This is a genomic window from Flavobacterium macacae (assembly GCF_003865365.1).
In the GTDB taxonomy this organism is placed as follows: Bacteria; Bacteroidota; Bacteroidia; order Flavobacteriales; family Flavobacteriaceae; genus Flavobacterium; species Flavobacterium macacae.
The window spans coordinates 115343-173013 of sequence record NZ_RQVR01000006.1 but is presented as its reverse complement, the minus strand read 5'-3'; the positions used below and the strand labels follow the sequence as shown (position 1 = coordinate 173013).

The window sequence follows — 57671 nt, the reverse complement described above, 5'->3', positions numbered from 1 at the left end:
AAAAACCAAGCGGTTAAAATTTTGCTTCCGGCAGAATTGCAGAAAGTAGATAAAACCTTGAGAAATATCGGCTTGTCGAGTTTGGCTGACGAAGGTCTAAAAGTGTTAAATCGCGCGGCAGAAGATGCAGTAAAAGAAGCAACTCCAATATTTATTGCCGCTGTAAAGAATATGACTTTTACAGATGCTAAAAATATTTTGCTTGGTACCGAAAATGCAGCCACAACTTATCTGCAAAATTCAACCAAAACGGCTTTATATTCTAAATTTAGCCCTGTTGTAAAAAATTCTTTAGGAAAGGTGGGTGCAGACAAAGTTTGGGCCAACATCATCACTAAATATAATGCGGTCCCGTTAACTACTGATGTCAATCCAGATTTGACTGATTATGTAACTGACAAAGCGATGGAAGGCGTTTTTAAAATGATTGCCGTAGAGGAAAAAGATATCAGAACAAATATGGCCGCAAGAACCTCTGATTTGTTAAAAAGAGTCTTTGCCATGCAAGACAAGAAGTAATTCAGTAGATAGTTAAATTTTTAATTATCAAATAGATAGAAATAACATTGCCTTAACATATCAATTCAAAAAAAATTCTGACCTTTGCAAAGAGATTAATGGTTTTCTCATTTGGTTAGGGTTAGTTAGAAAAAAAATGCCAGCGCTTTTTTGAAGTACTGGCTTTTTTATTTGGTATAAATTGAATTTTAAACTTCTAATTATCGAAGCTTTTTATGCGATTGTGAATGGTTTTAAAATAGTCGAAAGCCTTCAATAATCGACTTCCATACCAAGAAAACATTTCGCCATCGACAAAAATTGTTTTGGCGTGATGCGTAAATCTCCCGATTTCAAAAGCATGTTCGTCTTTAAACGGAAACGGTTCTGAAGATAAAAATACAATTTCTGGATCGCCTTGTATTCTTATTTTTTGAATAATTATTTCAGGATAACGCCCAGAAAATTTTTCAGGATTGTCATAAATATTTTGGAAGTTGTTCAGCTTTAAAATTTCATTGATATAATTATCAGATCCAGCCACCATAAATGGATCTTTCCAGATGAAATAAGCCACTTTTCGAGAAGGCTTGTCCTTCATAAATTCAAGAAAATCTTGTTGCGCATTTTTAATCTTATCTGAAATTTTTAGAGCTTCTGTTCTGCAATTGAACAATTTTCCGAAATCAGAAATCATCTGGAAATTGTCTTCAATCGTAATCACATTCGTCACCCAAACCGGCGCAATTTTTCGAAGTTCTTCTACAATTTCTAAGGTATTTTCTTCTTTATTCGCGATGATAATATCCGGTTGAAGCAGTTTTATCTTTTCGTAATGTACTTTTTTTGTGCCTCCAATTATTTTCTTCGTCTGCTTTAAGTGATACGGATGTACGCAGAATTTCGTGATTCCGATGATGTTTTCTTCCAGACCTAATTCATAAAGCAATTCGGTTTGCGATGGAACCAAAGAAATGATTCTTTTTGGCGTATTTTCAAAAGTTAACGTGGTACCTATTTGGTCTTGGAAAGTTTTCATAGCTTATTTCTCGGATATTTTTTGCAACAAATTCACGAATTTCAGAGTATACCAATAAAAATTTTAGTGAAATCTGTGTTTGTTTTAGTTTAAAATTGAAGCCATTTCTTTTTGGATTTTCATTGCTTCTTCTCTTGCTTTTTCTGCAAAATCATTTTCTGCTGAAGCATAAATAATTCCTCTTGAAGAATTGATTAGCAAACCAATGTTTTCTGAAATTCCATATTTGCAAACTTCAGAAAGACTTCCCCCTTGCGCTCCAACTCCAGGAACTAATAAAAAACTATCGGGAATAATTTTCCTGATTTCAGTAAAATATTCTGCTTTTGTAGCGCCAACAACATACATCAGGTTTTCAGCATTTTTCCAAGTTCTTGAAGTTTCAATCACTTGTTTGTACAATTCTTTTCCCTCAACCGATTTGGTCTGGAAATCAAAAGCACCTTCGTTGGAAGTCAATGCTAAAAGTATCGTGAATTTGTCTTTTACAGCTAAAAATGGCTCGACAGAATCTTTCCCCATATAAGGAGCGACAGTCACGGAATCAAACGCTAAATCTTCTAAAAACGCTTTGGCATACATGGAAGAAGTATTGCCGATATCGCCCCGTTTTGCATCTGCGATTGTAAAAATTTCTGGATGTTTCTGGTTTAAATAGTTGATTGTTTTTTCTAATGAAATCCAGCCTTTTATACCGTAAGCTTCGTAGAAAGCGGTGTTGGGTTTGTAAGCAACGGCCAAATCGTGCGTGGCGTCAATTATTGCTTTATTGAATTCAAAAATAGGATCTTCTGTGACAAGAAGATGTTGCGGAATTTTATTTAAATCGACATCCAATCCGATGCAAAGGAAGGATTTTTTGTTTTTAATTTCTTGTGTGAGCTGTTGTGAAGTCATCGTTTGGCAAAAGGTTTATATTGTAGTTAGTTGAATTGCAAAGTTCGGAAAAAAATAAGGTTTTAAGAAATTGTTTTTTTTGCCCGCAAAGTCGCTAAGACGCAAATCGGTATGTCTAAATTGTGAACTTGGCAACTTTGCGAACTATTTTATTTTTACTCAATGCTTCTATTGTTTCCAGAAATGCGGAAAGTTTCTCAAATAGCCCCGATTGCAGGGGAAATCCTTTTCCATTTTTTCTGGAACCTGAATTTATTTCAGGTTAAAAATGAAAAAGATTGTAACGGAAAGCGGGAATTGCCTTTCCTGAAAATGAAACGGCGATTCGCTTCTGATAAAAAAAAATGCCAAACTAATTGTCTGGCATCTTTCTTCTTGTATCTTTTTCTGTTTTCTAAATTAGAAAACTTCGCTTGCTTCTTTTAATTTCTCCATATTATTAACCAATTGCAATTCGTCGATTAATTTCTGGATTTTTCCGTTCATCACGCCATCCATATCAAAAATATCCATCCCGATTCTGTGATCGGTTACACGACCTTGAGAATAGTTATAGGTACGGATTTTTGCAGAACGGTCACCAGAACTTACTTGAGACGTACGTTTTGTAGCGTCTTCCGCTTGTTTTTTCGCCAATTCTTGCTCATACAAACGAGAACGCAAAACGCCAAAAGCTTTGTCTTTATTTTTGTGCTGTGATTTCTGGTCTTGACATTGCGCCACCAAACCTGTTGGGATGTGCGTCAAACGAACGGCTGATTTTGTGGTGTTAACCGACTGACCTCCAGGACCTGAAGAACAGAAAAAATCAACACGAACGTCGTTCATATCGATCTGAACGTCAAACTCTTCCGCTTCTGGCAAAACCATAACCGTGGCCGCAGACGTGTGAACGCGACCTTGAGTCTCGGTTTGAGGAACACGCTGTACGCGGTGAACGCCAGCTTCAAACTTCAAAGTTCCGTAAACGTCTTCGCCTGTAACTTCAAAAATAACCTCTTTGAAACCGCCTGAAGTTCCTTCGTTCATATCGACAACTGACGTTTTCCAGCCTTTGCTTTCGCAATATTTGGTGTACATTCTGAACAAATCTCCTGCAAAAATACTGGCTTCGTCGCCACCGGTTCCGGCACGAACTTCGACCATTACGTTTTTAGCGTCTTCCGCATCTTTTGGAATCAACATAAACTTGATTTCTTCTTCCAATTCTGGCAATCTGTCTTTGGCTTCTTCCAACTGCATTTTGGCCATTTCGGTCATTTCTGGGTCGCTTCCGTCAGCAATAATTTCATTTGCTTCCTCGATATTCCCCATTATAGTCACATATTCGTCACGCTTTTCAGCCAACGCTTTCAAGTCTTTGTATTCTTTATTCAACTGAACATAACGTTTCTGATCAGCAATCACATCTGGCTGGATGATCAAGTCTGAAATCTCGTCGAAACGCTGTTTTACTATCTGCAATCTATCTAACATCTTTTTCTTTCGTTGTTTGGAGTGCAAATTTACGAAAAAGTTTTTGATTTTAAATGCGCCTTTTTTGAATTGGAAAATGCTAAATTCGTAGTTCGAATTACTTAACTTTTATTTATGAAAAAAACGCTTACTTATCTGACTACTTGTATTTTAATTTCTGTAATGTCTTGCAAGGAAGCACACGATTCAAAATTGCCACCGATGGAAATCACAGCTAAAAAGTATGACGCTGTTGAAAATGCAAATTGGCTTATTGGACGCTGGGAAAATAATTCTGCTGAAGGAAATTTTTCTGAATTTTGGACCAAAGCAAATGATTCTACTTTTCAGGGAGAAAGTTATTTTGTAATTGAAAAAGATACCGTTTTTGGAGAAAAAGTGGCATTGATGCAACGCGGCACTGATTTTATTTATGAAGCTAGAGTTGCAAAACAAAATGACGAAAAACCGGTTCCTTTTAAATTGACAAGTTCTTCAGAGAAAGAAATGGTTTGGGAAAATCCGTCACATGACTATCCTAATAAAATTGTCTATAACAAAGTGGGAAATGATAGTTTAGTCGCTAACATTTTTGGTATAAAAGACGGAAAAGAAAAGTCGGAAACTTTCAAAATGAAAAAAGTTCAGTAGATTTATCGCAAACAAAAAACAAAACAAATATGGCACAAGTTAATCCTTATCTTATCTTTAACGGTACTTGCGAAGAAGCGTTCAATTTTTATAAAACGGTTTTTGGTGGCGAATTTGCTCACATCGGAAAATTTAAAGACATGCCTTCTGAGCAACCGCTTGCGGATGATGTTGCGAATATGATTATGCACGTTTCGTTGCCGATTAGTTCAGAAACTATTTTGATGGGAAGCGATATGCACGAATCTTTTGGTTTTAAAGTTCAAGCCGGAAGCAATTTTGCAGTCTCAATAAACACCGACAGCGAAGAAGAGGCGACAAAACTTTTTAACGGACTTTCCGCTGGCGGAAATGTAACAATGCCTTTAGACAAAACGTTTTGGGGCGCTTACTTCGGGATGTTTACCGATAAATTTGGCATTCACTGGATGGTCAATTATGATTATGAACAATAAGTCAAAAAAAAAGCCTCGCTTACTAAAAAACGAGGCTTTTTTATATCATTAAAAGAATTATTTTGCTTCTTCTGCAGTAATCTCTTCTGCAACAACTTCTTCTTTTGCTTTTGCAACTGGCGCTTCTTTTGAAACCAAACCTCTTGCTTGAAGCATATTGTACCAATTTAGTACCTTTTTGATGTCAGAAACATATACTCTATCCTCATCATAATTAGGAAGAATTTCTTTAAAATAAGTTACCAAAGTGGCGTTGTCTTCTTTATGAGAAGGCGCTGGTCCGTTATCTTCTTTTGTCGCAATCGCTCTCATTACTTCCGCTAACGGTTTTTCTTTTTCAATAGTGTAAATTGAAATTTCAGAAAGCAAGCTCACGTTGCTTCTTAAACCCACAGTAATTTTTTTACCGTCAATCATCGATTCAGCAACAAAACCTGTACGAGTTTGTAGTTTCAATGCGTATAAACCTGGCTTGCCTGAAATGGCTAATATTTTTTCTAAATTCATTTTAAAGCTATTTATAATTTGAAATTAATTTATTTATTTTTTGATTATCTCCCTTTTTTTGGAGATACAAACTTCATTTTATAATCTGGTCTGGTTTTACCTTCCATAATATTTTGAAGTTTTTTCTTTATTAACTGTTTTTTTAATGAAGATATTTTATCGGTAAACAAAATTCCTTCAATGTGATCGTATTCGTGCTGTATTACCCTAGCAATCAGACCGTCAAATACTTCGGTTTTTTTATCAAAATTCTCGTCTAAATATTCAATCGTGATTTTTTCGTTTCTATAAACGTCTTCGCGAACTTCTGGAATACTTAAACATCCTTCATTAAATCCCCATTCTTCACCTTCTTCTTTCAGCATTTTTGGATTAATAAAAGTTCTTTTGAAGTTTTTCAATAATTCCTGCTCTTCTTTTTCCAAGTCTTCGTCTTCTCCAAAAGGAGAAGTATCAACAATAAAAATGCGCAAGCTCAAACCCACTTGTGGCGCCGCCAATCCAACACCGTAAGCATTATACATTGTATCAAACATATTGGCTAAGATTTCTTTTAAGTTTGGGAAATCCTGTGGAATGTCCTCGCCTACTTTTCTTAAAACCGGATCGCCGTATCCTATAATTGGTAAAATCATTTCTTTTGTATTGAATTATACGGGTTTAACAATCTATTCATTAAACGCGGATCGCAAAAATAGTGAAAAAACATAAATTATAATAACCTTTTATAACATTGAAAGCGTTAATTCTTTATTTTTTTAAATCCATAAATGTTTGGCAATTGCTATCTTTGTTATTAACCGTTCCATAATGATTCAGAAAGTACGCAATTTTACCGACTCCACCAATTTTTCTAATGCACTGAAAGTGACTTTAGCAGCGGTAATTCCTGCACTTTTTTTTTCATTTCAAGGTAATTTCTTAATCGGATTTAATATTGCAATTGGAGCTTTTTTAGCCTACCCGAGCGATATCCCAAGTAATTTAAAACATAAAATCAACGGACTTTTAGTCGCTTCCTTACTTGTGGCGGGTTGCAATTTAATTGTAAATCTTTTGCATCTTTTTCCTTTGGTGTTTTATCCAGTGGTTTCCTTGCTGATTTTCTTTTTCTCCATGATTTCAGTCTATGGACAGCGAGCCACGCAGGTTTCTTTCTCCGCCTTGCTTTCCATCTGCCTGTCTTTTGGCCATATTCAAGAAGATTTTTCAATGATGCTCCAATATTCTGGATTAATGTTGGTTGGAGGTTTATTTTACTTATTAATTTCCCTGATTTTCGCTTACATAAGGCCCCACCGATATGTAGAATTGCAAATTGCAAGCTGTTTAAAACTGACTGCAAAATACATGAAACTGCGTGGAGATTTGTGGAATGTAAATTCCGAAAGGGAAAAAATCGTTGAAAAACAATTGATCCTGCAAGTGGAACTGAACACGATTCACGAAAACCTGCGCGAAGTTTTAATTAAAAACAGAACAAACACAAGCGGAACGTCAGACCAAACTCGAAAAATGACTTTGGTTTTCATCTCACTTTTAGAAATTTTAGAACTCGCGCTTGCCACTTCTTTTGACCATACTAAATTACAACAGAAGTTTGAAAAACATCCAAAACTTTTAAAAACGTATCAAAATCTGGCCTATAATCTGGCTTCTTCATTAAAAGCTATTTTCAAAAGCATTGAAAACCATCAAAAATATGTTCCAAAACATTCGCTGTTAAAAGACCTCGAAAGTTTAGAAAATGCAATCAACAATTATCAGGAAGAATTGGGTAAAGTTGAAGCTTCTGAAGGCGTTTGGATGCTGTCAAATATGCTTCATTATGCCGAAAAGCAAATTGAGAAAATAAAAATTATCGAGCGTGCTTTTATGCCAAATTTTAACAGCAATGAATTTAAATTGCGCGACCGAAGCCTTGATAAGCTGATGACATCCCAATATTATCCTTGGAGTACATTGAGAGAAAACTTGAGCTTTTCGTCCACTATTTTCAGGCATTCGCTTCGTTTGACTGCTACGATAATACTAGCTTTTATTATCGGAAGCATCTTCGCGTTTGACAAAGTCTATTGGATTTTGTTGACCATTGTCGTGATTATGCGACCAGGTTATGGACTCACAAAAGAGCGTTCTTTTCACCGAATCATCGGCACCGTCGCAGGCGGACTCATCGCTTTTGCATTACTATTATTTGTCACAGATCCTGTAATTAAAGCTACTTTGGCCATCACTTCAATGATTTTAGGATTCACATTTACTTCTATAAACTATAAAGTCGGAGCCACTTTTGTTACGATTTATGTCGTTTTTGTGTACGGAATCATGACGCCGAATATTAACGATGTGATTCAATATCGAATACTTGACACTCTTGTTGGAGCTGGTTTGGCCTTTTTAGCAAACTATTTTTTCTGGCCTTCGTGGGAGTTTATGACGCAGCCCATTTACATCAAAAAATCCATTGAAGCCAACCGCGATTACCTTAACGAAATTTCAATTTATTACAACGCAAAAGGCGAAACCACGCCATCGTATCGCTTGGCGCGAAAAAATGCGTTCATCGAAATCGGCAATTTGATGGCATCTTTCCAGCGAATGACGCAAGAGCCTAAATCAAAGCAAAAACAAGTACAGCAAGTTTACAAATTGGCCGTTTTGAACCACACGTTGCTGTCTTCACTGGCTTCGCTCGGCACTTACGTGCAAACGCACAAGACCTCAAAAGCGTCAGAAGCCTTTAATGTTGTGGTGCAGACCGTCGTGAAAAACTTAAATTACGCCATTACTTTTGCCAATCTTGAAGTTTCAGAACAAATGGCAACTGCCGAAAATAATGAAGATTTGGCCATGCGTTTTACCGAATTAAAAAATATGCGTGCCAAAGAATTGAAGGAAGCCCATCTTTCTGACGAAGATGAATTTCAGCTCAAAATGCAGGAAGCCCAACTCGTGATCGAACAGCTGGTGTGGCTCACAAATCTTTCTGAAAGCATCGTGAAAGCGTCCAAACAATTAAGCCAAACCAAGTAGTTTTATGAACCAAACTTCCGCTTCTTTTAAACCATTTTCCTGCTGGATGCACTATCTTTTATCCAGCAAAAAAGCGGTATAAAAGGATAGTCGCAACCATCAGGGTTAGGACTCCAACTTTTTTAGGCTTCTTTTAAACTTTTTAAATATTTTGAATAAAAAACCCAAACTCTAAAAAGAATTTGGGTTGTTATTTATAAATTTTCAGAAGCCAATTCTATGTAAATCTTTGTTGTTCCTTAAACCTTAACCAATTTCAAAACATCCGCAGAATGATTTCGAACTTCTTCCAGAAGCGCTTGATTTTCATTTAAAGAAATGCCATAAGACGGAATCATTTTCTTTAATTTCTCTTGCCATTCGGCTGTTTTTTCTTGCTCAGAAAAACATCTTTGAACCAAGTCTAACATGATTGAAACCGCTGTTGAAGCTCCAGGAGAAGCTCCTAATAAAACCGCTAACGAACCGTCCCCAGCCGTTACTACTTCAGTTCCAAATTCAAGAACCCCACCGCCGTGCTCTCCTTTTTTAATCACTTGCACTCTTTGTCCGGCATGTTCCAAAACCCAGTCTTCCATTTTTGCATCTGGAAGATATTCTCTTAAAGCTTGTATTCTATCTTCAGGCGATTGGCGCACTTGGTCAATCAAATATTTGGTCAAAGGCAAATTATGAAAACCAGCAGAAAGCATCGGTATCATATTGTTCATCTTAATTGAAAGTGGCAGATCTAAATAAGAACCATTTTTCAAAAACTTTGTAGAAAATCCAGCATAAGGCCCAAATAACAAGGCTTTTTTACCATCAATCAATCTTGAATCAATGTGTGGCACCGACATGGGTGGCGCCCCAACAGACGCTTTTCCGTATACTTTTGCATTGTGTTTTGCAATCACATCTTCGTTGATGCATTTCAGCCATTGCCCGCTTACCGGGAAACCGCCAAAACCATTTCCTTCTGGAATTCCTGCTTTTTCTAATAAAGGAAGCGAACCGCCGCCCGCTCCGATGAAAACAAAATTTGTCCTTACTTTTTTAACATCTCCAGTGGCAAGATCTTTAATTTTAATTCTCCAGCGGCCGTCTTCTTGCTTTTTCAAACTCTTTACATGGTGGTGAAAATGAAGTTCCACGCCCTGCAATGTTTTTAAGTAATCGAAAATATTCCGAGTCAATTCGCCAAAATTCACGTCTGTTCCAATTTTCATTGAAGTCGCTGCAAATGCTTGGCTTTCTCTTCTGCCCTCCATCACCAATGGCATCCAAGATTTAATTTTTTCAGTATCTTCAGAATATTCCATTCCTTTGAAAAGTCCAAATTGTTGCAGGGCATCATATCTCTTTTTCAAGAAATCGACATTTTCTTCGCCCCACACAAAACTCATGTGCGGAATGCTTTTTATAAAATTCTCGGGATTTGAGATTAAGTTTTTTTCTACCAAATAAGCCCAAAACTGCTTTGAAACCTCAAAAGATTCTGCAATTTTTACTGCTTTTTTGGTTTCAATTTCGCCATTTGCAAGTTGAGGCGTGTAGTTTAGTTCGCAAAAAGCCGAGTGTCCCGTTCCTGCATTGTTCCAAGCATCAGAGCTTTCCGCAGCAGCGACATCAAGCCGTTCATAAATTTCAATTTTTATTTTTGGATTCAGTTCTTTGAGGAGTAAGCCTAAAGTTGCGCTCATAATTCCAGCTCCAATTAAAACCACATCGGTTTCAGATCGTAAAGTCGTAGTTGCCATCACAAAATTTTTGTAGCGCAAAGATACTTTTAATGAAATAAATAATTACGGAACTTGCTCAATTTTAAATAACTTTTCACACTTTTAATGAAATCTAAAAAAAAAGGCACTATTTTTTTTTAGATAAATAATCTTGCAGCATAATCGTTGCCGAAATTTCATCGATCAAGGCTTTGTTTTGTCTTTGTTTCTTTTTTAACCCGCTATCAATCATGGTCTGCAATGCCATTTTTGACGTAAAACGCTCGTCAACCCTTTCAATTGAGAGGTATGGAAAAGATTTTTTGAATTTTTCAACGAAAGCTTCGATGACTTCTGTGCTTTCGGATGGCGTGTAATCCATTTGTTTTGGTTCGCCGATAAGTACTTTTTCTACTTTCTCTTTAGAAAAATAGTCTTTTAAAAATGCAATTGCAGTTTCTGAAGGAATGGTCGTCAATCCCGAAGCGATGATTTGCATTTCATCAGTAACCGCGATTCCTGTGCGCTTTTTTCCGTAATCTATAGCTAAAACTCTTGGCATTTTTTTTAATTTTTTATTTTCTGAAAATTATTTTCTTGAGTCTTCCTAATTCATCATTCATTCCAAAACAATCACAAATAAAATCTCCCTTAGAAAAACTTACTTGATCACATCCAAAACAAATTTTTGCTATTCCCGTTTCTACTTTGTTGTTACTAAAAACAAAAATATCTCGATAAATTGGTACACAAGCCGTTGCTGTAATTTGATCACATTTCCTTTCAGCAAAAACTTTTGTTCTTAATTCCTCATAATATTTTGAATCAATCACTTTTTTCACAGCTCCTTCTGAATTTATGGCTTCTTGAAAATCAATTTTATCTTCATTGGTCGTTGGACTTTCCCTCTCTAAAAAAACCGTAAGCATTTTTGTATGTCTTGATACCGTATCTTTTTTTATCAAGTCACGATAATCATGTTCAGAAATCTCGATTTGATAATGCACGACTTCATCAAAATCAAAAAACGGTTTTCCTTCTGTAATTCGTTTATTTAATTCTTCTTGAGTTTCATATTCAGGTAAATTCTCTTCTGTTTTCTTATTGCAAGAAATCAAAAGAAAAAATATCATCAATTTGAAAACTACTTTCATAAATTAAATTTCTCCAAATTTACACTTTTAATTTTCCTAATCTTAAAAGCATCGAAAAAGTGACTTCTTTTCTGATTTGTTGTGAAGGTCGTTCTTAAATCTTTTCTTATCAAGTCAATTATTTTTTTACCAGAGATTCAAAGGCTTTTTTTGTTTCACTTTGTGTTTCTTTGATTCAACTTAAAAACTTTTTAAAGATAATACGGGGCCGAATGTTTACAAAAAAGCGACTAGTGTCTCTAATAGCCCCGATTGGCGGGAGTAGCTTTTTCTTCCGGTACGGAGAAAAACTACTGCAGAAAGCGGGAATTGCGACAACTGAAAATGCCGAAACTTTGGCTTCTGAAAAAAATGTATAATTTTTGATTTAAAATGTGTGATTTGTGCGTTTGGTTTTAAAAATTTTAGTTCCTAAATTGAAAAAAATTATCTTTGTGCAAAATTAAAATATATGAATACTTTACAAACAATTATAGAGCAGGCTTGGGAAAACCGAGCATTGCTACAGGAAGAGAAAACTACAACTGCGATTCGTGAGGTCGTTGACTTGCTTGATGCAGGAAAACTGCGTGTTGCAGAGCCTGTTGAAAACGGTTGGCAGGTGAACGAATGGGTAAAAAAAGCGGTTGTTATGTATTTTCCTATCCAGAAAATGGAAACTTTAGAGGCCGGAATTTTTGAATATCACGATAAAATTCCGTTGAAAAGAGGTTTTGCAGCAAAAGGAATTCGTGTGGTTCCAAATGCGGTGGCGCGCCATGGTGCTTATATTTCAAGCGGTGTGATCTTGATGCCAAGTTATGTAAACATTGGCGCGTATGTGGATGAAGGAACGATGGTTGACACCTGGGCGACAGTTGGAAGCTGTGCGCAGATTGGTAAAAACGTACACTTGAGTGGCGGTGTTGGAATTGGCGGTGTTTTAGAACCATTGCAGGCGGCTCCGGTTATTATTGAAGATGGCGCCTTTATTGGTTCCAGATGTATTGTGGTGGAAGGTGTCCGCGTGGAAACGGAAGCGGTTCTGGGTGCGAATGTTTGCTTGACGGCTTCGACAAAAATTATTGATGTGACTGGCGATGTGCCTGTGGAGATGAAGGGAATTGTTCCGGCGCGCTCTGTGGTGATTCCAGGAAGCTATACTAAAAAATTCGCTGCGGGAGAATTTCAAGTTCCGTGTGCGTTGATCATTGGAAAAAGAAAACCTTCGACTGATTTAAAAACTTCTTTGAACAATGCCCTGCGAGAATATGATGTGGCAGTTTAGACCTTTTAGATTTTTAGATGGTTGCACTTCTTAGACTTTCGGGTCTTTGACTTTTTCACTCTTGACTTTCAAACTTTAGACGTAAATGAAAATACTTGTGATTCAGCAGAAAATGATTGGCGATGTTTTGGCCAGTTCCATTTTATGCAATAATTTAAAGCTGATTTATCCGGATGCGCAGGTGGATTATTTGATTTATCCGTTCACGAAACCCGTGGTGGAAAACAATCCGAATATTGATCATTTGATTCTTTTTAAGGACGAATTTCGAAAGAGCAAAAAAGCGCTGTTGAAATTTTTGATTTCGATTAGAAAAGCAAAGTATGACATTGTCATCGATGCTTATGGAAAGTTAGAAAGCAACTTGGTTGTGGGAATGTCAGGTGCCAAAACAAAGATTGGCTGGTACAAATCCTATACTAATTTTGTATATTCAAAAACGTTCATCGAAACCTCAAAACCACTGACTTCAGCAGGTTTGGCAATTGAAAACAGAATGCTCTTGCTGACTCCGTTTTCTTCTAAAAAACAACTTGACAACAGGCCCAAAATCTTTTTAACCGAAGAAGAAATTGCAAATGGAAAAGCGATTTTAGAACAACATAAAATTGATTTTTCGAAGAAGATTTATATGATTGGCGTCTTGGGAAGCGGAAAAAACAAAACGTATCCTTTTCCTTTTATGGCAAAAGTTTTAGATTTTATTGTTGCCAAAACGGATGCCACGCTTCTATTTAATTATATGCCGTCGCATTTGAAAGAAGCGCAAGAAATCTTCCATTTGTGTTCGCCAGAAACTCAAAAAAACATAAAAATTGATATAATTCCCGGAAGCATTCGGGAATTTTTATCGATTACGTATCATTGTGATGCTTTGATTGGTAACGAAGGTGGTGCTGTGAATATGGCAAAAGCACTTTACAAACCGACTTTTACTATTTTTTCTACATGGATAAAAAAGGAGGCTTGGAATGCTTTTGAAGATGGAACCGACAATGTTTCCGTTCATTTAAAAGATTTTAAACCCGAATTGTACGGCGAAAAATCGGCAAAAGAAATGAAAGACAAAGCAATGGAATTGTATGAAAATTTCACACCTGATTTGGTCATTCCGAGTTTAGAAAAGTATTTGGAGATTAATTAGAATCGATACCAATTGGTGTTTTTACCACTTTATTATTTCGGGTATTTTCTCTGACAGCAAAGTTTTTCTTCCATGTGGCTTCATTAACATAACCTCTTGCGTGGTCCAAATGCACAACTATGGCGCTGTATCGAATTTGTTTTGACTTCAAACCTTTGTTAAAAAGTCGTTCGCCCAATTCTCTATCTTGTCCACCATATTGCATCTCTTGATTAAAACCGTTGATAAAAACCAAATCTTCTTTCCAGCCAGAAGCGTTGTGACCGTTCCAAGTGGCTTTAGTTGGTGTAATCAAATTCAACAATTTAGACATAAAACCGGTTGCAGAAAGCTTGTTATTTTTGAATGATTTTTTCAGTCCACGACTTACGAGCCAATCAACTTGGAAACATTTTTGGAACAAAATATCTTCTTTGGTAATTGCCTGCGAAATATTCATCGGAAGCATGAAATAACCTCCAGAAAGAAAGAAACCTTTTTCACGATGATGCAAATGCGTTTCTACAAAATCTTTTCTAGGAATGCAATCTCCATCCGTAAAAATCAGGTAATCAGAATTGGATGCTACAATAGCCTTATTCAAAATTTGAGATTTTTGAAAACCATTGTCTTCCTGCCAAACGTGAATTAACGGCATTGAAACCTGTTCTCTTAAATTGTCTAAAAGTTCTTTCGTTTTAGGTTTTGAACCATCGTCAGCAATAATGATTTCGAAGTCAAGGTCGGTTTGCACACTGAATCCCCAAATGACTTTTTCTAGCCATTCTTCTGAATTATAGGTACTCATTATTACAGATGCTTTCATATTCTAATTTAAGAAAATTATTTTTATTTCCAGAACTTTAATTGTTTTTTAATGCGTTTCTTACGATAAAAACGATCCCTAAAAGCCTCGGTTTCAGTAATCATCATTTTTAAAACTTCTTCATAAGATTTGCCATAAAGTTTGGCGTATTCATCACTCATCACTTCTACCAAATCACGATTTGGCGTGAGTTTCGAGAGGTTTTTAATGCGTTGTTCCAAAGTCATCGACTTGTGAAATTGCATTCTATTTAAATCAACCAAGAAAAAATCATATTCGCCATCCGCACGTTTTTTTATCAAAGTATTTCCAGGAGTGTGATCTAAAAATTCAATTCCGTTTTCGTGTAAATTATACGAAAACTGAATGAATTGGCGTAAAATTTTATTGTGATCTGGATAGTTTAAATCGGTTGTTAATTCTCTGAAAGTTAAATCAGCATTCAATTGTTCGCTGACATAATAACTGTCATACAAAACGCCTTTAAAATTTTCAAAGTAAGCAATTGGTTGTGGCGTTCCAATTCCTTTTTCAATAAGAAGTGTTGCAAATTCATAAGAACGGCGCGCCTTTGAATGTCTAAAAAAAGTGTAAGCCACTTTGTTTATAATATTCGGAATCTTAAAAGATTTTATGTTAGCGGTAATTCCGTCGAGCTCAAAAAGTTTGATTTTATTACGTTTTCCGTTTACAAATTCGATACCATTTGCCTCAAAGTTTGCAATACAATCTTTTATCGCATCTTTTTGTTTCAGGAAATTCTGATGATAAACTTCGTGCATTTAGTAATTTCTTATATTGTTGACAAAAGTAACGATTTGAATTTTAGAGTTCAAATAATTAAATTAAATTTACACAAAAATTTGCGAAGCCATAAATTAGAAATTCCTTAAATGTTTAAACACTATCTTATTACAAGATTTAATCTCAAAAATCCTGAATGGGATGTTACTAAAAATAACGAAACATTGCTGACGGATGAATGGATGGAAGACAGAATGTGGCTCTTTGAGAACTTTTGTTTCCCGTCTGTAGTGGCACAATCGAACACCAATTTTACTTGGCTTCTATTTTTTGACACTTCGACTCCGGATCGTTTTAAAGTACAAATTGAAAATTTAATTGCTAGAAAAGAAAACATTAAGGCCTTTTTTATCAATGGAATGCCTGCGTTTTATCCTGAGATTCAAAATTATATTAGAAAAGATTCTGAGGAAAAAAAATATTTGATTACTTCACGAATTGATAATGACGATTGCATCCATAAAAATTTTATAACCGAAGTTCAAAACAAATTTAATTCACAAGAATACCAAGCTGTTGACGTCATTAAAGGATATTCTTTACAAGTCAAACCGCAATATATTTTAGGAAAAAAAGAACATATTTTCAATCCGTTTATTAGTTTGATTGAAAAGAATGAAAACCCAAAAACAGTGTGGTTTAATGATCATACACTTTGGAAAAAGGAAACAAGAATTACCCAAATTACAGACAAACGTCTTTGGATGTCCATTATTCACGAAAAAAATAAAGTGAATGAATTTGACGGATATGATAATGTAAAATGGTCTTCTATAAATAATGATTTTATAGTTTCTGAAAAACTGAATCAGCTTATTGAAAAAGAAATTATACCTTATAAAAACTGGTTATTTTTAAGCTTAAAAAACCGACTTTATGTAAAAATGGTCTTATTTAGCAAAAAGTTAAAAAAAGCAATTGGGCTTTATAAAATAAAATAGTTTTTATAAATTGTATAAATGAGAATAACACTTGTGAGTTTTGACAATTGGGGATTGAATGAAGGTATTGCAACGGTTTTGAAGCAAGAAGGACATACTGTGAATCATATTGACTTTAATAGTTTTGTGTACAAATACCCAAATCCGCTTTATAAAATATATAACTTTGTTCTTAAATTTTTTTTTAAAAAGAATATCAAGAACATTTATTATGGCAAGGAAATCATAAATCGCTTAAAGCAAATTGGCGAAAAGCAAGATTTTATTCTCACCATAAAAGGTGATTTTATTGATAAAAAATATCTAAAAGAACTTAAAAATCACACAACAAAATCTATTGGCTTTTTCAATGATAGCGCGACACGTTGTCCTAAAATTAATAAAGTAGCTTCCTCTTTTGATCAAGGCTTTTCTTTTGAAAAAGACGATTGTAAAAAATTAAATTTAAAATTTGCTTCCAACTGGATTTATAAAGAAAGCAGGAATTCAGAACAAACATTTGATTATCAGGTTTTTAATATTAGTTCAAAAGACAAAAGGCTTCCGGTAATTTCAAAAATTGTTTCTGAATTAAAATCGAAAGGCATTAAATACAAAATTATGGTTTTAGATAAAAATCATAATTCAACCGAAAATGATATTGAATTTTTCTCCAAAAAAATATCGTTGAACGAAATTTCAAAATACATTGAAAAATCAAAAGCGCTTTTAGATGTGAACCGTGAAGGTCAACTGGGATTGACTTTCAGGATTTTTGAAAGCATTGGTTTAGAAAAAAAATTGATTACAACCAATCCAGATATTGTGAATTATGATTTTTATAATCCTAATAACATATTGGTGATTGACGAAGAAAATCCTGTTATTCCGGTTTCATTTTTTGAAAGCGATTATGAAAAACTTCCAGAAGAAATTTATAAAAAATATACCATTAAAGGCTGGATTGAAAATGTCTTAGCTATCAAATAAATTAATTCCCATAAAAAACATATTTATGTCTATTAAAAAGGATAGCCAAAAATTCGCGCATCAAATCAAAAGTTTTATTTTTCAAGGACAGCACAAATCCTTCAAGAAAAAGTACTTTAACGAACATTATTCTGAAACAAAAAAACTAATTTTATTTTTTGTTCCCGCCGGAACAGATCGAATTAACGGCGGTATTTTGTCTATTTGTACGATTTCAAACGTCATAAAAGACTTGAAAGAAATTCACGGATGCGATGTTGTAGCGAGTTTTTTACCCGTAAAAAGCGAAACCGATTTTAAATATCGAAAGTTTTCTAATGACATGATTATTTATACTTTTAAAGAAATTGAAAAGTATTTTAATCATCTTGATTTTGCTGAAATTCACATTCCAGATGTGATGATTTCGGCTTTCAATAAAGAAAACAAAAAGATGAAACCTTTTTTTAGATGGACTGAAAAAATTAAAGAGGTAAAAATAAATCTTTTAAATCAGAATGATCTTTTTATACCTGAAATAGAGAAGATCAACAAAGTGAAAGAAGTGTTTCCAAACACAACAATGACAATGGCTCACAAAAAATATGCAACCATTGAAAAGCGAAATCAATACGGGGTTCCGTTGCACCTTTTTTCAGCTTGGTTAAGCCCAACTCCTTATAAAAAAAGAACTTTTGAAGAAAAAGAGAATTTGATCATTTATTCTCCCGATAAAATTCAATGGGTTCCAAATTCAAGTACTTTAACAAAAGAAGAAATTCTCTCTAATTTAAAATCAAAACTACCTCACTACAAGTTTGTTGAAATTAAGGATATGAATTATGACACTTATAGAGATTATGCTTCAAGAGCAAAATTTGTCATTACATTTGGAGAAGGCCTTGACGGATATTTAATAGAAACTATTTTTTCTGGAGGTATTTCTTTCGCAGTTTATAACGAAATTTTCTTTACAAAAGACTTTGAAAATTTACCGTCATTATATACTTCTTTTGACCAATTGAACCAAAAAATCGCAGCGGATATCAATCGATATGACAATGCTAAAAGTTATAAAGAATATCAGGATCAATTAGATATAATCGTTAATAAAATGTACAGTTTTGATATGCTTAAAAATAATATAAAACAGTATTATTTACATAACTTTGACTTTAAATAAAATCAACATTATCTTAAAATGATAAACGTAACACAAACATTCCTTCCTCCTCAAAAAGAATACAATGACTTGGTCAAAAGAGCTTGGGATAAATTGTGGCTCACCAACAGAGGTGAATTGACGCTAGAATTAGAAAGCAAGCTTAAAGAAAAATTAAGCATTGAAAAAATAATAATTACCAATAACGGAACAATTCCAATTCAAATCGCCTTAAAACTTTTGGGCAAAGAAGGAGAAATTATCACCACTCCTTTTTCTTATGTTGCCACAACTTCTGCTATCGTTTGGGAAAAATGCACACCAGTTTTTGTTGATATCCATCCCGAATATTTAACGATTGATGAAACAAAAATTGAAGCAGCGATAACACCAAACACTACGGCTATTTTAGCAACGCACGTTTTTGGAAATCCGTGCCACATTGAAGCTATTGAAGCTATTGCTGCAAAACACAATTTAAAAGTGATTTATGATGCAGCGCATTCCTTTGGAGTTGAATATAATAATGAATCGATTTTTAATTTCGGGGATGTAAGTACGTGTAGTTTTCATGCCACAAAATTATTTCACACCGGAGAAGGTGGCGCTATGTTTTGTAAAGACGAAGCTCTTTTTCATAAATTATATTACAGCCATAATTTTGGACACAACGGACCACTTGATTTTCACGGATTGGGAATCAATGCCAAAATCTCCGAGCTACAGTCTGCTTTAGGGTTAGCCGTTTTGCCATATATGGATACTATTGTTTCTGAACGTAAAAAAGTAGTTGATTTTTATGCCAAAAATTTAGATTTCTCAACGATCAAAGCTTTAAAAATTCGACAAAACACAAAGTGGAATTACAGTTATTATCCAATTGTTTTGGAAACGGAAGAACTTTTATTGAAAGTACAAAAAGCTTTAAATGAAGTACAGATTTTTCCGAGAAGATATTTCTATCCTTCCTTAAATACCGTGAATTTCATAAAAAATACTGAAATGCCAATTTCTGAATCCATTTCAAAAAGAATTCTGTGTCTTCCGCTATATGTAGGTTTAAAAAAGGAGGATTTAGAAAAGATCACAAAAATTATAAATCAAAATCTATGATTATAATTGGAGCAAAAGGTCACGCAAAAGAGATTTTTGATATCGTAAATATTGAAAATCAACAATCATTTTACTTTTTTGACAATGTGAGCACAGATCTTGACGACACCTTATTATCTCATCCAATTTTAAAAGATTTAGACCAAGCAAAGACTATTCTACAAAAAGATCCTAATTTTATTTTAGCACTTGGAGGTGTTTTCAACCGCCAAAAAGTCTATGAACTTTTTTTAGAAATAAATGGAAATCCAGTTTCTGCCATTGCTCAAAATGCGGTTGTCAGCAAAAGTGTCATTTTAGGAAACGCTTTAAACATAATGCCTTTCACCTTTATTTCGGCTTCCACTTCTATCGGAAATGGTTGTTTGATCAATTCTTTTGCAAGCATTCACCACGATTGTATTCTTGAAGAATTTGTGGAAGTTTCACCCGGAGCAAGAGTTTTAGGGAATTGCAAAATAGGAGCATTTACTACAATTGGAGCTAACGCTACGGTTTTACCAAAATTAAAAATCGGCAAAAATGTAACTATCGGAGCTGGTGCTGTTGTGACTAAAGATGTAGAAGACAATGCCGTTATCATCGGTGTTCCGGGAAAAATAATTAAATACAATAAACCGCTATGAACGAAGAAATCCACAACGCCTTTGAGGTAATAAAAAACGGAGGAATCATACTCTACCCGACCGAAACAGTTTGGGGAATCGGCTGTGATGCCACAAATCCTGAAGCGGTTGCAAAAATTTATGCCTTAAAAAAACGCGAAGAATCAAAATCGATGATTGCCTTGATGAACGGCGAAAAGATGATGTACAATGTTTTCAAGGAAATTCCTGAAGTGGCTTGGCAAATTTTAGATTTATCAGAAAAACCAACAACCTTGATTTTGGACAATCCTCGAAATGTGGCTCCAAATTTAATCGCTCCAGATAAAACATTAGGTATCAGGATCATCAAAGAGCCATTTGCTTTTAAATTATTAGAGCGAATGAAAAAACCGCTCGTTTCGACTTCTGCAAATGTTTCTGGAGCACCAACTCCAACGAATTTTAAAGAAATTAGCCAAGAGATTATAAAAGGTGTCGACTATGTCGTAAATTTGCCGAACGAAAAAATGACAGGGAAACCATCTGCAATTATCAAATTATCCAATGATAACCAAGTAAAGATTATCAGAAAGTAGATTGAGTTGGCAGTATTTAGTTTTTAGTTTGCAGTTTATACTTTGAACAAAAATTAAAATAGTTTTCAGTATACAGTTTTTAGTTTGCAGTTTAAACTCCAGACTTTAAACTTTAAACTAAAATAATGAACTACAAAGAAGCACTTAATAATAAAATTTTTCAAGTAATCTCGGAAGCATCCGCATCGCTTAACGTCGAAAGTTATGTGATTGGCGGATTTGTTCGAGATTTGCTTTTGAAAAGAGATTTCAAAAAAGATATCGACATTGTTGCCGTTGGAAGTGGCATTGAACTGGCTTTAAAAGTGTCCGAAATGCTTCCGAAGAAACCAAAAGTGCAGGTTTTCAAAACGTATGGAACAGCCATGTTGCGTTTTGAAGATACTGAAATTGAGTTTGTCGGGGCACGAAAAGAGTCGTATCAGTTGGAAAGCAGAAATCCAGTTGTAGAAAACGGAACGCTTGAAGACGACCAAAATCGTCGTGATTTCACCATCAATGCTTTGGCACTTTCATTAAACGAAAAGAACTTCGGAGACTTGATTGATCCTTTTGACGGATTGCAAGCTTTGGAATCAAAAACCCTAAAAACGCCGTTAGATCCAGATATTACTTTTTCGGATGACCCGCTACGAATGATGCGCGGTATTCGTTTTGCTTCACAATTGAATTTTGAAATTGAAGCCGAATCTTTGCAGGCGATCGAACGAAATAAAGAACGGATCAAGATTATTTCAGGCGAAAGAATTGTGGATGAATTGAACAAAATTTTGATGACAGAAAAACCTTCTGTCGGATTTTTATTGTTGCACAAAACCGGACTTCTGCATCTAATTCTTCCCGAGTTGACCGATTTGCAAGGTGTAGATGAATCGGAAGGGCAAACACACAAAGATAATTTTTACCATACCCTGGAAGTGGTAGATAATATTGCTCCGAACACTGATGACGTCTGGCTTCGCTGGTCGGCATTGCTTCACGATATCGGTAAAGCGCCGACAAAACGCCACCACAAAAAGAACGGGTGGTCTTTCCACGGACACGAATTTGTGGGCGGAAAAATGGTCAAAAAACTTTTTGAAAGATTACACATGCCATTGAACCACAAGATGAAATATGTTTCAAAAATGGTAATGATGAGCTCGCGCCCGATTGTCTTGTCTCAAGATATGGTGACTGACTCTGCGGTTAGGCGATTGGTTTTTGACGCTGGCGAAGACATCGAAGATTTGATGATTTTGTGTGAGGCTGATATCACGACTAAAAATCCAAATAAGTTCAAAAAATACCATAATAATTTTAAAATTGTGCGCCAAAAAATTGTGGAAGTGGAAGAACGCGACCACGTGAGGCAATTTCAACCGCCGATTTCAGGAGAAGAAATTATGGCAACTTTTAATCTAAAACCGGGACGTGAAATTGGCGTTTTGAAAGAAGCTATTAAAGAAGCTATTTTAGAAGGTGAAATCCCGAATGAATATCAGCCGGCTTATGAATTTATGCTAAAAAGAGCAGAGAAGTTGGGTTTGAAAAAAGTTTAAAAACCTAATTCATCCTTTATTCTAAATTAAATTAAAGCAAAAATTTGCATCTTGAAACTTACAAAAAATGAAAAAATATTTCCCCTCAATTACAAAAACGGCACTAATTTTAGTTTATCTAGTTATCGTCGCTGGCGCGGTTGTCAGAATGTCTGGCTCTGGAATGGGCTGTCCTGATTGGCCCAAATGTTTTGGATATTATATTCCGCCAACCGATATTTCAGAATTGACTTGGTCACAAAATCACGATTTTGAAAAAGGCCAGGTAATTATTCGCGGTGAAAAACTTTTAATAGCCAAAGATAATTTTAATTCAGGTGAAAACTTTGATGAAAATCATTGGACCGTTTACACCAAACACGATTATGCCACTTTTAATCCAACGCATACTTGGGTAGAATACATCAACCGATTGTTTGGCGCTGTTGCTGGTTTGGCGTGTTTGGCAATGGCAATCGCTTCAATTTCTTATTGGAAACAAAATAAAAAAGTCACCTTGCTTTCTTGGCTTGTCGTTTTTATGATGGGCTTTCAGGCCTGGCTGGGCGCGACCGTAGTTTTTTCGGTTTTAAATCCTGTAAAAATCACGGTTCATATGGTCATGGCTTTGGTAATTGTTGCCGTCATTTTATACATTTTGCATTTGGCAAAACCAAAAGCCAATCCGCTTTTAAAATTCGATAAAGTGTTTGACAGCGTTTTGATTATCTCTTTGATTTTGACTTTGACTCAAGTCATTTTAGGAACTCAAGTGCGCCAATATGTGGACGAACAGGTAAAAATTGTGGGTTATGACGGAATGGCAAAAATATTGGAAGATCCGATTATTGGGTTTTATTTCCACAGAACTTTTTCATTTGTAGTGCTGGCAATTAACGTCATTTTAATTGTTCGAAATAGAAAATTCCAACTGGGTTTCAAAAAAATCAACTGGGTTTTATGGCTTTTGGCGATCGAAATCTTATCTGGAATTTCGATGTATTGGTATAGTTTCCCTTTTGGATCGCAATCCATTCACTTGGTGGTGGCTTCCCTTTTATTCGGAGCGCAGTTTTATTTAATTTTAGAAAGCAAACAGGCAGAAAAACGAATTTTGTAACTAATTCCTAAAATGCTGTAACACAATTTGCTTTTGATTAAGGTAACTTTACAATACTATTAATCATAAAAATAATTGTCATGCCGAATTCAAAAGAAATTAAAGGAAACTGGAATGAGTTTAAAGGAAAATTAAAGCAAAAATATGCTGATTTGACTGACGACGATTTATTATACGAAGAAGGAAAAGAAGATGAAATGTGGGGAAAATTGCAACAAAAATTGGGTAAAACCGAAAAAGAAATTAAATCACTTTTTGACTAAATAAAAACTGAATCCATCTTTTTTGAACCTTTCAACCGAAATTAATTTTTTACGTAATTAAATCCTGTTGAAAAACTTAAATCAAAATGCATTCATTTTAAAACTGTTTCATAAGCATGATCAACTTGATCGCTTTTGAAACAGTTTTTTTTATCCTCTATTTTAGGCTATCCACGTCTTAAAATCGCTGACTCTTTCACGGCTCACGATTACTTCTTCTTCTTTGTAAGTAGGCAAAATCACTTTCAACCGTGAATTGCTGTACACCACAATGTCTTTGATCGCTTTCATCTGAATAATGAATTTTCGGCTTATCCGAAAGAAATCTTTGGGATCTAATTCGGTTTCTAATTGTTCCAAAGTTCCTTCTAAAAGATAGGTTCTGTTTTCTAAAGTATGAAGGTAAGTGCCCTTATTTTCGCTGTAAAAACATTCTACTTCATCAATAGCTACCATCTTTAAATGCTGTCCGGTTTTGATTGCAAAACGTTTTTTATACGTCTTGACATCAGGATTGGCAAGCATTCTTTTAATGGTTTCAAAATCTAAAGAAATAGGTTCTGGTTTTGGCTGGCGTTCTTTGAATTTATTTACAGCAACTTCCAAATCGTCTTCATCAATTGGTTTCAAAAGATAATCGATGCTGTTCAACTTAAAAGCTCGCAACGCATATTCGTCATACGCAGTCGTGAAAATAATGGCGCTTTTTATTTCGACGGCATCAAAAATTTCAAAAGAAAGTCCGTCTGACAATTGAATGTCAAGAAATATCAAATCAGGATGCGAATTATTTCGGAACCAATGAATCGCTTCTTCCACCGAATGCAAAAGCGTGGTGATTTGAAAACCTAATTTTTCTACTTTTCGCTGTAATAATCGGGCAGACGGTTTTTCGTCTTCAATGATAATGATGGTCATTTTGGCTGTAAGGTTTAAGGTTTAAGGTTTTAAAATTCGTAATTTATTCCCATTTAGAGCCTTTTTCTTTTTCCATAATTTCTTTGATCTTCTTTTCTTCCCAATCATTTCCAAGAAAAAAACCAGGCCCGAAAACACCCAAAGCGTGAAATACCAATCCAAATCCCCAAAAGAAAGCCGTTGAAAATGTGCTAAACGTGAAGAATTTTTCTCCAGGATCATGGTTTATATAACTTAAAGTAATCAAAAAAAGATTGACTAAAATATAAACTAAAAAATGTTTGTAAAAGCCTGAAATTGATTTGACGCGTTTTTTCGCTCTTCCAAATTTCTGTCTTTCGATTTCGGTGAGATTTTCCATTTTTATTAAATTTTATGATTGTTTGAGTTTCTCTTGTTTTTGTTTTTCTTCGTCCATGAATTGTTTTAATTTTCGTTCTTCCCAATCTTTTGAAAAAAGCGGATTAAACTGAAATGTTTCCATCGCGTGTGCAAAAAGTCCGAATCCCCATCCTAACATTGAAAACCAAAACCACTGAAATTGGGGAACATAAGTTAGATTTACGAAAATCAAAATCGGAATCACAATGCAATAACACATCAAATTAATATAAAACCCCCTGATGTTTTTAGCCTTCTTTTTGGCTTTTTCATACTTCATTTTATCGGTCATAAAATCTTCCATAATTGCTGTATTTATTTCCATTTGTCTGATTTATCTTTGTCCATCAACTCTTGAATTTTCTTCTCTTCCCAATTGCTTCCCAAGAATGGCATATAATTGAAGACCGACATTCCGTGAATCGCCACACCAATTCCCCACCCGATTGCTGGATAAAAAAACCATAAATACTTTGGATACGTAACTAAATTTAAGATTGCCAATCCAGAAATTATGATGATATACATCGTCAAATTGCCATAAAATGCTTTTAAATCTTCGACCTTCTTTTGAGCTTTCAAATAAATATTGTGCTCGTTGCTATAATTTGTTTCCATAATTGAAATTTGTTTTGTGAGCATCGGGATTTCTACCCTAAAATGCTGTTCTGTTTGTTCAACCCTAACTTTTCTATTGGTGATAATTGAATATCTGTCCACTATATTTTGAAGCCCTACTCCTTTTCTATCTTGTAAAACTTCCTTCTTTTGATAATCATTTTCGATAACCAAATAATCGCCTTTTTCATAAATTCTGATATGCAAAGGCTTGCTTTCACTGGAAATATTATGCTTTACTGTATTTTCTAAAAGCAATTGCAATGATAACGGAACCACTTTTGCTTCAGGATTTGTGGTTTCTTTAACTTCATAAGAAACGCTGTTTTCAAATCGCATTTTCAAAAGATTCATATAGGTTTTCGCAAACGACAATTCCTCTTCGACACTCACCAATTCTTTGTCCTTTTGTTCCAAAACATAACGATAAACCTTTGATAACGAAGACGTAAATCGTTGCGCATTATCTGGATTTTCTTCAATCAAAGACGAAAGAACGTTTAAACTATTGAACAAAAAATGCGGATCAATTTGATTTTTAAGGCTTTCAAATTTGGCTGAAGCCGTTCCTGCAATAATTTTCTGTTCTTTGACTTTGTTTTCTTGCGCTTTTTTATAGAAGTAAATGGTGTGGAAAACCAACAAAACGATTAACGTAATCACTGAAGATATCACATAATTTTTGCTGTTTTCTTCTTGTAAAAATGTTGCAAAACTTCCGTTCTCTAGCACTACATTTATAAAAAGACGAATAAGAAATATTCCGAAAATGGTTAAAAAAGCGCTTCCTAAAACTCCAATGACAATTCTAAATCTCTTAAATTTATTCCAAACTACATTATGATTCAAATAGTCAAAAAAGGTATTATTGATAAGGGTTAAAGTGATTCCATAAATACAGTAATATCCAATTTCAATGATCAGGTTTCTATTTAATATGATTTTTCTCCCTAAGATAATTTCTAAGGTAATAACAACACAAGCAATGATTAAACTTATGGCAAAACCTCTTAAAAATAATTTTATAAAATAGGTACTGGTTTTTTGCATTTTTTCCTGATTGTTGAAATTGTTATCCTTCTTAAAACCTTGCATTTTATTCAGCAATGTCTTTGGAAATCTTTAAATTCGGAATTTCAATTACTTTTTCTTTACACAAATATAAGTGTAAAGAAAATAAAACCGAGGCTACGATAATTTTTGTCATAATTTCTAATTTTTAATGGATTGTTTTAACTGATTGTTTTTTGATTGATGATTAATTCTTGAACAAATTTCTACCATAAATCGAATTAATAAAAAAGCGTTTGACTGAACTGTTGATTTTTTGGGATGAATTGCAAATCAGAATTAAAAATAGTAGTTTAGCTTACATTTAACTGAATTTATGATGAAAAAACTTATAATGGCTCTCTTGCTACTTTCCTGTAGTTTCTCTTTTGCACAAATTAATTTTGAACCTGGATATCTAATTGAGAATAACGGAACAAAAAAAGAAGTTTTAATCAAAAATATTGCTTGGAAAAATAATCCGACAGAATTTGAATTTAAAGAAACGACAGCAGACAAGTCTGAAAAAATAGAAATGGAATCTGTAAAAGAATTTAGCGTTAACAGTTACAAGTTTGTAAGATTCACCATCAACATTGATTTTTCAAAAACAAATGCCAACGAATTAAGTGAAAGTGCAAATCCCGAATGGAAAAGTGTCACAGTTTTTCTGAAACTTTTGGTCGAAGGAGAATTAAATCTTTACCAATATGAAAACGGAAATTTGATTCGTTACTTTATCAGTTCTGGAGCACACCAAGATGCAGCGCAATTGATTTACCGCCAATATAATGAAAATGCAAACCAAATTAAAACCGATTATAGTTTTAGGAATCAACTTTACACTGCCATGAAATCTGCTGCTTTTAACGCAGACGATTTTAGAAAAATAAACTATAAAAAAGAAGATTTGACCGCAATTTTTGTAAAATACAATCAGTTAAAAACGGAGATTTTTACAGACCATACCAAACAACAAAATAAAAGCAGTTTGCATTTAAAAGCTCTGGTTGGCGTAAATAGTACTTCTATTGATTTCGAAAATATTTCAAACCGTGCCACTTTTGAATTTGATACAAAAGCAACTTTAAAATTTGGTCTTGAATTAGAAGCGATTTTACCTTTCAATAATAACAAGTGGTCTTTATTCTTGCAGCCCAATTTTCAAACTTTTAAATCAGAAGGAAAAAGATTAAATGTTAAAACTGAAATTGATTATAAATTTATTGAGATTCCCATTGGTGTGCGCCATTATTTTTTCCTGAGCGACAAATCAAAATTATCTTTAGATGCAGGATATTCACTTTCTTTTGCAATGGATTCGCATATGAAATATGGTACTTCAGAAACACCTTTAAAAAAATCAAGCAATTATTTTGCGGGTATCGGTTTTGATTATAAATCTTATGGAATTGAAGCTCGATATGGTTTTGACAGAGGATTAACGAAAAACGCAGCTTTTTTTGGTAACCATACAACTATAGGAATCGCTTTAAAATATAAGTTCTTGTAATCTGAAACCTTTAAAAATAGCTTTAAACAAGAAATTTTACTTTTTTAGATAGAAATAATTCCATCATCTATTTTTTTAAAACTTATTTCCGAATAAGGGCATCTATAATTTAAAATGGCTTCAAAAACGATATATGTGCTTTAGTATTTTAATTTACAATAAAAAAACTTACTTCAATTTTATTTCTTATAATTCCATTTTTCAGCTTTGCACAAATTAATTTTAAAGAAGGTTAATATATAAGAAATAATAATCAAAAGACAGATTACATGATACGTAATTTAGATTGGCAAAATAATACTACATTCCTTGAATATAAAGAAAGTGTTAATTCTGAGTCAAGTGATATTTTAAGGCTCCTTTCAAAAGAGAAAGCTCCAGTTTTCAATACTGAAACATTATTTTTGAATTTAAAACAACATCCCTAACAGCATCCTATAATTTTTTGTAAAAAAAGATAATTTGGAGATTTAAAAGATGTAACTTTAATAAAAAAAGTTGCATCTTATGAAAATTCCAGCACAATATCTTCCGGTGATGCCTTATTTGATTTTAAATAAGGTAGATGATTTTATTGATTTTGCAAAAGCAATTTTTAATGCAACAGAGCAATTAATTGTTCCAAGAGAAGATAAATCGATAATGCACGGCGAAATTAAAATTGGTGATGCCGTTCTAATGATTGCGCAATCCACCGAACATTGGCATCAAAAAAACGCTGGAATGTTTATTTTTGTGGAAGATGTGGATGCAGTTTATCGTCTTGCCATCCAAAAAGGTTCTAAAAGCATGCAAGAACCAGGTCTGCAAGATTATGGCTATACCGCAGGTTTTGAAGATCCTTTTGGAAACCAATGGTGGATCAATCAAGCTTTAGCTTAACATTTTAAGCAAACCAAACCTTTTTTCACACAATGCTTCACATCAGTAAAATACATCACATTGCCATAATTTGCGCTAACTATGAGGTTTCAAAACATTTTTACACCAAAATTTTAGGCTTTGAAATTGTCGCAGAAACGTATCGGGAAGAACGTGATTCTTATAAATTAGACCTTGCCGTAAACGGAATTTATGCCATTGAATTATTCTCGTTTCCCAATCCGCCGAAGCGAATTTCTCGTCCAGAAGCTTCGGGTTTGCGCCATTTGGCATTTGAAGTGGATGATATTTCGGCAACTGAAAAATACTTAAAAAAGAACAATCTCAATCCAGAACCAATTCGAATTGATGAATTTACAGGCAAGAAATTTACTTTTATCGCTGATCCTGATGATCTGCCCATTGAGTTTTATGAAGCTTGATTAAAATTATAAAAACCAAAAATGAATTTCTTCGTAAATAGAATTATGAAGAAATTTTTTATTTTTATCCAAGCTACTTTCTTGGTTTGTACACTCCATCTATCTGCCCAAAAGATTGATAATGCGGCTTCGTTTCGTGATGTCAAAAGCGACCATTATTTTCGATTTCACTATGACAATGATTATTTCACGGGAACCGATCAATTTTATACCCAAGGCTACGCATTTGAATTGACTTCGCCTGCTTTTAAAAAAAATCCGGTCAATTTTCTTTTCGTAAAACTGAAAAATAGTTCAGAAAAAAACGGACTTTCTTTAGAACATATCGGCTTTACGCCAACCACAATTAAATCGAATGAAATTTTATATGGGAACCGTCCTTTTGCAGCTTCGATTTTTTTGAAAAGTTTTAAAATTGAAAGTGATACGATTAATAATATCAGAATTGCTTCTTCTTTAAGCCTCGGAATTATTGGCCCTGGCGCTTTTGGTTATGAAATGCAGAAAGGAATTCATGAATGGATTGGCGATGAAATTCCGATGGGCTGGCAACACCAAATCAGAAATGATGTGGTCATTAATTATGAAGTATCACACGAAAAACAGCTTTTTCGCTGGAAAGATTATTTTGCCTTAAATTTAAATATTACAGCAAGATTGGGAACTTTAAACACCAATGCTTCCGTGGGAATGACAGCTACTTTGGGGTTGATCAATTCTCCTTTCACCTCGGTTTACGATAAAAACAAATTTCAGATTTATCTTTATTCACAGCCTTTGGCAAACTTTATAGGTTATGACGCATCGTTGCAGGGTGGCCTTTTTAACCGTTCATGTCGGTACACAATTCCAGATTCTCATATCGAAAGAATTACACTTCAAAATAATTTTGGGATTGTAATGCAATGGAAATCGCTTTTCTTAGAATACAACCGTATTTTTTTGACAAGAGAATTTGAAACCAGCAAATCCCACAAATGGGGCGGTTTCAGGGTTGGCTTTAAGTTGTGAAAATCGCAAAATCGTAGAGTAAAATTTTAGATTAGTTGCAAAGATTTTAAATTTTAATCTGTGAATCTCCGATTTATTTTTTTTCTCTACAAAAAATTCCGAGAAAGCAAAATCTAATAATCAGAATTTAAATTTTACCTTTGTACTTTCAAAAAAATAAAAAAGATGATTTATAAATTCAGAGCGATTCTTGATGCCGAAGAAGATGTTTTCAGAGATATCGCAATAGATGAAAATGATACTTTAGAAGACTTGCACAACGCCATTATCAATGCCTTTGGCTTTGACGGCATGGAAGTGGCTTCGTTTTACACCAGCGATGAAACGTGGAACCAAGAAGAAGAAATTCCGATGTTTGACACCGGAGACATTCCTGGCGAGCAAAAAACAATGGCTGATTATGTCATCAATTCTATTTTGGATGATGAAAACACCAAAATTATTTATGTTTATGACTTCATCCACATGTGGACTTTCTTGGTAGAATTGGCTGCGATTGAAGAACATGAACCGGGGCAAACTTATCCACAAGTTTTGTTTTCTATTGGCGAACTTCCGGCTGAAGCTCCAGACAAAGATTTCAGCGATACTGCAGGAAATGACTTTGATTTCGACGAAGATGACTATGACGAAGACGATTTAGATATGCTTGACGGAGGTGATAATTTTGAAGATTACGGCTTCGAAGAAAACTGGAATTAAAACTTATCAACATAAAATTTTTGAACCAAGAAAGAAACCTATTTTTGTTTTCTTTCTTGGTTCTTTTATCTAATAAAACTAACAATACTATATGATCAATTTATTCAACACCCACATCGAAACTTTGTCTGTTCACAGAGTTGGGAATAAAAGCCGTAACGAGGCCTATTTTTTATCAGATTCAAAATATGGCTTGAATGATGAAATTATGCCCCTTTTAAAAGAATTTTTCTTTAAATCTTTCCGTGAGAAAGAAGAAAATTATTACCAGTTTGCACACGATGTTGATTTAGATTATAACGAAATGTACAAGTTTGCGTCAGAAGTTTTTGAAAACCCTGACCGTGCGCACGAGATTTCAAAAAATATTACAAAACACTTGTTTGAGCAGTCCAATCATCCGCATATCAAAAACGGAGAAGTGTATGTGACCTACTTGACAAATTTGAGCATTGATAATAATGTGGTAGATGCCATTGGCGTTTTTAAAAGTGAATTGCAGTCTGATTTCTTGCAATTTGAAGAAAAAGACAGTAATCTTGAAATGATCTTGCAACAAGGAATCAACTTGAATAAATTAGACAAAGGTTGTATTATCTTCAACTATAAAAAAGAAGAAGGCTATAAAATCTTGACTGTTGACAGCAACCGATATGATGCAAGATATTGGTTAGAGCATTTTCTTTCTGTTGATGCTTTTCAAGATGAGAATTTTATCACTAAGAAATATTTGAAATTCTGCCAAGACTTTGCAAAAGACGTAGTGCTTCCGGCAGAAGATAAAAAAGAAGAAGTAATGTTTATGAACCGTGCGGTAAATCATTTTGCAAAAAATGATGAATTCGTGGAGCAAAATTTCTTGAACGAAGTAATTGACAATCCTGATTTGATGTCAGAATTTAAAAATTACAAAGTGGACAAAGGCGAAAAATACAGCATTGAAGACGTAACTACCTTCCCGATTGCAAATGCGGCGGTTTCTGATGCCCGAAAGAAAATTAAAAATGTAATCAACCTTGACACAAACATTCAAATCAAATTGGATTTTATCAATCCAGAAAGTGCTGAAAAATTTGTAGAAAAAGGCTGGGACGAAGAAAAACAGATGTATTATTATTTGGTTTACTTCAATAAAGAGCAGAAATCTTAAGTTTAGAAATTATATATCAATCCTCAATTGCAACCGCAATTGGGGATTTTTTATTTTTAGCAAATTTTCAGTAACAAAACTATCTTTGGTTCGTCCTATTTACAAACCAAACCTCAACAACCTTGGAAACAATACTTAAAATTGAAAATCTTTATAAAAATTATGGTGCCGTAAAAGCCGTAAAAAATGTTTCTCTTGAAATCAAAAAGGGAAATGTGTACGGAATTTTAGGCCCGAACGGAAGCGGAAAATCAACCACGCTGGGAATCGTCTTAAATGTTGTCAACAAAACCTCTGGCGAATACAGCTGGTTTGGTGGCAAAATGGAAACGCACGAGGCTTTGAAAAAAGTGGGAGCGATTATCGAACGGCCCAATTTCTATCCGTATATGACTGCGGAACAAAACCTAAAATTGGTTTGCAAAATCAAAGGAACCAACTATGCTAAAATTCACGAAAAGCTAGAAATTGTTGGGCTTTTAGATCGAAAAAACAGCAAATTCAGAACATTTTCATTAGGAATGAAACAGCGTCTTGCCATTGCTTCTGCTCTTTTAAATGATCCAGAAATTTTGATTTTAGACGAACCCACAAACGGTCTAGATCCTCAAGGAATTCGCCAGATTCGCGACATCATCAATTTGATTGCTTCGCAGGGAACCACTATTTTATTGGCTTCGCACCTTTTAGATGAAGTTGAAAAAGTGTGTTCGCACGTATTGATTTTAAGAAAAGGAGAAATTTTATATTCGGGAGAAGTGGGTGGCATGAACTCAAAAGATGGCTTTTTTGAATTGATTTCTGATAATTTATCGGATTTGAAAGTGGCTTTAGAACAACATCCGGCAATTGAAAATACGTCAGAAGAAAACGGAAAAATAACCGCTTTTACAAATACAAATTTAGAAGCTTCTGAACTGAACCGATATCTTGCCTCGAAAAATATTTTCTTGAATCATTTGGTCAAACGCAAGCACAGCCTTGAAGAGCAATTTTTAGAATTGACAAAAAACAACTAATTCCTCATCCACTTTCTGTGATAAATTCAACCAGTTTATGAAACGATTACTCTCTATAGAATTACAAAAAATTTGGCAAAACAGAGCCAGTCGCGTCTTAACGCTGACTTATTTTATACTTTTATCTTCCATCGCGCTGATTTCGTCAATCAACTTTAAATTTGTCGGCGTTGACTTTAGATTGGCCGATATGGGCATTTACAATTTTCCTTTTATTTGGCATTTTAATACTTTCATTGCTTCTCAATTTAAGCTTTTTTTGGCGATAATAATTGTGTCGATGATGGCGAACGAATACAGCAACGGTACGCTAAAACAGAATTTAATTGATGGTTTGAACAAAAGGGAATTCATTATGTCAAAATTCCTGACGGTTGTTTTATTTGCATTAGCTTCTACGGCTTACCTTTTTATAATCACCTTGATTCTGGGTTACAGTTTTTCATCTTACAATGAAACTGAAATCGTTTTTATGGATTTAGAATATTTATTTGCCTACTTCTTAAAGTTAGTTGGCTTCTTTTCTTTCTGTTTGTTTCTCGGAATTTTAGTCAAACGGTCAGCTTTTGCTTTAGGCTTTTTATTCGTTTGGTTCATCTTTGAATTCGTTTTGATTTATATGGTGCGAATTCCGAAAACGATTTATGACTTTTTGCCGTTAGAATCCATGTATCGCTTGATCAGCCAACCTTTTACGCGATTCAAACTTTACCAAACGCTTGAAAGCCAAGTTTCTGGCGCAACACAAGTCAGAGACTATGAAGTTCACTTGTCAACAATATTAACTGTAATGGCTTGGATCGTTATTTTTATGTTAATGTCATATAAAATTCTGAAAAAACGAGATTTATAGTATCTTTGCCGATGCTATGAAGATGATTAAGACTCCCCTATTTATTTTGTTTTTCTTGTGTTTTTCGACCGCATTGAAAGCGCAATATATTCAAGTTACCGATACTTACAGTGCTCCACAATTCGTTGAAGATGTTTTAATTAACAGCAGTTGCGCCTCTGTTTCAAATATTTCGGTAACCGGATATAATTTTGACGATGGAAAAAAAAGCTACGGAAGATTTTCGGGAACAGGAACTACTTTTCCGTTTACAGATGGAATTATTTTAAGTACCGGAAAAGCAATTTCTGCAAAAGGCCCAAATTCAAGCACTTTGAGTGAAGGACCCAGCAGTTGGGCTGGAGATTCTGATTTAGAAAACGCGCTTTCCATTGGAAATTCGTCCGTAAATGCCACGGTCTTAGAATTTGATTTTATGCCCTTGGGTGATAAGATCAGTTTTAACTACATCTTTTCTTCAGAACAATATTTATCAAGTCCCAGTGCCAGCCAATGCAGTTATACTGACGGATTCGTGTTTTTATTGAAAGAAGCAAATACATCAAATGCCTACCAAAATTTAGCCGTTGTTCCAGGAACTGCTATTCCGATAAAATCCAATACTGTTCGCGGACCCGGAACAATCTGTCCTCCGGCAAACGCGCAGTATTTTGATGCTTTTAATGAATACCAGCATCCGACAAATTTTAACGGGCAAACCAAGGTTTTGAAAGCAGAATCTTCTGTTACGCCGGGAACGTTGTACCACATTAAATTGGTGGTTGCCGACCAAGGCAATAATTTATACGATTCTGCGATATTTTTAGGCGCTGGAAGTTTTAAAATCCAAAAAGATTTGGGTCCAGATCGATTGCTGGCAACTCAAAATCCGCTTTGCGAAGGAAGCACTTTAAACCTTGATGCAACGACGACAAACGCAATCAGCTATCAATGGCTTAAAAACAATGTAACAATTTCTGGCGCCACAAATGCTACTTACACGGTAACAGAAACAGGTGTTTATTCTGTTCAAATTGAACTTTCAGGAAGCTGTTTTTCAACCGGAGAAATCACGGTAGAATATTCTCCAAAACCAGCACAAATCAACACACAGCTTATTCAATGTGATGAAGACAATGATGGTTTGGCTTTCTTTAATCTTAGCCAAGCGACAAATACAATTACAGCAAACAACAATTCCCTGTATGCTTCTTATTTCTTGACATCAGAAAATGCTACAGACGACATTTCTGCAATCGCAAATAGTTCAAATTTTGAAAACACACAGTCCATTGTTTATGCACGGGTTGAAAATGATTTTGGCTGTTTTACCGTTTCAGAAATAACTTTGGCTATTTCAAATAACACAATTGCCAATCCCGCCAATTTAGAAACTTGCGATACCGATTCCAATCCTGCTGACGGAATTTCGACTTTTGATTTAGAAGAAACTGAAGCTGGCATTTTAGCCAACCTTACGGGAGGAAATGTGGTTTATTATACTTCGAACGCAGATGCTTTATCTGGGTTAAACCCAATTTTAAATCCTGCTTCTTTTCAAAATACTGTTGCTTACCAACAAACAATTTATGCCAAATTAAGCAGCGGCATCGAATGTTATGGAATTGCCGAATTTGATATTATCATAAATTCATTTCAAGGAAATTTTGCAGACGCACAGCGAAACCTTTGTGCAGGAAGTTCGATCCAATTAAATGCGGGTTCTGGATTTTCAAGTTATTCTTGGAATACAACTCCGGTTCAAAATTCCCAAATTATAACGGTTTCGACTGCTGGAACCTATATCGTGACCGTTTCCAATATATTTGGATGCACGACTACTAAAAAATTCATTGTTACTGCTTCAAGCATTGCAGAAGTGGCTTCGGTTTCTGTAAATGATTTTCAGGGAGGAAACAATTCAGCTACTATAAATTTGACACCTCAAAGCATCGGGAACTATGAGTATTCTTTAGACGGAACCAATTACCAGCTAAGTCCGACGTTTTCAAATCTTTCGCCTGGAGAATACACGGTTTATATCAACGAAGAAAATTGCGGCCAAATTGAATATGTTTTTTATGTAATGGATTACCCCAAATTTTTCACGCCAAATCAAGACGGCTTCAATGATATTTGGAGAATTCCTTTCCTTCAATTTCAGCCAAAAGCAACCGTTTCTATTTTTGACAGATATGGAAAATTAGTACATTTTTTCACAGGCAGCCAACCCGGTTGGGACGGAACTTTAAACGGTAAAAATCTTTTTTCAAGCGATTATTGGTTTGTTATCAAACTTGAAAATAGAAGAGAAATCAAAGGACACTTTTCACTTGTAAGATAATTGTATATCTTTGATTTTCAATTCCCCCGGTTATGAAATTCAAGTGGTTACTCTTCTTTATATTTCTTTCAATTAAATCTTTTTCGCAAGGAGAAGCTTCGAATTGGTTTTTTGGAAGCAAAGCAGGCATAAAATTCAATGCCGATAATACCATTACAGTTTTATCTACCAGTCCAAACCCTATTGCAATCAATACCAATGAAGGCTGCAGTTCATTTTCTGATTCTAGCGGAAACTTACTTTTGTATACAGACGGAAGAACGATTTGGGACAGAAATCACGTGATTATGCCTAACGGCAATTACACTACTGGAACTGGACTTTTTGGCGATCCTTCAAGTACGCAATCTGGGATTATAATTCCAAATCCTGTTAACCCCAATTTATATTATGTTTTTACGGTTGACGAACCTCATCAAGTAAATGCGACGGTGTATCCAAACCAATATACCGGAAATTATAACGAAGGAAACGGTGTCACTCAAACCATTCCTGATGCAGATGATGGGTTCAATAACGGATTGAATTATTCTGTCGTTGATATTTCGGTTATGGGTATTAATGGGAGTATTGGTGATGTAATTAATCGAAATACCCATTTGGTGACTTATGATCCAAACCCTTTTGGGGAAGAAATAAAATATAAAAGTTCTGAAAAAATTACAGCAGTTAAAACTCAAGATGGATTAGGTTATTGGGTTATCACACATTTTACAAATAAATTTTATGTTTTTAAAATTGATGGAAATGGCGTAAATCAGACTCCAGTAATTTCTCAAACGAATCCGTTAGTTCCAATTTCTGGCTATAGAAGAAATTCAATTGGACAATTGAAAGCATCTCCTGATGGAAAAAAAATTGCAATTGCACACAATCAAATTGGTACAGAATTAGGTGGTTCCAGCAATAACGGAGCTGTTTATTTGTATGATTTCAACAACCAAACGGGTGTTGTTAGCAACCCAATTTCTATTATGCAAAATGAAAACCCTTATGGAATTGAATTTTCTGCAGAAGTAAAAAAACTTTATGTATCGACAAGTGCTGCCATTATTCAATTTGATTTAGAAAGTAGCAATATCCCATTGTCATCCATTGGAATTTCTAGCCGCGCTAACGGTTCATTGCAATTAGGTCCTGATAAAAAAATATACAAAGCAAATATAAATACGTCAAATGACTCCACATTAGATGTCATCAATGATCCAGAACTGGAAGGATCACTGTGTAATTATCAGCCAGAAGGAGTTTCATTGGGATCAGGAGTTTCTAAATTCGGACTTCCTCCATTTATCACTTCCTTTTTTAGTTCCAATATTACCGCTCGAAATTTGTGTCTTGGAGATATAACCAATTTTGAAGTGAATGTAAACGGAAACATCGATACAGCAACTTGGGATTTTGGCGACGGAAGTCCTGCGGCGAGTTCAGTCTCTCCTAATCATACTTATACTGCAATCGGAAATTATAATGTGACAGTGACACTTGTGGTTGAAGGAACACCAATTACAAATTCAAAAAACATCACTATTTCTGCCTTACCAGATGCTTTTCCATCAAGCTTAACGCAATGTAGTCTTACTTCTGCGATGACTGATATTCCGTTTAATCTTTCTCAAGCAACTGATGTCATTAACGGTGGTAATTCAAACTTACTCGTCTCTTATTTTAAGTTGCAGTCTGATGTTAACAACAATATAAGTGAATTACCGACAAATTATTCAAACGTTACCAATCCTGAGCAGATTTTTGCCAAAGTTTTGAATCCATTGACTGGATGTTACACGTTGACAACACTTGAATTAATTGTAAATTCCTCAACGAATCCTGAAATTAGTATTCGAAAATGTGACGATTCTACAGAAGACGGTTTGACACAATTTCAATTGTCAGAAGTTTTGATCACAGGAATTTCGGCAACAGCAACAACTACTTATTTTACGAGTTTAAACGATGCTTTTTTAGAGCAAAATCCCATAAACGTTTCGTTTACAAATACCATTGCCAATACACAAACCGTTTTTGCAAGAGTCGAAGAAAATAACGAATGCCAAGGAATTTATTCTATAAAACTAACGGTTGATAAATTACCCCAAATTGAATTACAAGACACCAAATATATCTGTACCAACCGTCCCACGCAGTTTATTACTTTGACCGCTGGTTTGTTGCAAGTAAATGCTGCAAACTTCACGTATGACTGGTCAACAGGGCAAACAACCGCGACAATTCAGGTGAACCTGCCTGGAAATTATACGGTGAAAGTAACCAGTCCATTTGGTTGTGAAAAAACAAGAACAATCAGCGTCTTGCCATCAAATGATGCGACGATTCAAAATGTCGTTATTCACGATTTAGTGGCTAACAATACGGTTACCGTTGTGCTTGATTCCTCAAGTATCGGCGATTACTTGTACAGTCTTGACAGTCCGAACGGTCCTTTTCAAGAGTCAAATCATTTTGAAAATGTGGAAGCAGGATTCCATACCATTTATGTTTACAGCACAAAAGGTTGCGGAACGACGCAGGAAGAAATCTCGGTTCTTGAAATTCCAAAATTCTTTACGCCAAACCAGGACGGCGTGAATGACACTTGGAATATTATTGGAATGAATGCTTCTTTTTATGCCAATTCAAAGATTTATATTTTCGACCGTTTCGGGAAATTATTGGCAGATGTGGATCCCAAATCTCCAGGCTGGAATGGTGTTTACAACGGATATAATTTGCCTTCGACCGATTATTGGTACTTGGTTACTTTAGAAAACGGAAGAACTGATCGAGGCCACTTTAGTTTGGTTCGCTAAATTTTTATTATTCTTTTTCTGAAATTAAGATTTGGCTAAAATTTTGGCTCCATCCAAATAAATTGGTTTTAGCCAAACTATTTTCCAGCTTCTATGTCTTTTTTAGATCACGATTGATGGCAAACTGCATCACTAGCCCTGATTGAAACGGAAAGCCCACAGGCAAAAGAGCTATTTTTTCATGGCAGAAAACAGCGACCGAAGGAAGCTCGTTTTGTGGCATAGAAAAAAAGCTTTTTGCCGAGGACTTGCAGGGAAAAGCAGGAATAGCTTCACATAAAAAAAGCCACTCTTTTCAGAATGGCTTTTTATTTATATAGAAAAATGTCTTATACTTTAAAACGTTTTCTGTCAGTTTCAGTTAAGTAAATCTTTCTCAAACGGATTGATTTTGGCGTAACTTCAACATATTCATCTTTTTGGATGTACTCTAAAGCTTCCTCTAATGAGAAAATGATTGGAGGAATAATCCTTGCTTTTTCATCATTTCCTGATGAACGAACGTTAGATTGTTTTTTCTCTTTAGTTACGTTTACACACATATCATCTCCACGAGAGTTTTCTCCAATTACCTGGCCTTCATAGATCTCAGCATTTGGCTCTACGAAGAATTTACCACGATCTTGTAATTTATCGATAGAATATGGAATCGCTTTACCTTTTTCCATAGAAATCAATGAACCTTTGTTACGTCCAGCAATTTCTCCTTTGTAAGGCTCATATCCAATGAAACGGTGTGCCATAATAGCCTCACCAGCAGTTGCAGTAAGCAATTGGTTACGCAATCCAATAATTCCACGAGATGGAATGTTGAATTTAACGATCATACGCTCTCCTTTAGTTTCCATAGAAAGCATTTCACCTTTACGTAAAGTCACAAACTCTACCGCTCTACCTGAAAGATTTTCTGGTAAGTCGATTGTTAATTCTTCAATTGGCTCACATTTTTTACCATCAATTTCTTTGATAATAACCTGTGGCTGACCGATTTGCAATTCATATCCTTCTCTTCTCATTGTTTCAATAAGAACCGATAAGTGAAGTACACCACGACCAAAAACCATAAATTTATCAGCAGAATCAGTTTCACCTAACTTCATCGCTAAGTTTTTCTCTAATTCTTTTGTTAAACGCTCGCGGATGTGACGTGAAGTTACAAATTTACCTTCTTTACCAAAGAATGGTGAATCGTTGATAGTGAACAACATACTCATTGTTGGTTCATCAATTGCGATTGAAGCCAACCCTTCTGGGTTTTCGATATCAGCGATAGTATCACCAATTTCAAAACCTTCAACACCAATGATAGCACAGATATCTCCAGCAATTACTTCAGTTACTTTCTTACGTCCAAGACCTTCAAAAGTATGTAATTCTTTAATTCTAGATTTTATTACAGTACCGTCTCTTTTTACCAAAGAAACTGCCATTCCTTCTTTCAAAACTCCTCTTTCAAGACGACCGATAGCGATACGACCTGTAAATGCAGAAAAATCTAAAGAAGTAATCAACATTTGAGGAGTTCCTTCAGATACCTTAGGAGCTGGTACGTGAGTAATAACCATATCTAATAAAGGCTCAATGTTCTGGGTTTGGTTTTTCCAATCGTCAGACATCCAGTTGTTTTTTGCAGAACCATAAACCGTTGGGAAATCCAATTGCTCTTCAGTTGCTCCAAGTTCAAACATCAAGTCAAAAACTTTTTCGTGAACTTCTTCTGGAGTACAGTTTTCTTTATCCACTTTATTGATTACAACACAAGGCTTCAACCCTAAGTCGATCGCTTTTTGCAAAACGAAACGAGTTTGTGGCATTGGTCCTTCAAAAGCATCCACCAAAAGGCAAACACCATCGGCCATGTTCAATACACGCTCTACTTCTCCACCGAAATCCGCGTGACCAGGAGTATCGATAATGTTGATTTTAGTTCCTTTATATTGAACTGAAACGTTCTTTGAAGTAATAGTAATACCTCTTTCACGCTCTAGATCATTGTTGTCAAGGATAAGGTCTCCCGTGTTTTCGTTGTCACGGAAAAGTTGACAATGGTACATAATTTTATCAACCAAAGTAGTTTTACCGTGATCGACGTGGGCAATAATTGCAATGTTTCTGATTGATTCCATTCGATTTTTTTAGAGGGTGCAAATGTACAATTTATTTTAATATAAAAAATGTTTTTTCTAAAGGACTTAACTTATTCATAATAAGAGGTTAAGTTATTGATAGAATAATAACACTTCTTATAAAATTTTAACATAAATAATCTGAACAAAACAGTCTTTTCTTTATATTTACAAAAGATGAATCCCCTTAAATGTTCAGAACCTCTAATAAAATTATCGGAATATACTTAACTATCGGAATCTTATGGATCTTAATCAGTGACAGATCTTTCAAGTATTTTGGAGTTGGAGATGATTCTCTATTTTTTCAAACCTTAAAAGGTATCGGATTTATTTTAGCATCTGGATTCATTTTTTGGCTGATGTTAAAAAGATACGAAGATAAAAATGAAAAATACCTCAACCGCTTAAAAAGCAGAACCGAAGATTTAAGGATTTCTAACGATCGCTATACCATTGTCACTAAAGCAACAAACAATATCATTTGGGATTTTGATTTTAAAAAGCAGGAAGTATTTTGGGGAGAAGCCTTAACCCGCCTGCTTGGCTATGAACAGCTTTTAAATCACTACATGTGGTGGATTGACAAAATTCATCCTGAAGACCGCGATCGGGTTTTAAAAAAATTCAATAATTTCATCAAAAATACTGAAAAAGAAAATTGGTCAGACGAATATCGAATCATTACCCAATCTGGAAAAATAAAATACATGCTTGACCGCGGGTATCTTTTATTCAACAAAAAAGGCAAACCGATCAGAATGATCGGATCTATGGAAGACATTACTGAACGAAAAAAATATGAAAACCACTTAGAAGATCTTTATTCTCAAATCAATAAGAGAGTGAACGAGCTGGCCATTTCAAATGCTGAATTAGAACAGTTTGCATACATTGCTTCGCATGACCTTCAAGAACCACTTCGAATGGTAACTCGTTTTCTTTCAGAAATTGAGCGAAAATACCAGGACCAACTTGATGACAAAGGAAAAGAATACATTCACTATGCTGTTGATGGCGCCCAAAGAATGCGAACCTTAATTCTGGATTTATTAGAATATTCTAAAATTGGTAAGTTTGATCAAAATCCTGAAACAATTGACGTGAATGTCCTTTTAGAAGAAATTGCGTATTACAATGAAATTGCTTTAATAGAAAATAATGCCAAACTTATTTGGAAGAACCTCCCAATTATTATCAATCGAAGAACTCCAATTCAGGTTGTTTTTCAAAACTTAATCGGAAACTCAATTAAATACCACAATCCAGAAGGAACCACAATAATTGAAATCACGTATAGTGATCTTGGAACTAAATGGCAGTTTTGCGTGAGTGACAACGGCATTGGAATCAATCCTCTTTTTTTTGAAAAGATTTTTGTTATTTTCCAAAGATTGCATCCAAAACACGAATATTCTGGAACCGGGATTGGTTTGGCGATTTCAAAAAAAATCATTGAAACTCAAGGCGGAAAAATCTGGGTTACATCGGAAGAAGGAAAAGGAAGCCAATTTTATTTTACAGTAAGTAAATAGTTTTATTATATTTGTTTAACCCAAATTCAACAGCCAAGTGAAATCAATTCAAATTCTATTGATTGAAGACAATGAAGGCGACATCCTATTAACAGAAGAAGCACTTTTGATGAGCAAAATCAAGAATAAAGTTTCTGTTGTAAGAGATGGATGGGAAGCTATGCTTTTTTTGGAGAAAAAGGAAAAATATGCCACTGCCGAAACTCCAGACCTGGTATTACTTGATATAAACATTCCGAAATTGAATGGCCATGAAGTTTTATCTAGAATAAAATCGAACCCCCAAATCTTACATATCCCCGTAATTATGCTTACAACTTCCTCTTCTGAACAAGATGTGCTAAAAAGCTACCAGAACCACGTGAATTGCTTCATTACAAAACCCGTTGAAACTACTAAGTTTTTAGAAGTCATCAACGGCATTGAAGATTTCTGGATCTCTATTGTTCAACTGCCTAAAAAACCATAAGATGACTTTTCACAAAGAAGGCATTCATTTTTTAATTATCGAGGATAATCAAGGTGACATGGTCTTGATACGCGACTATATTAAAGAAGAATTCTTAGATCCAGTATTTTATGAAGCAGAAACTTTAGACATTGCAAAAAAGCACTTAACTTCAGATTACAAGATTGATATTATTCTATTAGACCTGATACTCCCTGACTACCAAGGCGAAGAACTGCTTAATAAAATAATTCCGCTTGCAAAATCAATTCCCATTATAATCTTAACAGGATATACCGATAAAGAATTCAGCATGAAATCATTATCTTACGGCATATCTGATTATCTTTTAAAAGAAGATCTAAACGCTCCTTTGCTATTCAAAAGTATCTTATACAATATTGAACATAAAAAAATACAGGAAAAACTCGGCGAATCTAAAAAAAAATACAGAGACTTATTTCAAGCAAGTCCTTTACCAATGGTGGTTTACGACACAGAAACTTTACAATTTTTAGACGCTAACGATGCTGCTTTACGAAAATATGGCTATTCTCGAGAAGAATTTCTTAATTTAGAAGTAGCTGATGTTATTTACAAATCACACCAAGAAAAAGTTACAAATGCTTTAGAAAAAATTAAAAGCGATAGCTCTTTCTTCGAAATTTCACTTAAACACATTAAAAAAAACGGCCAGTTAATTGATGTTGAAACACAAAGCAATGAAATTATTTTTGACGGAAAAAAATCAAGATTAGTTTTAGCAACCGACATTACTGAAAAACTGAAAGCTGAAAAAGAAAATGCTTTAACAGAGCAGCGTTTTAAAGCATTAATTCAAGATGGTTCTGAACTAATTACAATTATAGACACCAACGGCTATTTTCAATACATAAGTCCAAATATCAAGAAAAGATATAATATCGATCCAGAAAAATATATCGGAACTTATGCTTTTGACAAATTGCACCATGATGACTTGTCTTTTTTCAAGGAACAATTTCAAGAGTTAAAAAACCAAAAGCGAATTACCACAAAACCGTTCAGATATTTGAAATTTGAAAACTCGTGGCGTTGGTTTGAAGCAAGCATCATTGACATGACTGACAATATCGCCGTAAACGGAATTGTTTTGAATGCGCGAGATGTAACCGAAAGAATTGAAAACGAGATTAAAATAAAAGAAAGCAATCTAAGGCATGAGGCCATCGCAAAAGCAACAAGCGACGCCATTTATGAATTTGATTCTACTTCAAAAAAGATTTACATAGCTGGTTCAAACTACAATAAAATCTTTGGTTTTAATTTTAATGACCAACAATATCTCGATTTAGATTTTTGGCTAGCCAGACTTCATCCAGATGAAATTTTAGATGTGCGCGAAAAAATTGCAGCAATTGACCCAAATTCTTCAAACCTTCATCACGAACTTGAATATCGATTTAAAAGAGCAGACGGAAGCTATGCTTACGTACTTGATCGTTTTGATTTAATTTGGGAAAATGGACGCCAAATAAAAAAAATTGGCGCTTTACAAGATATAACGGCTCGAAAGTTTCAAGACACTATTTTATCTTTTGAAAAAGACATTTACAAATTAAACGCAGCTCCTGAAACAAATTTAAATACAGCGTTAGACAAAGTAATCAGCAATATAGAATCTTTGATTCCAGGCGCTATTTGCTCCATTACAGAATTAAAAAACAATAAGATACGCCATATCGTTGTACCATCACTTCCGCAGAGCTTCATTGATACGTTAACTTCGATTGACGGAAAAAAGAAAATTTTTACATCTGAAAATGTTTTTGTTTTTGACATTCAAAATGATCCGTTGTCAAATAATTTTGCGCCTTTAGCCACTGAATATGATATAAAATCATGCTGGTCAATTCCTATCAAAAAAACAAACGGGAGCACTATTGCCAACTTTATTGTTTATTACAAAACAAATAAATATCCAACTCAGGAAGAAATCACTTTACTTGAAAGAGTTGCCAATCTTGTAGGTGTTGTTATTGAAAGTAGACGCGCGAGCGAAGACTTAAAACAAGCCATTGATAGATATGACATCGTTGCAAAGGCCACAAGTGACACTATTTGGGACTGGAAAATTCAAGAAGACAATTTTGTTTGGAACAAGGGAATTCAAGGGGTTTTTGGATACAAAAAAGAAGACGTAGGTACTACTTCAAAATGGTGGTTTGACAGAATCCATCCTGAAGACAGTCTTCGCGTATCGGTAAAACTCTATAATTTCCTTGAAGAGAAAGTAGAAAAATGGCAAGATGAATATCGTTTTAAATGCGCCGATGGTAGCTATAAATTTGTTTTTGATAGGGGTTTTTTAATTAAGGACAACGATGGAAAACCTATCAGAATGATTGCTTCTATGCAAGATGTGACAAAACAAAAAGAAGAAAACCAGCGTTTGAAGCTGATGGAAACCGTAATTACTCAAGCAAATGATGCCGTAATTATTACCGAAAGCGACACATCAGAAAATGCAATTCCAAAAATTATTTTTGTAAATAAGGCTTTTTCAAAAATGTCAGGATATAGTGCATCTGAAGTGATTGGCCACTCGCCTCTTATTTTAAATGGTGAAAATTCAGATCCAAAAGAATTAGAAAAATTAATATATGCCATACAAAATGAACAAGTTGCTCAAATTGAAACCATCAGTTACAAGAAAAATGGCGAAGAATATTGGGTAAGCTTTTCAATGATTCCTATTTTTGACCGAGATGGAAAAATTTTACATTGGATATCGATTCAGCGTGACATTACCAATCAGAAAATTCAAGAAAAAGAAAAAGAGCAATTAATCAGAGAATTGACTCAAAACAATAAAGATTTAAAGCAATTCTCTTATATCACATCACACAACTTAAGAGCGCCACTATCAAATTTAACCGGATTATTAAATTTGATAGAAGATATTCCAGTAGAAAATTCAGACTTAAAATTAATTTTAAACGGCTTCACAAAATCCACTCACTTATTAAATGAAACAATAAACGATTTAGTAAAAGTAGTAATCATCAAAGACAATCCTTCTATTCAAAAGGAAGAAGTGCTTTTCAGTGAAGTTTTTGAAAGCGTTTTTAACCAACTGAGCTACTTGATCAATCTGCATCAGCCGATTTTAAAAATAAATTTAGAAAAAGACTCACTTTCAAACATAAATAAGGCCTATCTTGAAAGTATTATTTTAAATTTGCTTACCAATGCAATCAAATACCGAGATCACTCTCGAAAACTAAAAATTTCAATATCAACAAAAGAAAAAGAAGATTTGACGATTTTGACATTTGAAGACAACGGAATTGGTATTGACATTGAAAGAAATAAAGACAAAATCTTTGGATTATATCAGCGATTCCACAATTATCCTGATAGCAAAGGTTTAGGATTGTACTTAGTTAAATCTCAAGTTGAAACAATGGGCGGAACAATTAATGTCCAAAGCGAGGTGAACAAGGGAACAAAATTTACATTAACATTCAAAAAATAAATAAAATGCTGCATAGAATCTTATGCGTAGATGACGACCCAATTACCTTGATGTTATACAAAATGGTAATTGCAAAATCTTCTTTTACAGAAGAAATAATTACGGCTAAAAACGGCCAGGAAGCCTTAGAATATTATGATAATTTAAAAATCAATAATGACTGTTGCTGCCCTGAACTTGTTTTTTTAGACCTCAACATGCCTATTATGGGTGGCTGGGAATTCTTAGATAATTTTACCAAGGACCAATACGCACCATTTAATACAAAAACGAAGGTCATCGTATTATCTTCTACTATTGACCCTAACGATATTGAAAACTCAAAAAAGTATCCAATGGTCATTGATTTTATGTCAAAACCGATAACAAAAGAAATGCTCGAAGGATTAAAAGAAAGATTATAAAACGCAAAAAGCTCTCAAAACTGAGAGCTTTTTTATGCTTTAAAACTATCGTTTAAAAAAGTTTTAACCAAAAAAAAGTCCTCAAATGAGGACTTTATATTTTTTCAATTTTCAATTCTAATTATAGAGCTGAAACGTGCTTAGTCAATTTAGATTTTAAATTAGAAGCTTTATTATCATGGATAATGTTTTTCTTAGCTAATTTGTCAATCATTGAAATAACTGTAGATAATTTTGCAGAAGCTTCTGATTTATCTGTAGCTAAACGCAAAGCTTTAATTGCATTACGAGTAGTTTTGTGTTGGTATTTATTTAATACTCTTTTCTTTTCGTTACTTCTGATTCTTTTAAGGGCTGATTTATGATTTGCCATTTTGTTTTTTAATTTTAGATGTAATTATTATAAATACTAGTTAAAAAAGAAAAACCTCCCACAATTTTAAAAAATCACTTTGGTTTTAACTAATAAAATAAAAACAGAGACACCAGCCTTTATTTTATAAAACTAATTTACAACTAATTTAGTAGCCCGTAGCGGAATCGAACCGCTCTTACATGGATGAAAACCATGCGTCCTAACCGATAGACGAACGGGCCATTTTCCTTTTTATAGTTAAGGAGAACTGTTGCATCAAAAAAAAGTAGTAGCCCGTAGCGGAATCGAACCGCTCTTACATGGATGAAAACCATGCGTCCTAACCGATAGACGAACGGGCCTTGCTTCTCTATTGCGGTGGCAAAAATACAACTATTTTTTATTTGTGCAATAGCTACTTCAAAAAAATTTAATTTTTTTTTATTTTCTTTAGTATGCCTTGGCAAAAAGCACTCTTCCAGAGGATGGTTTCCCAGTAAGGACGCAGGTTCCCGCCTCTTCTACTCGATCCAAAGGAATACATCTAATTGTTGCTTTTGTCAAATCTTTTATTTTTTCTTCGGTTTCCGCGGTTCCATCCCAATGTGCTGATACAAAGCCAGTTTTGTTTTCAAGCACTTCTTTAAATTCTTCAAAATCAACAACTTCTGTAATATGAGAATTTCTATAATCTAGGGCCTTATTAAACAAATCTTCTTGGATTTTTTCTAATAAATCACCCACATAATTTACAATTTCGTCTTTTAAAACGACTTCTTTTGACAACGTATCTCTTCTGGCAACTTCAAAAGTTCCATTTTCCAGATCTTTTGGACCAACCGCAATTCTCACCGGAACTCCTTTTAATTCCCATTCTGCAAATTTAAATCCTGGCTTTTGAGTTGTTCTATTATCGAACTTAACCGAAATTTTCAATTTTTTGAATTGAGCTACTAAAGTATTTGCTACTTCAGAAATTGCAGCAAATTCTTCGTCTGATTTATATATAGGAACAATTACAATTTGAATCGGCGCTAAATTTGGAGGCAAGACCAATCCGTTATCATCAGAATGCGTCATGATCAAAGCACCCATCAAGCGCGTTGAAACGCCCCAAGAAGTCCCCCAAACATATTCTTGCTTTCCTTCTGCGTTTGCAAATTTCACATCAAACGCTTTTGCAAAATTCTGTCCCAAGAAATGCGATGTTCCTGCTTGAAGCGCTTTTCCGTCTTGCATTAATGCTTCAATACAATACGTCTCCACAGCTCCAGCAAAACGTTCTGTTTCTGTCTTAAATCCTTTCACAACCGGAATAGCCATGAAATTTTCAGCAAAATCAGCATACACATTAATCATTTGTTCTGATTCTGCAATAGCCTCCACTTTTGTGGCGTGAGCCGTGTGCCCTTCTTGCCATAAAAACTCGGCTGTCCTTAAAAACAAACGGGTTCTCATTTCCCAGCGAACCACGTTGGCCCATTGATTAATAAGTAACGGCAGATCTCTGTAAGACTGGATCCAACCTTTATAAGTTGGCCAAATAATAGCTTCACTTGTCGGACGAACGATAAGTTCTTCTTCCAGCTTGGCATTTGGATCTACCATTAATTTTCCTGGTTTGTCTGGGTCATTTTTTAATCTATAGTGTGTAACGATAGCACATTCTTTTGCAAAACCTTCTGCATTTTTCTCTTCTGCCTCAAACATACTTTTGGGCACAAATAGCGGAAAATAAGCGTTTTGATGTCCGGTTTCTTTGAACATTCTGTCAAGCTCCGCTTGCATTTTTTCCCATATCGCATAACCGTAAGGCTTGATGACCATACAGCCTCTAACCCCTGAATTTTCGGCTAAGTCTGCTTTCACTACCAGCTCATTATACCACTTGGAATAATCTTCTGATCTTTTTGTTAGGTTCTTACTCATATTGAATAGTTTGGCACAAATATTGTTTAACTTAATTTAACTAAATAGTTTCAGCAAAACTAACTATTTTTGTATTGTCCAACAATTTAAATTGCTCTAGATATGAAAACTAATTACTTTTCCACCAAAAAAGCATCCAATTATTCCCTATTTGGATTGCTCGCAATTTTTATGACGTCATGTTCGTCATATCAAAGTTCTTCATACGATTCAGATGGCATTTATGGTGAGCCTCAAAGAAGAAATAACGCAACTGAACAAACTAATACTCAAAATACGGGATACTTTGCATCACTTCAAGAAGATCCTGAATTTTTTATTGATTCTGAAAACTATAGTTCCCCTCTTTACAACGGACGAGATAAAGATACAGTTTATGTAACCGAAACGGGTTATGCCGGCTGGGGAAGCAACCCTGAAGGCGTAACAATAAATTATTATGACAACGGATGGGGTTATAACAATTGGTACGGACCTGGTTTAGGCTGGGGATGGGGATTAGGCTGGAACAGTTGGTATGGTGGCTGGGGCGGTTACGGTGGCTGGGGCTGGAATAGTCCTTTTTATGGAGGATGGGGTTACGGTTACGGCGGAGGCTGGGGTTATGGAGGCTGGAATAATTGGTATGGAAACGGGTACTACAATAATTATTATGGAGGAAGAAATTATTATGCTAACGGAAGAAGAGGAAGCTATGCAAATAATAACATTGCCGGAAGAAATAATTTTGGCAGGGTTTTAAATGGTACAAATTCTAGAAATAGAGAAGCATATAATTCAGGAAGAAGAAGTTCAAATACTACCTACTCAACTAGAAATGTAAACAGAGCTTATAATTCATCAAGAAATAACGCTACTAGAAACAACAGTTACAATACAACTAGAAATAGCAATAACAACACAACTAGAAACAATTCAAATTACAATACCACTAGAAATACTCGTAATAACAACTATAGCACTCCCGCAAGAAGCAATAGCTCTAGAAATCAAAGTGTAACTCCTTCAAGATCTTATAGCGCTCCAAGTTCATCTGGTGGCGGAAGATCAGGAGGTTCGTCTGGCGGCGGTGGAAGATCCGGCGGTGGTGGAAGAAGAGGATAATTTTAGCTAAAATTTAAATGCCTATGTTTTGACTTAACCGTACGAGCATAGGTATTTTTTTGAAAAATTTATAAAAAATACAACTTATGAAAAAATATTTTTTACTCTTAATCACAGGATTATCTTTGAATTCTCAAGGTCAAGAAGTCGCTGACGCAATGAGATATGCTCAAGATAATTTAACCGGGACAGCTCGATTCAGAGCTATGAGTGGTGCTTTTGGAGCACTGGGTGGTGATTTTTCATCATTAAATGTAAATCCTGCCGGTGGCGCCATCTTTTTAAACAACCAATTATCAATTTCTTTAAGCAATTTGTCTACCAAAAATAACTCTGTATATTTTGGAAGCAAAGCAACTGAAAAAGACAATTCTTTTGATTTAAACCAACTTGGAGCCATTTGGGTTTTCGAAAACACAAACGAAGAAAGCAATTGGAAAAAGTTTACTGTGGGAGTAAATTATGAAAACACAAATAACTTTGACAACCAAGTTTTTTCAAGGGGAATAAACCCGAACACTTCTGTATCTGAATATTTCTTAAGCTATGCGAACGGAAACAATATGGGCGATTATGCAATGGATCAAACCTTTATTGGAACCCAAGGAAACCTGATTACTTTAAATAATGCTACCAATCAGTATGTCTCAAACACACCGGATGGCGGAAATTATTATCAAGAAAACACAATGGTTTCAACTGGATACAATGGAAAATTATCTTTCAATTTTGCGACACAGTACAAAGACCGATTTTACTTTGGATTAAACCTTAATTCCCACTTTACAGATTATACAAAGCGCACAAGTTTTTACGAAGATTATCTCGACACACCCGGAAGCGATCCATCAGACCCAGTGCAAGAATTGCGTTTTGACAATGAATTGTACACGTATGGAAACGGTTTTTCTTTTCAACTGGGTGCAATCGCTAAAATTACCAACGAATTACGTTTAGGAGTTGCTTACGAATCTCCAACTTGGTATAACCTTCAAGACGAAACGTATCAAATCATGAGCGTTAAAACATCTTCAAATCAAATTTTCATTGAACCTTATAATTATAATGTACAGTATCCTAATTATCGCATTCAAACTCCAGGAAAATATACAGGAAGTTTGGCGTACGTTTTTGGATCTTTAGGACTTATCAGCGTAGATTATACAATGAAAGATTACAGCAACACTAAATTCAGACCAAATGATTCGTTTTTTGCAACAAGAAATGACCAACTTGAATCTTTATTAGATGTATCTTCTGAAATTAGAGTGGGAGCCGAAGCCAGAGCAAAACAATGGAGTTTCAGAGGCGGGTACCGTTTTGAACAAAGTCCGTATAAAAACGGAAATACGATTGGTGATTTACAGGGAATTTCAGGTGGTCTCGGTTACAACTTTGGTGGAGCCAGAATCGATGCTGCTTACTCCTATTCAAAAAGAGATACGCAACAAGCCTTTTTCAATCAAGGATTAGTTGACATGACAAACATTCAATCCGTGAATAACAATGTGACCTTCACACTACTTTTAGAAATGTAATTAAAAAACTTATAAAATACTTAAAAGCCACCTCAATAAGGTGGCTTTTTTTATGCCCTAAAATTACAACTTTGGGATTTTTTTATGATTTCACTCAATTACCTTTGCATGAAAGTTCTTTTACTTATTTCTATCAAGAAAATGGTATCGATTCGTTCGAAAATAATAGGGAATCGTGTGAAAATCACGAACTGTCGCGCAACTGTAAACAGCTCCAAAAGTTTTTATCAAAATAGCCACTGAGAATAAATTTCTTGGGAAGGAAGATAAAAATGCTGTAAGTCAGGAAACCTGCCTTTTTCAATTTGACAATGCTTTCGCGGTTTAAAGTTTTTGGTTTATTTTTTTATAGAAGAAGTCTGTCTTCTTTAAAAAACCACTCCCTTTTTTCTTCGTAAAAAATTGATTTAATAAAGACTTTTCAAAAAACAAATCTGGCTTTTTTTTAAAAGCTATGCAACTTTTTTTATACTAATGAATACCAAAACAAACGCAACGATTACAGCCATTGGAGGCTTTGTTCCTGAAACAATTTTAGACAACAAAACACTCGAAAAAATGGTTGACACCTCTGACCAGTGGATTACTTCCAGAACGGGAATTAAAGAAAGAAGAATCCTTTCTGACAAAACATTAGCCACTTCAGATATGGCCGCTTTTGCCATCAAAAACCTTATTGAAAATTCAAACATCGATCCCTCTGAAATCGATTGTCTTATTTTAGCCACCTCTACACCAGATCATATTTTGGCACCAACCGCAAGCATTGTTTGCGAAAAAGCAGGTTTAAAAAATGCGTGGGGATTTGATTTAAACGCAGCCTGTTCGGGTTTTTTATATGCGCTTTCTGTTGGAGCAAGCTTAATTGAAAGCAATAGATATCAAAAAGTTTTGGTGATTGGCGCGGATCAAATGAGCGCCATTGTGAACTATGAAGATAGAAATACCTGTATTCTCTTTGGTGATGGAGCCGGTGCCGTTTTACTAGAGCCGACTTCGAGTGATTTAGGCGTAATTGACAATGTTTTTAAAACTGACGGAAACGGAATCCAATTTCTTTCTGTTCCTGCCGGAGGTTCTCTTTTTCCTGCTTCGGAAGAAACGGTCGCCAATAAAAAACATTTTGTGCAGCAAGACGGAAGAACCGTTTTTAAAAATGCCATCAAAGGAATGAGCTCTGCTTGCCAAGAAATTATGGAAAGAAATGAACTTGCTTCAGAAAAAATTGATTGGATTATTCCACACCAAGCCAACTTGAGAATTATCCAAGCCGTGAGTGACGCTTTAGATTTCCCGATTGAAAAAGTCAAAATTAATATTGAAAAATACGGAAACACGACTGCAGCAACGATTCCGCTTTGTCTTTGGGATTTTAAAGATGATTTTAAAGCAGGACAAAATCTGTTGATTACTGCTTTTGGAGCCGGATTTACTTGGGGAAGCACTTTTTTAAAATGGGGAAACTTAAGATCTAACAACAACTAATAATGACTTTAGAAGAAAAAATAAACGCCTCAGAAACGCACATTTTTAAAGCAATTTTTCCGAATACAACCAATCATTACGACACCTTATTTGGCGGAAATGCCATGCAATTGATGGACGAAGTGGCTTTCATTACCGCAACTCGTTTCAGCAGACAAAGAGTGGTAACGGTAAGCAGCGACAGAATTGATTTTAAAAAACCAATTCCTTCTGGAACTTTTGCCGAATTAATTGGAAAAGTAACTCATATCGGAAATACGAGTATGCAAGTTCACGTCGAAATTTATGTCGAGAAAATGTATTCTCGGGAAAGAGAAAAAGCCATTACCGGAAATTTTACTTTTGTAGCCATAAATGAAAACAAAGAACCTATTTCTGTTATAAAATAATACTTTTTACTGCAGATTCGCCGATTTTTTCTTTTGTAGATCTGCAGTAATTTTTATTCGTACTCTTTCAAATACGACTTCTTTTCTTCTAAAAATTCGGGTTTATTTGAAGTCGTTTTAAATTTGCTTTTAACTGAAATTCTTCCTTTTTCAATATCTGGAACAAAGGTAAAAAAGTGCAAATGCGGGCCGGAAGACCAACCAACGTTGCCACTTAAAGCAATTTTTTGTCCGGTATTTATCAAATCTCCTTTTTTAACTAAAGCCGAATTCGTGTCTATATGCGTGTATTCAGCAAACGTGCCGTCTTCATGGTAAATCACAACAAAATTATTATTCTCGGCACATTCTTTTTTCATGCAGTTTCCTGAATTCTGATCTTGCACGTCGACTACAATTCCTTCGCGGGACGCTAAAATTTCAGTTCCGACAGGCATTGCAAAATCAAGCGCAAATTCATTCTGGTGCGAAACCGTTCCGTTGTAGCCCTGCCCTATCAAATATTCTTCCCCTTTATTATAAGGAAGCTCGTAAGGAAAATTAATATCGTATTTTCTTAAATCAATGTCGCCCAAAAAAAAGGAGCTTTGATATTTAAACGAAACTTTTTTGGTTTTATCAATGACCGTTAATTCGGTTACGACAAACTTTTTTGTTTGTGCCGGAACCAATACAAACGCTTTTTTCAAACTGCTTTTCATATTGACCAATTCGGTTCTGATGACAACCGAAACGGGACAAAATTCACTGTTATCGGCATAAACTATTGTTTTTCCATCGACGAATTCACGATAGACTTGAACATCACGTTTTTGTGCAAAAAGTGAAATTTGAAAAAACAGGAAGAAAAATAAGATTTGGTTTTTCATAGTGTAAACGTATAACATTGGGGACAATTATCAAAAACCGTGCGAAATATTTATGGAGATTTTACGCAAGGATCCAAAGGTTTAAAAAAGGCAGTGCCGTTTTCAAATAGCCCCGATTGGCAGCAGCAGCCTTTTCTTCCGTTTTCGGAGAAAAGTTACTGCAGAAAGCGGGACGAAGTTTAAAAAATGTACATGCGTTTGTGCTTCTGGAAAAAGAAAAAGTCGCTGTTAATGTTAGAAGTAATACAATTTGAAAGCGAAACAAGCGGGGTTTGAAGAAAAAAGCTTAATTTTGCACTCCAATTTACAATTCTATGAGAACCAAGACGTTAAAGAAAAACAAAATTAATGTAATCACTTTAGGGTGTTCTAAAAATGTTTACGACAGCGAAGTGCTGATGGGACAATTGCGCGCCAGCGGCAAAGATGTGGAACATGAGGCGCCTGCAGAAAGAGAAGGCAATATTATTGTGATCAATACTTGCGGTTTTATTGATAATGCAAAGGAAGAATCTGTGAATATGATTTTAAATTATGTTGACAAAAAAGAGCAGGGAATTGTGGATAAGGTTTTTGTAACCGGATGTTTATCTGAACGTTACAAGCCAGATTTGATTAAGGAAATTCCGAATGTGGACCAGTATTTTGGCACTACCGAATTGCCAGGATTATTGAAAGCGCTTGGTGCAGATTACCGCCACGAGTTGCTTGGAGAGCGTTTGACAACGACTCCGAAGAATTATGCGTATTTAAAAATTGCGGAAGGTTGTGACAGGCCTTGCAGTTTTTGCGCGATTCCCTTGATGCGTGGCAAGCACGTTTCTCAACCGATAGAAAAGTTGGTTAACGAAGCCAAAGGTTTGGCAAAAAACGGCGTTAAAGAGTTGATTTTGATTGCTCAAGACTTGACATATTATGGTCTTGATTTGTATAAAAAGAGAAATCTTGCTGAATTATTAGAAAATTTAGCAGCCGTTGAAGGCATTGAATGGATTCGTTTGCATTATGCTTTCCCAACAGGATTTCCGATGGATGTTTTAGATTTGATGAAACGCGAGCCAAAGATTTGTAATTATTTGGATATTCCGTTGCAACATATTTCTGATTCCATTTTGAAATCGATGCGAAGAGGAACAACCCAAGCAAAAACAACAAAATTGATTCAAGAATTCAGAAAAAAAGTGCCAGAAATGACCATCAGAACGACTCTAATCGTTGGTTATCCTGGTGAAACAGAAGAAGATTTTCAGATTTTGAAAAACTGGGTTGAAGAAATGCGTTTTGAAAGATTGGGCTGTTTTGCGTATTCTCACGAAGAAAATACCCACGCTTATTTATTGGAAGACGATGTTCCTGCAGATGTGAAACAGCAACGTGCCAATGATATTATGGAAATTCAATCTCAAATTTCTTGGGAATTGAACCAAGAGAAAATTGGCAAAGTGTACCGTTGTATCATTGACAGAAAAGAAGGCGGCCACTTCATCGGAAGAACTGAATTTGACAGTCCGGATGTTGATAATGAAGTTTTGATTGATGCTTCAAAAGCGTATTTGAAAACGGGAGAGTTTGTAAATGTGAGAATTACTGACGCAGCCGAGTTTGATTTGTATGGTGAAGCAGTGATAGAAGAATAATATTAAAAAGGAGTTTCTAAAGAAGCTCCTTTTTTTAACATCATAAAGTAAGTAGATGCTTCTTATTTGGTCTAAAAATTGATTAAATTTGTTTTTTAAATTGATTCTATGAAAACTAAATTTCTTTTTATCGCATTATTTTTTTTAGTATTTGGAACAACTGATGGATTTTCTCAATATTATGGAAACGAAGGTTATGGAGGAGTAGATCGCTCTATTGGATCAAGCGTTAGACAAAATAAGCCAAGCAAAAAAAATGCCGAAAATAAAGATTATGCAGATGTTTATACAGAGTATCTCACCAAAGAAATTAAACTCGATGGATTACAACAAGCTGCTGTAAGGTCAATTGTAAATGATCACAAAGATAGTTTGGAAGAAATCGCAAAATCAAATTTACCAAGTATCGAAAAAAGAGACAAAATGCAATTCATTTATGATCAAATAAATACAAAAATTATAAAACTCCTTTCTAAAGAGCAATCTGATAATTTTTTAAAATTAAAAGAAGAAGCAGAAAAAAAAGCATTGACTTATTAAATTACAATACCAGTAGCCCTGATTCTTTCAGGGTTTTTATTTGCTTTGAATACCAGAACAATTCAAAATCTTCTAAACCCGCATTTTCATAATCGGATTTGATTTCTTGAAAAGTATATGTTTTTGAATTTAAAACTGAAATTTTCGACAGCATTTCAGCCAACCAAATTCCTTGTTCTTTATTTGTTTGGATACTAAAAATATCTTTTTTAGAATGGAAATCTAAAGCAGTCATTTCCCAAGAATTACTTTTTTTAAATTTGGTAAAATGTGAAAGTGTTGGTTTGTTTCCAATCCAAACTACTTTTGCTGACGGCTTTGTAGTAAAATCTTCTTCGTCTTGAATGGCATTGTAAATAAAATCATTCGGCACTTTTGTTCTTGGAATTTTAAATTCAAACCAATCTTGCAACTGAAAGTCAAAACAGATGCCGTGCATAAAATTGAACAACGATTTTTTTAATCCAAAACTGAATTGGTCGTG

The 57671-nt window shown here is 34.7% G+C and carries 57 protein-coding genes, 2 tRNA genes and 1 riboswitch (2 of these 60 running past the window's edge); of the genes, 37 read left to right on the top strand and 22 right to left on the bottom strand.

Annotation, left to right across the window (positions count from 1 at the left end; genetic code table 11):
• Positions 1-519, top strand: partial view of a DUF4197 domain-containing protein gene (locus tag EG849_RS07270; protein ID WP_125012412.1) — the 3' portion only. 192 nt of this gene lie to the left of the window's left edge; 519 of the gene's 711 nt are visible here — the last part of the coding sequence; its start codon lies beyond the left edge, outside the window; it ends in the stop codon at positions 517-519.
• Between the two features lie 196 nt (positions 520-715).
• Here the strand turns inward: EG849_RS07270 and EG849_RS07265 are convergent, their stop codons facing one another.
• From EG849_RS07265 to prfA, 3 genes are all read right to left on the bottom strand, one after another.
• Positions 716-1537 carry an ABC transporter substrate-binding protein gene (locus EG849_RS07265; RefSeq protein ID WP_125012411.1) on the bottom strand — a complete coding sequence of 274 codons (822 nt, stop codon included), beginning with the start codon at positions 1535-1537 and terminating at the stop codon, positions 716-718.
• 84 nt (positions 1538-1621) lie between these two features.
• Entirely contained in the window at positions 1622-2434 is an 813-nt protein-coding gene (gene pyrF / locus EG849_RS07260) for an orotidine-5'-phosphate decarboxylase (protein ID WP_125012410.1), read from the bottom strand.
• Positions 2435-2833: 399 nt separating this feature from the next.
• Positions 2834-3910 (bottom strand): peptide chain release factor 1, encoded by a 1077-nt coding sequence (prfA, locus tag EG849_RS07255; RefSeq protein ID WP_125012409.1) that lies wholly within the window; start codon positions 3908-3910, stop codon positions 2834-2836.
• Between the two features lie 114 nt (positions 3911-4024).
• On the opposite strand from prfA, the gene EG849_RS07250 reads away from it, so the two are divergent.
• On the top strand, positions 4025-4540 hold the full coding sequence (locus EG849_RS07250; RefSeq protein WP_125012408.1) for a DUF6265 family protein: 516 nt from the start codon (positions 4025-4027) through the stop codon (positions 4538-4540).
• 29 nt (positions 4541-4569) lie between these two features.
• Entirely contained in the window at positions 4570-4995 is a 426-nt protein-coding gene (locus EG849_RS07245; RefSeq protein WP_125012407.1) for a VOC family protein, read from the top strand.
• A 57-nt stretch (positions 4996-5052) separates the two neighbouring features.
• On the opposite strand, the gene EG849_RS07240 is transcribed toward EG849_RS07245, so the two are convergent.
• Together EG849_RS07240 and def are read right to left on the bottom strand one after the other, a co-directional pair.
• Entirely contained in the window at positions 5053-5502 is a 450-nt protein-coding gene (locus EG849_RS07240) for a DUF5606 family protein (protein WP_125012406.1), read from the bottom strand.
• Between the two features lie 44 nt (positions 5503-5546).
• Positions 5547-6137 carry a peptide deformylase gene (gene def, locus EG849_RS07235; protein WP_125012405.1) on the bottom strand — a complete coding sequence of 197 codons (591 nt, stop codon included), beginning with the start codon at positions 6135-6137 and terminating at the stop codon, positions 5547-5549.
• A 175-nt stretch (positions 6138-6312) separates the two neighbouring features.
• Between def and EG849_RS07230 the strand changes: the two genes are divergently transcribed.
• Positions 6313-8538: an FUSC family protein gene (locus EG849_RS07230; RefSeq protein WP_125012404.1), complete on the top strand. Its 2226-nt coding sequence runs from the start codon at positions 6313-6315 to the stop codon at positions 8536-8538.
• A gap of 239 nt (positions 8539-8777) precedes the next feature.
• Here EG849_RS07230 and EG849_RS07225 read toward each other — a convergent pair whose 3' ends face one another.
• The 3 genes from EG849_RS07225 to EG849_RS07215 form a co-directional block, all read right to left on the bottom strand.
• A complete protein-coding gene (locus EG849_RS07225; protein WP_125012403.1) occupies positions 8778-10277 on the bottom strand; it encodes a malate:quinone oxidoreductase in 1500 nt (499 codons plus the stop codon).
• 109 nt (positions 10278-10386) lie between these two features.
• Positions 10387-10800: a Holliday junction resolvase RuvX gene (ruvX, locus tag EG849_RS07220; RefSeq protein ID WP_125012402.1), complete on the bottom strand. Its 414-nt coding sequence runs from the start codon at positions 10798-10800 to the stop codon at positions 10387-10389.
• Between the two features lie 13 nt (positions 10801-10813).
• Entirely contained in the window at positions 10814-11371 is a 558-nt protein-coding gene (locus EG849_RS07215) for a hypothetical protein (RefSeq protein ID WP_148096056.1), read from the bottom strand.
• Between the two features lie 254 nt (positions 11372-11625).
• Here EG849_RS07215 and EG849_RS15955 point away from each other — a divergent pair, with 254 nt between their 5' ends.
• The 3 genes from EG849_RS15955 (at position 11626) to EG849_RS07205 (ending at position 13803) form a co-directional block, all read left to right on the top strand.
• Positions 11626-11751, top strand: coding sequence for a hypothetical protein (locus tag EG849_RS15955; RefSeq protein ID WP_262679659.1), 126 nt, complete (start codon positions 11626-11628; stop codon positions 11749-11751).
• Between the two features lie 92 nt (positions 11752-11843).
• A complete protein-coding gene (locus EG849_RS07210) occupies positions 11844-12659 on the top strand; it encodes a 2,3,4,5-tetrahydropyridine-2,6-dicarboxylate N-succinyltransferase (protein ID WP_125012400.1) in 816 nt (271 codons plus the stop codon).
• An 85-nt stretch (positions 12660-12744) separates the two neighbouring features.
• On the top strand, positions 12745-13803 hold the full coding sequence (locus EG849_RS07205) for a glycosyltransferase family 9 protein (protein ID WP_125012399.1): 1059 nt from the start codon (positions 12745-12747) through the stop codon (positions 13801-13803).
• Here the strand turns inward: EG849_RS07205 and EG849_RS07200 are convergent.
• The gene (locus EG849_RS07200) at positions 13796-14608 is read right to left on the bottom strand and encodes a glycosyltransferase family 2 protein (protein ID WP_125012398.1); all 813 of its coding nucleotides are present in this window, start codon (positions 14606-14608) and stop codon (positions 13796-13798) included. The two genes, EG849_RS07205 and EG849_RS07200, sit on opposite strands and share 8 nt — an antisense overlap.
• Before the next feature lie 23 nt (positions 14609-14631).
• Entirely contained in the window at positions 14632-15390 is a 759-nt protein-coding gene (locus EG849_RS07195) for a lipopolysaccharide kinase InaA family protein (protein ID WP_125012397.1), read from the bottom strand.
• Positions 15391-15501: 111 nt separating this feature from the next.
• Here EG849_RS07195 and EG849_RS07190 point away from each other — a divergent pair, with 111 nt between their 5' ends.
• The 9 genes from EG849_RS07190 (at position 15502) to EG849_RS07150 (ending at position 23662) form a co-directional block, all read left to right on the top strand.
• Positions 15502-16353: a glycosyltransferase gene (locus tag EG849_RS07190; RefSeq protein WP_125012396.1), complete on the top strand. Its 852-nt coding sequence runs from the start codon at positions 15502-15504 to the stop codon at positions 16351-16353.
• A gap of 18 nt (positions 16354-16371) precedes the next feature.
• Positions 16372-17322 carry a hypothetical protein gene (locus EG849_RS07185; RefSeq protein ID WP_125012395.1) on the top strand — a complete coding sequence of 317 codons (951 nt, stop codon included), beginning with the start codon at positions 16372-16374 and terminating at the stop codon, positions 17320-17322.
• Positions 17323-17347: 25 nt separating this feature from the next.
• Positions 17348-18484 carry a hypothetical protein gene (locus EG849_RS07180; RefSeq protein ID WP_125012394.1) on the top strand — a complete coding sequence of 379 codons (1137 nt, stop codon included), beginning with the start codon at positions 17348-17350 and terminating at the stop codon, positions 18482-18484.
• Between the two features lie 18 nt (positions 18485-18502).
• A complete protein-coding gene (locus EG849_RS07175; protein ID WP_125012393.1) occupies positions 18503-19576 on the top strand; it encodes a DegT/DnrJ/EryC1/StrS family aminotransferase in 1074 nt (357 codons plus the stop codon).
• Positions 19573-20202, top strand: coding sequence for an acetyltransferase (locus tag EG849_RS07170; protein WP_125012392.1), 630 nt, complete (start codon positions 19573-19575; stop codon positions 20200-20202). The genes EG849_RS07175 and EG849_RS07170 overlap by 4 nt, the downstream gene beginning before the upstream one ends.
• The gene (locus EG849_RS07165; RefSeq protein ID WP_125012391.1) at positions 20199-20759 is read left to right on the top strand and encodes an L-threonylcarbamoyladenylate synthase; all 561 of its coding nucleotides are present in this window, start codon (positions 20199-20201) and stop codon (positions 20757-20759) included. Before EG849_RS07170 ends, EG849_RS07165 begins: the two co-directional genes overlap by 4 nt.
• Positions 20760-20884: 125 nt before the next feature.
• Complete coding sequence (locus tag EG849_RS07160) at positions 20885-22300, top strand: CCA tRNA nucleotidyltransferase (protein WP_125012390.1); 1416 nt, start codon at positions 20885-20887, stop codon at positions 22298-22300.
• 67 nt (positions 22301-22367) lie between these two features.
• Complete coding sequence (locus tag EG849_RS07155; protein ID WP_125012389.1) at positions 22368-23399, top strand: COX15/CtaA family protein; 1032 nt, start codon at positions 22368-22370, stop codon at positions 23397-23399.
• Positions 23400-23479: 80 nt separating this feature from the next.
• Complete coding sequence (locus tag EG849_RS07150) at positions 23480-23662, top strand: CsbD family protein (RefSeq protein WP_125012388.1); 183 nt, start codon at positions 23480-23482, stop codon at positions 23660-23662.
• Between the two features lie 162 nt (positions 23663-23824).
• Here EG849_RS07150 and EG849_RS07145 read toward each other — a convergent pair whose 3' ends face one another.
• The 4 genes from EG849_RS07145 to EG849_RS07130 are packed head-to-tail and all read right to left on the bottom strand — an operon-like array spanning position 23825 to position 26629.
• Positions 23825-24580, bottom strand: coding sequence for a LytR/AlgR family response regulator transcription factor (locus tag EG849_RS07145; protein WP_125012387.1), 756 nt, complete (start codon positions 24578-24580; stop codon positions 23825-23827).
• 43 nt (positions 24581-24623) lie between these two features.
• Positions 24624-24941, bottom strand: a complete 318-nt coding sequence (locus EG849_RS07140) for a 2TM domain-containing protein (protein ID WP_125012386.1) — start codon at positions 24939-24941, stop codon at positions 24624-24626.
• A 12-nt stretch (positions 24942-24953) separates the two neighbouring features.
• Complete coding sequence (locus EG849_RS07135; protein WP_233581756.1) at positions 24954-25286, bottom strand: 2TM domain-containing protein; 333 nt, start codon at positions 25284-25286, stop codon at positions 24954-24956.
• Positions 25277-26629, bottom strand: a complete 1353-nt coding sequence (locus EG849_RS07130) for a 2TM domain-containing protein (RefSeq protein ID WP_125012385.1) — start codon at positions 26627-26629, stop codon at positions 25277-25279. The genes EG849_RS07135 and EG849_RS07130 overlap by 10 nt, the downstream gene beginning before the upstream one ends.
• A 337-nt stretch (positions 26630-26966) precedes the next feature.
• On the opposite strand from EG849_RS07130, the gene EG849_RS07125 reads away from it, so the two are divergent.
• The 11 genes from EG849_RS07125 (at position 26967) to EG849_RS07080 (ending at position 39311) form a co-directional block, all read left to right on the top strand.
• Positions 26967-28142 (top strand): outer membrane beta-barrel protein, encoded by a 1176-nt coding sequence (locus tag EG849_RS07125; protein ID WP_125012384.1) that lies wholly within the window; start codon positions 26967-26969, stop codon positions 28140-28142.
• 269 nt (positions 28143-28411) lie between these two features.
• Positions 28412-28570 (top strand): hypothetical protein, encoded by a 159-nt coding sequence (locus tag EG849_RS15705; protein ID WP_199732260.1) that lies wholly within the window; start codon positions 28412-28414, stop codon positions 28568-28570.
• Between the two features lie 79 nt (positions 28571-28649).
• The gene (locus tag EG849_RS07120) at positions 28650-29024 is read left to right on the top strand and encodes a VOC family protein (RefSeq protein WP_125012383.1); all 375 of its coding nucleotides are present in this window, start codon (positions 28650-28652) and stop codon (positions 29022-29024) included.
• A gap of 32 nt (positions 29025-29056) precedes the next feature.
• Complete coding sequence (gloA2, locus tag EG849_RS07115) at positions 29057-29446, top strand: SMU1112c/YaeR family gloxylase I-like metalloprotein (RefSeq protein ID WP_125012382.1); 390 nt, start codon at positions 29057-29059, stop codon at positions 29444-29446.
• A gap of 45 nt (positions 29447-29491) precedes the next feature.
• On the top strand, positions 29492-30457 hold the full coding sequence (locus EG849_RS07110) for a lipid A deacylase LpxR family protein (RefSeq protein ID WP_125012381.1): 966 nt from the start codon (positions 29492-29494) through the stop codon (positions 30455-30457).
• 165 nt (positions 30458-30622) lie between these two features.
• A complete protein-coding gene (locus tag EG849_RS07105; RefSeq protein WP_125012380.1) occupies positions 30623-31159 on the top strand; it encodes an IS1096 element passenger TnpR family protein in 537 nt (178 codons plus the stop codon).
• A 91-nt stretch (positions 31160-31250) separates the two neighbouring features.
• Complete coding sequence (locus EG849_RS07100) at positions 31251-32309, top strand: nucleoid-associated protein (RefSeq protein ID WP_125012379.1); 1059 nt, start codon at positions 31251-31253, stop codon at positions 32307-32309.
• Positions 32310-32431: 122 nt separating this feature from the next.
• Positions 32432-33328, top strand: a complete 897-nt coding sequence (locus EG849_RS07095) for an ABC transporter ATP-binding protein (protein WP_125012378.1) — start codon at positions 32432-32434, stop codon at positions 33326-33328.
• Positions 33329-33365: 37 nt separating this feature from the next.
• On the top strand, positions 33366-34181 hold the full coding sequence (locus tag EG849_RS07090) for an ABC transporter permease (RefSeq protein ID WP_125012377.1): 816 nt from the start codon (positions 33366-33368) through the stop codon (positions 34179-34181).
• Positions 34182-34203: 22 nt separating this feature from the next.
• Positions 34204-36504, top strand: a complete 2301-nt coding sequence (locus EG849_RS07085; RefSeq protein WP_158611927.1) for a choice-of-anchor L domain-containing protein — start codon at positions 34204-34206, stop codon at positions 36502-36504.
• A gap of 32 nt (positions 36505-36536) precedes the next feature.
• Positions 36537-39311, top strand: a complete 2775-nt coding sequence (locus EG849_RS07080) for a T9SS type B sorting domain-containing protein (protein WP_125012375.1) — start codon at positions 36537-36539, stop codon at positions 39309-39311.
• A gap of 91 nt (positions 39312-39402) precedes the next feature.
• Here EG849_RS07080 and EG849_RS15950 read toward each other — a convergent pair whose 3' ends face one another.
• Together EG849_RS15950 and typA are read right to left on the bottom strand one after the other, a co-directional pair.
• Entirely contained in the window at positions 39403-39534 is a 132-nt protein-coding gene (locus tag EG849_RS15950) for a hypothetical protein (RefSeq protein ID WP_262679638.1), read from the bottom strand.
• A gap of 106 nt (positions 39535-39640) precedes the next feature.
• A complete protein-coding gene (gene typA, locus EG849_RS07075; RefSeq protein ID WP_125012374.1) occupies positions 39641-41437 on the bottom strand; it encodes a translational GTPase TypA in 1797 nt (598 codons plus the stop codon).
• A 191-nt stretch (positions 41438-41628) separates the two neighbouring features.
• On the opposite strand from typA, the gene EG849_RS07070 reads away from it, so the two are divergent.
• From EG849_RS07070 to EG849_RS07055, 4 genes are read left to right on the top strand one after another with little or no spacing between them, the layout of a single operon-like run.
• Positions 41629-42972: a sensor histidine kinase gene (locus EG849_RS07070; RefSeq protein WP_125012373.1), complete on the top strand. Its 1344-nt coding sequence runs from the start codon at positions 41629-41631 to the stop codon at positions 42970-42972.
• 37 nt (positions 42973-43009) lie between these two features.
• Positions 43010-43441, top strand: coding sequence for a response regulator (locus EG849_RS07065; RefSeq protein WP_125012372.1), 432 nt, complete (start codon positions 43010-43012; stop codon positions 43439-43441).
• Position 43442: 1 nt separating this feature from the next.
• On the top strand, positions 43443-46937 hold the full coding sequence (locus tag EG849_RS07060; RefSeq protein WP_125012371.1) for a PAS domain S-box protein: 3495 nt from the start codon (positions 43443-43445) through the stop codon (positions 46935-46937).
• Positions 46938-46942: 5 nt separating this feature from the next.
• Entirely contained in the window at positions 46943-47341 is a 399-nt protein-coding gene (locus EG849_RS07055; RefSeq protein WP_125012370.1) for a response regulator, read from the top strand.
• A 121-nt stretch (positions 47342-47462) separates the two neighbouring features.
• On the opposite strand, the gene rpsT is transcribed toward EG849_RS07055, so the two are convergent.
• From rpsT to proS, 4 genes are all read right to left on the bottom strand, one after another.
• A complete protein-coding gene (gene rpsT, locus EG849_RS07050; protein WP_125012369.1) occupies positions 47463-47714 on the bottom strand; it encodes a 30S ribosomal protein S20 in 252 nt (83 codons plus the stop codon).
• 152 nt (positions 47715-47866) lie between these two features.
• A tRNA-Glu gene (locus tag EG849_RS07045) sits at positions 47867-47938 on the bottom strand.
• A gap of 48 nt (positions 47939-47986) precedes the next feature.
• Positions 47987-48058 (bottom strand) — tRNA-Glu (locus EG849_RS07040).
• Between the two features lie 88 nt (positions 48059-48146).
• Complete coding sequence (proS, locus tag EG849_RS07035) at positions 48147-49625, bottom strand: proline--tRNA ligase (protein ID WP_125012368.1); 1479 nt, start codon at positions 49623-49625, stop codon at positions 48147-48149.
• 102 nt (positions 49626-49727) lie between these two features.
• Here proS and EG849_RS07030 point away from each other — a divergent pair, with 102 nt between their 5' ends.
• The 4 genes from EG849_RS07030 to EG849_RS07015 all read left to right on the top strand — a co-directional run bounded on the left by EG849_RS07030 (position 49728) and on the right by EG849_RS07015 (position 54141).
• On the top strand, positions 49728-50729 hold the full coding sequence (locus tag EG849_RS07030; RefSeq protein ID WP_125012367.1) for a hypothetical protein: 1002 nt from the start codon (positions 49728-49730) through the stop codon (positions 50727-50729).
• A gap of 86 nt (positions 50730-50815) precedes the next feature.
• Complete coding sequence (locus EG849_RS07025) at positions 50816-52267, top strand: OmpP1/FadL family transporter (protein ID WP_125012366.1); 1452 nt, start codon at positions 50816-50818, stop codon at positions 52265-52267.
• Positions 52268-52392: 125 nt separating this feature from the next.
• Positions 52393-52580, top strand: a riboswitch (cobalamin riboswitch).
• 161 nt (positions 52581-52741) lie between these two features.
• Positions 52742-53752 carry a beta-ketoacyl-ACP synthase III gene (locus tag EG849_RS07020; RefSeq protein ID WP_125012365.1) on the top strand — a complete coding sequence of 337 codons (1011 nt, stop codon included), beginning with the start codon at positions 52742-52744 and terminating at the stop codon, positions 53750-53752.
• A gap of 2 nt (positions 53753-53754) precedes the next feature.
• Positions 53755-54141 (top strand): acyl-CoA thioesterase, encoded by a 387-nt coding sequence (locus tag EG849_RS07015; protein ID WP_125012364.1) that lies wholly within the window; start codon positions 53755-53757, stop codon positions 54139-54141.
• A gap of 53 nt (positions 54142-54194) precedes the next feature.
• Here the strand turns inward: EG849_RS07015 and EG849_RS07010 are convergent, their stop codons facing one another.
• Positions 54195-55010 carry a M23 family metallopeptidase gene (locus EG849_RS07010; RefSeq protein WP_158611926.1) on the bottom strand — a complete coding sequence of 272 codons (816 nt, stop codon included), beginning with the start codon at positions 55008-55010 and terminating at the stop codon, positions 54195-54197.
• 314 nt (positions 55011-55324) lie between these two features.
• Here EG849_RS07010 and rimO point away from each other — a divergent pair, with 314 nt between their 5' ends.
• Both rimO and EG849_RS07000 read left to right on the top strand, forming a co-directional pair.
• The gene (rimO, locus tag EG849_RS07005) at positions 55325-56647 is read left to right on the top strand and encodes a 30S ribosomal protein S12 methylthiotransferase RimO (RefSeq protein WP_125012362.1); all 1323 of its coding nucleotides are present in this window, start codon (positions 55325-55327) and stop codon (positions 56645-56647) included.
• Between the two features lie 108 nt (positions 56648-56755).
• A complete protein-coding gene (locus tag EG849_RS07000) occupies positions 56756-57187 on the top strand; it encodes a hypothetical protein (RefSeq protein ID WP_125012361.1) in 432 nt (143 codons plus the stop codon).
• Between the two features lies 1 nt (position 57188).
• Here EG849_RS07000 and EG849_RS06995 read toward each other — a convergent pair whose 3' ends face one another.
• Positions 57189-57671: the final stretch of a B12-binding domain-containing radical SAM protein gene (locus EG849_RS06995; RefSeq protein ID WP_125012360.1), read on the bottom strand. The gene runs 1710 nt beyond the window's last position; 483 of the gene's 2193 nt are visible here — the last part of the coding sequence; its start codon lies off the right edge, out of view; the stop codon is at positions 57189-57191.

What these genes read in the sequence shown, in the direction of transcription:
- EG849_RS07000 (WP_125012361.1), top strand. Translation starts at nt 56,756, where the DNA reads ATGAAAACTAAATTTCTTTTTATCGCATTATTTTTTTTAGTATTTGGA.
- EG849_RS07105 (WP_125012380.1), top strand. Translation starts at nt 30,623, where the DNA reads ATGATTTATAAATTCAGAGCGATTCTTGATGCCGAAGAAGATGTTTTC.
- EG849_RS07140 (WP_125012386.1), bottom strand. Translation starts at nt 24,941, where the DNA reads ATGGAAAATCTCACCGAAATCGAAAGACAGAAATTTGGAAGAGCGAAA.
- EG849_RS07020 (WP_125012365.1), top strand. Translation starts at nt 52,742, where the DNA reads ATGAATACCAAAACAAACGCAACGATTACAGCCATTGGAGGCTTTGTT.
- EG849_RS07210 (WP_125012400.1), top strand. Translation starts at nt 11,844, where the DNA reads ATGAATACTTTACAAACAATTATAGAGCAGGCTTGGGAAAACCGAGCA.
- EG849_RS07190 (WP_125012396.1), top strand. Translation starts at nt 15,502, where the DNA reads ATGTTTAAACACTATCTTATTACAAGATTTAATCTCAAAAATCCTGAA.
- EG849_RS07030 (WP_125012367.1), top strand. Translation starts at nt 49,728, where the DNA reads ATGAAAACTAATTACTTTTCCACCAAAAAAGCATCCAATTATTCCCTA.
- pyrF (WP_125012410.1), bottom strand. Translation starts at nt 2,434, where the DNA reads ATGACTTCACAACAGCTCACACAAGAAATTAAAAACAAAAAATCCTTC.
- EG849_RS07025 (WP_125012366.1), top strand. Translation starts at nt 50,816, where the DNA reads ATGAAAAAATATTTTTTACTCTTAATCACAGGATTATCTTTGAATTCT.
- EG849_RS07165 (WP_125012391.1), top strand. Translation starts at nt 20,199, where the DNA reads ATGAACGAAGAAATCCACAACGCCTTTGAGGTAATAAAAAACGGAGGA.
- EG849_RS07245 (WP_125012407.1), top strand. Translation starts at nt 4,570, where the DNA reads ATGGCACAAGTTAATCCTTATCTTATCTTTAACGGTACTTGCGAAGAA.
- prfA (WP_125012409.1), bottom strand. Translation starts at nt 3,910, where the DNA reads ATGTTAGATAGATTGCAGATAGTAAAACAGCGTTTCGACGAGATTTCA.
- gloA2 (WP_125012382.1), top strand. Translation starts at nt 29,057, where the DNA reads ATGCTTCACATCAGTAAAATACATCACATTGCCATAATTTGCGCTAAC.
- EG849_RS07195 (WP_125012397.1), bottom strand. Translation starts at nt 15,390, where the DNA reads ATGCACGAAGTTTATCATCAGAATTTCCTGAAACAAAAAGATGCGATA.
- EG849_RS07240 (WP_125012406.1), bottom strand. Translation starts at nt 5,502, where the DNA reads ATGAATTTAGAAAAAATATTAGCCATTTCAGGCAAGCCAGGTTTATAC.
- EG849_RS07015 (WP_125012364.1), top strand. Translation starts at nt 53,755, where the DNA reads ATGACTTTAGAAGAAAAAATAAACGCCTCAGAAACGCACATTTTTAAA.
- EG849_RS07130 (WP_125012385.1), bottom strand. Translation starts at nt 26,629, where the DNA reads ATGCAAAAAACCAGTACCTATTTTATAAAATTATTTTTAAGAGGTTTT.
- EG849_RS07145 (WP_125012387.1), bottom strand. Translation starts at nt 24,580, where the DNA reads ATGACCATCATTATCATTGAAGACGAAAAACCGTCTGCCCGATTATTA.
- EG849_RS07085 (WP_158611927.1), top strand. Translation starts at nt 34,204, where the DNA reads ATGATTAAGACTCCCCTATTTATTTTGTTTTTCTTGTGTTTTTCGACC.
- EG849_RS07155 (WP_125012389.1), top strand. Translation starts at nt 22,368, where the DNA reads ATGAAAAAATATTTCCCCTCAATTACAAAAACGGCACTAATTTTAGTT.
- EG849_RS07230 (WP_125012404.1), top strand. Translation starts at nt 6,313, where the DNA reads ATGATTCAGAAAGTACGCAATTTTACCGACTCCACCAATTTTTCTAAT.
- EG849_RS07160 (WP_125012390.1), top strand. Translation starts at nt 20,885, where the DNA reads ATGAACTACAAAGAAGCACTTAATAATAAAATTTTTCAAGTAATCTCG.
- EG849_RS07180 (WP_125012394.1), top strand. Translation starts at nt 17,348, where the DNA reads ATGTCTATTAAAAAGGATAGCCAAAAATTCGCGCATCAAATCAAAAGT.
- EG849_RS15705 (WP_199732260.1), top strand. Translation starts at nt 28,412, where the DNA reads ATGATACGTAATTTAGATTGGCAAAATAATACTACATTCCTTGAATAT.
- EG849_RS07055 (WP_125012370.1), top strand. Translation starts at nt 46,943, where the DNA reads ATGCTGCATAGAATCTTATGCGTAGATGACGACCCAATTACCTTGATG.
- EG849_RS07215 (WP_148096056.1), bottom strand. Translation starts at nt 11,371, where the DNA reads ATGATATTTTTTCTTTTGATTTCTTGCAATAAGAAAACAGAAGAGAAT.
- EG849_RS07135 (WP_233581756.1), bottom strand. Translation starts at nt 25,286, where the DNA reads ATGGAAATAAATACAGCAATTATGGAAGATTTTATGACCGATAAAATG.
- EG849_RS07185 (WP_125012395.1), top strand. Translation starts at nt 16,372, where the DNA reads ATGAGAATAACACTTGTGAGTTTTGACAATTGGGGATTGAATGAAGGT.
- EG849_RS07225 (WP_125012403.1), bottom strand. Translation starts at nt 10,277, where the DNA reads ATGGCAACTACGACTTTACGATCTGAAACCGATGTGGTTTTAATTGGA.
- ruvX (WP_125012402.1), bottom strand. Translation starts at nt 10,800, where the DNA reads ATGCCAAGAGTTTTAGCTATAGATTACGGAAAAAAGCGCACAGGAATC.
- EG849_RS07250 (WP_125012408.1), top strand. Translation starts at nt 4,025, where the DNA reads ATGAAAAAAACGCTTACTTATCTGACTACTTGTATTTTAATTTCTGTA.
- rimO (WP_125012362.1), top strand. Translation starts at nt 55,325, where the DNA reads ATGAGAACCAAGACGTTAAAGAAAAACAAAATTAATGTAATCACTTTA.
- EG849_RS07125 (WP_125012384.1), top strand. Translation starts at nt 26,967, where the DNA reads ATGATGAAAAAACTTATAATGGCTCTCTTGCTACTTTCCTGTAGTTTC.
- EG849_RS07205 (WP_125012399.1), top strand. Translation starts at nt 12,745, where the DNA reads ATGAAAATACTTGTGATTCAGCAGAAAATGATTGGCGATGTTTTGGCC.
- EG849_RS07170 (WP_125012392.1), top strand. Translation starts at nt 19,573, where the DNA reads ATGATTATAATTGGAGCAAAAGGTCACGCAAAAGAGATTTTTGATATC.
- EG849_RS07080 (WP_125012375.1), top strand. Translation starts at nt 36,537, where the DNA reads ATGAAATTCAAGTGGTTACTCTTCTTTATATTTCTTTCAATTAAATCT.
- EG849_RS07060 (WP_125012371.1), top strand. Translation starts at nt 43,443, where the DNA reads ATGACTTTTCACAAAGAAGGCATTCATTTTTTAATTATCGAGGATAAT.
- rpsT (WP_125012369.1), bottom strand. Translation starts at nt 47,714, where the DNA reads ATGGCAAATCATAAATCAGCCCTTAAAAGAATCAGAAGTAACGAAAAG.
- def (WP_125012405.1), bottom strand. Translation starts at nt 6,137, where the DNA reads ATGATTTTACCAATTATAGGATACGGCGATCCGGTTTTAAGAAAAGTA.
- EG849_RS07175 (WP_125012393.1), top strand. Translation starts at nt 18,503, where the DNA reads ATGATAAACGTAACACAAACATTCCTTCCTCCTCAAAAAGAATACAAT.
- EG849_RS07010 (WP_158611926.1), bottom strand. Translation starts at nt 55,010, where the DNA reads ATGAAAAACCAAATCTTATTTTTCTTCCTGTTTTTTCAAATTTCACTT.
- EG849_RS15950 (WP_262679638.1), bottom strand. Translation starts at nt 39,534, where the DNA reads ATGCCACAAAACGAGCTTCCTTCGGTCGCTGTTTTCTGCCATGAAAAA.
- EG849_RS07265 (WP_125012411.1), bottom strand. Translation starts at nt 1,537, where the DNA reads ATGAAAACTTTCCAAGACCAAATAGGTACCACGTTAACTTTTGAAAAT.
- EG849_RS07150 (WP_125012388.1), top strand. Translation starts at nt 23,480, where the DNA reads ATGCCGAATTCAAAAGAAATTAAAGGAAACTGGAATGAGTTTAAAGGA.
- typA (WP_125012374.1), bottom strand. Translation starts at nt 41,437, where the DNA reads ATGGAATCAATCAGAAACATTGCAATTATTGCCCACGTCGATCACGGT.
- EG849_RS07110 (WP_125012381.1), top strand. Translation starts at nt 29,492, where the DNA reads ATGAAGAAATTTTTTATTTTTATCCAAGCTACTTTCTTGGTTTGTACA.
- EG849_RS07200 (WP_125012398.1), bottom strand. Translation starts at nt 14,608, where the DNA reads ATGAAAGCATCTGTAATAATGAGTACCTATAATTCAGAAGAATGGCTA.
- EG849_RS07120 (WP_125012383.1), top strand. Translation starts at nt 28,650, where the DNA reads ATGAAAATTCCAGCACAATATCTTCCGGTGATGCCTTATTTGATTTTA.
- proS (WP_125012368.1), bottom strand. Translation starts at nt 49,625, where the DNA reads ATGAGTAAGAACCTAACAAAAAGATCAGAAGATTATTCCAAGTGGTAT.
- EG849_RS07090 (WP_125012377.1), top strand. Translation starts at nt 33,366, where the DNA reads ATGAAACGATTACTCTCTATAGAATTACAAAAAATTTGGCAAAACAGA.
- EG849_RS07100 (WP_125012379.1), top strand. Translation starts at nt 31,251, where the DNA reads ATGATCAATTTATTCAACACCCACATCGAAACTTTGTCTGTTCACAGA.
- EG849_RS07070 (WP_125012373.1), top strand. Translation starts at nt 41,629, where the DNA reads ATGTTCAGAACCTCTAATAAAATTATCGGAATATACTTAACTATCGGA.